The 57,151-nt window shown below is 65.9% G+C and carries 47 protein-coding genes and 1 pseudogene (2 of these 48 only partly in view); 24 read left to right on the plus strand and 24 right to left on the minus strand.

Annotation, left to right across the window (positions count from 1 at the left end; all coding sequences use genetic code 11):
* The 3 genes in view from IE158_RS01425 to IE158_RS01435 are tightly spaced (each overlapping or abutting the next) and all read left to right on the plus strand, a layout consistent with a single transcriptional unit that may run on beyond the window.
* A protein-coding gene (locus IE158_RS01425) for a xanthine dehydrogenase family protein molybdopterin-binding subunit (RefSeq protein ID WP_189641887.1) crosses the window boundary here: on the plus strand, positions 1 to 102 show its 3' portion. The gene continues 2,166 nt to the left of window position 1, outside the view; 102 of the gene's 2,268 nt are visible here — the last part of the coding sequence; its start codon lies off the left edge, out of view; the stop codon is at positions 100 to 102.
* Positions 99 to 740 (plus strand): nucleotidyltransferase family protein, encoded by a 642-nt coding sequence (locus tag IE158_RS01430; protein ID WP_229838824.1) that lies wholly within the window; start codon positions 99 to 101, stop codon positions 738 to 740. The genes IE158_RS01425 and IE158_RS01430 overlap by 4 nt, the downstream gene beginning before the upstream one ends.
* Positions 737 to 1,729 carry an NADPH:quinone oxidoreductase family protein gene (locus IE158_RS01435; protein WP_189641888.1) on the plus strand — a complete coding sequence of 331 codons (993 nt, stop codon included), beginning with the start codon at positions 737 to 739 and terminating at the stop codon, positions 1,727 to 1,729. Before IE158_RS01430 ends, IE158_RS01435 begins: the two co-directional genes overlap by 4 nt.
* On the opposite strand, the gene IE158_RS01440 is transcribed toward IE158_RS01435, so the two are convergent.
* Both IE158_RS01440 and sstT read right to left on the minus strand, forming a co-directional pair.
* Complete coding sequence (locus tag IE158_RS01440; RefSeq protein WP_229838825.1) at positions 1,710 to 2,753, minus strand: XdhC family protein; 1,044 nt, start codon at positions 2,751 to 2,753, stop codon at positions 1,710 to 1,712. The genes IE158_RS01435 and IE158_RS01440 overlap by 20 nt on opposite strands.
* A 59-nt stretch (positions 2,754 to 2,812) precedes the next feature.
* A pseudogene (sstT, locus tag IE158_RS01445) lies at positions 2,813 to 4,009 on the minus strand (serine/threonine transporter SstT); the annotation flags it as partial.
* Positions 4,010 to 4,210: 201 nt separating this feature from the next.
* Between sstT and IE158_RS01450 the strand changes: the two are divergent.
* Entirely contained in the window at positions 4,211 to 5,914 is a 1,704-nt protein-coding gene (locus IE158_RS01450) for a formate--tetrahydrofolate ligase (protein ID WP_189641890.1), read from the plus strand.
* Between the two features lie 234 nt (positions 5,915 to 6,148).
* On the opposite strand, the gene IE158_RS01455 is transcribed toward IE158_RS01450, so the two are convergent.
* The 8 genes from IE158_RS01455 to rsgA all read right to left on the minus strand — a co-directional run bounded on the left by IE158_RS01455 (position 6,149) and on the right by rsgA (position 12,031).
* Complete coding sequence (locus IE158_RS01455; RefSeq protein ID WP_189641891.1) at positions 6,149 to 6,565, minus strand: acyl-CoA thioesterase; 417 nt, start codon at positions 6,563 to 6,565, stop codon at positions 6,149 to 6,151.
* 253 nt (positions 6,566 to 6,818) lie between these two features.
* Positions 6,819 to 7,589 carry an aldolase/citrate lyase family protein gene (locus tag IE158_RS01460; RefSeq protein ID WP_189641892.1) on the minus strand — a complete coding sequence of 257 codons (771 nt, stop codon included), beginning with the start codon at positions 7,587 to 7,589 and terminating at the stop codon, positions 6,819 to 6,821.
* Between the two features lie 23 nt (positions 7,590 to 7,612).
* A complete protein-coding gene (locus tag IE158_RS01465) occupies positions 7,613 to 7,963 on the minus strand; it encodes a VOC family protein (RefSeq protein ID WP_189641893.1) in 351 nt (116 codons plus the stop codon).
* Positions 7,956 to 8,795 (minus strand): 2-oxo-hept-4-ene-1,7-dioate hydratase, encoded by an 840-nt coding sequence (hpaH, locus tag IE158_RS01470; RefSeq protein ID WP_189641894.1) that lies wholly within the window; start codon positions 8,793 to 8,795, stop codon positions 7,956 to 7,958. The genes IE158_RS01465 and hpaH overlap by 8 nt, the downstream gene beginning before the upstream one ends.
* Positions 8,796 to 8,959: 164 nt before the next feature.
* Positions 8,960 to 9,328, minus strand: coding sequence for a roadblock/LC7 domain-containing protein (locus IE158_RS01475; RefSeq protein WP_189641895.1), 369 nt, complete (start codon positions 9,326 to 9,328; stop codon positions 8,960 to 8,962).
* A gap of 200 nt (positions 9,329 to 9,528) precedes the next feature.
* A complete protein-coding gene (locus IE158_RS01480; protein WP_189641896.1) occupies positions 9,529 to 10,062 on the minus strand; it encodes a GTP-binding protein in 534 nt (177 codons plus the stop codon).
* A 1-nt stretch (position 10,063) separates the two neighbouring features.
* Positions 10,064 to 10,672: a hypothetical protein gene (locus IE158_RS01485; RefSeq protein WP_229838827.1), complete on the minus strand. Its 609-nt coding sequence runs from the start codon at positions 10,670 to 10,672 to the stop codon at positions 10,064 to 10,066.
* Between the two features lie 273 nt (positions 10,673 to 10,945).
* Positions 10,946 to 12,031, minus strand: a complete 1,086-nt coding sequence (gene rsgA / locus IE158_RS01490) for a ribosome small subunit-dependent GTPase A (RefSeq protein WP_189641897.1) — start codon at positions 12,029 to 12,031, stop codon at positions 10,946 to 10,948.
* Positions 12,032 to 12,136: 105 nt separating this feature from the next.
* Between rsgA and IE158_RS01495 the strand changes: the two genes are divergently transcribed.
* The 4 genes from IE158_RS01495 (at position 12,137) to hemG (ending at position 16,704) form a co-directional block, all read left to right on the plus strand.
* Complete coding sequence (locus IE158_RS01495) at positions 12,137 to 12,799, plus strand: DedA family protein (protein ID WP_189641898.1); 663 nt, start codon at positions 12,137 to 12,139, stop codon at positions 12,797 to 12,799.
* A gap of 80 nt (positions 12,800 to 12,879) precedes the next feature.
* Positions 12,880 to 14,073 carry a uroporphyrinogen decarboxylase gene (gene hemE, locus IE158_RS01500; protein ID WP_189641899.1) on the plus strand — a complete coding sequence of 398 codons (1,194 nt, stop codon included), beginning with the start codon at positions 12,880 to 12,882 and terminating at the stop codon, positions 14,071 to 14,073.
* A 92-nt stretch (positions 14,074 to 14,165) separates the two neighbouring features.
* On the plus strand, positions 14,166 to 15,227 hold the full coding sequence (hemH, locus tag IE158_RS01505) for a ferrochelatase (RefSeq protein WP_189641900.1): 1,062 nt from the start codon (positions 14,166 to 14,168) through the stop codon (positions 15,225 to 15,227).
* 82 nt (positions 15,228 to 15,309) lie between these two features.
* Positions 15,310 to 16,704 (plus strand): protoporphyrinogen oxidase, encoded by a 1,395-nt coding sequence (hemG, locus tag IE158_RS01510; protein WP_189641901.1) that lies wholly within the window; start codon positions 15,310 to 15,312, stop codon positions 16,702 to 16,704.
* A gap of 60 nt (positions 16,705 to 16,764) precedes the next feature.
* On the opposite strand, the gene IE158_RS01515 is transcribed toward hemG, so the two are convergent.
* The 4 genes from IE158_RS01515 to IE158_RS01530 form a co-directional block, all read right to left on the minus strand.
* A complete protein-coding gene (locus IE158_RS01515) occupies positions 16,765 to 17,580 on the minus strand; it encodes a DUF1990 domain-containing protein (RefSeq protein WP_229838828.1) in 816 nt (271 codons plus the stop codon).
* Between the two features lie 41 nt (positions 17,581 to 17,621).
* Positions 17,622 to 18,197, minus strand: a complete 576-nt coding sequence (locus tag IE158_RS01520) for a DUF1990 family protein (protein WP_189641903.1) — start codon at positions 18,195 to 18,197, stop codon at positions 17,622 to 17,624.
* A gap of 108 nt (positions 18,198 to 18,305) precedes the next feature.
* Positions 18,306 to 19,925, minus strand: a complete 1,620-nt coding sequence (locus IE158_RS01525) for a CotH kinase family protein (RefSeq protein ID WP_189641904.1) — start codon at positions 19,923 to 19,925, stop codon at positions 18,306 to 18,308.
* Between the two features lie 56 nt (positions 19,926 to 19,981).
* Entirely contained in the window at positions 19,982 to 20,749 is a 768-nt protein-coding gene (locus IE158_RS01530) for an IclR family transcriptional regulator (protein ID WP_189641905.1), read from the minus strand.
* A gap of 205 nt (positions 20,750 to 20,954) precedes the next feature.
* On the opposite strand from IE158_RS01530, the gene IE158_RS01535 reads away from it, so the two are divergent.
* Together IE158_RS01535 and hutU are read left to right on the plus strand one after the other, a co-directional pair.
* Positions 20,955 to 21,830 (plus strand): alpha/beta fold hydrolase, encoded by an 876-nt coding sequence (locus tag IE158_RS01535; protein ID WP_189641906.1) that lies wholly within the window; start codon positions 20,955 to 20,957, stop codon positions 21,828 to 21,830.
* A 133-nt stretch (positions 21,831 to 21,963) separates the two neighbouring features.
* Complete coding sequence (gene hutU / locus IE158_RS01540; RefSeq protein WP_189641907.1) at positions 21,964 to 23,640, plus strand: urocanate hydratase; 1,677 nt, start codon at positions 21,964 to 21,966, stop codon at positions 23,638 to 23,640.
* A 96-nt stretch (positions 23,641 to 23,736) separates the two neighbouring features.
* Here hutU and IE158_RS01545 read toward each other — a convergent pair whose 3' ends face one another.
* Complete coding sequence (locus IE158_RS01545; RefSeq protein WP_189641908.1) at positions 23,737 to 24,864, minus strand: C39 family peptidase; 1,128 nt, start codon at positions 24,862 to 24,864, stop codon at positions 23,737 to 23,739.
* A gap of 138 nt (positions 24,865 to 25,002) precedes the next feature.
* Here IE158_RS01545 and IE158_RS01550 point away from each other — a divergent pair, with 138 nt between their 5' ends.
* The 4 genes from IE158_RS01550 to hutH all read left to right on the plus strand — a co-directional run bounded on the left by IE158_RS01550 (position 25,003) and on the right by hutH (position 30,273).
* Positions 25,003 to 25,932, plus strand: coding sequence for an agmatinase (locus tag IE158_RS01550; RefSeq protein WP_189641909.1), 930 nt, complete (start codon positions 25,003 to 25,005; stop codon positions 25,930 to 25,932).
* A complete protein-coding gene (hutI, locus tag IE158_RS01555) occupies positions 25,929 to 27,164 on the plus strand; it encodes an imidazolonepropionase (protein WP_189641910.1) in 1,236 nt (411 codons plus the stop codon). Before IE158_RS01550 ends, hutI begins: the two co-directional genes overlap by 4 nt.
* A gap of 28 nt (positions 27,165 to 27,192) precedes the next feature.
* Positions 27,193 to 28,515, plus strand: coding sequence for a YjiH family protein (locus IE158_RS01560; RefSeq protein ID WP_189641911.1), 1,323 nt, complete (start codon positions 27,193 to 27,195; stop codon positions 28,513 to 28,515).
* A 255-nt stretch (positions 28,516 to 28,770) separates the two neighbouring features.
* The gene (hutH, locus tag IE158_RS01565) at positions 28,771 to 30,273 is read left to right on the plus strand and encodes a histidine ammonia-lyase (RefSeq protein WP_189641912.1); all 1,503 of its coding nucleotides are present in this window, start codon (positions 28,771 to 28,773) and stop codon (positions 30,271 to 30,273) included.
* Between the two features lie 75 nt (positions 30,274 to 30,348).
* Here hutH and IE158_RS01570 read toward each other — a convergent pair whose 3' ends face one another.
* Positions 30,349 to 32,415 carry an MDR family MFS transporter gene (locus IE158_RS01570; protein ID WP_189641913.1) on the minus strand — a complete coding sequence of 689 codons (2,067 nt, stop codon included), beginning with the start codon at positions 32,413 to 32,415 and terminating at the stop codon, positions 30,349 to 30,351.
* On the minus strand, positions 32,412 to 32,915 hold the full coding sequence (locus IE158_RS01575; protein WP_189641914.1) for a MarR family winged helix-turn-helix transcriptional regulator: 504 nt from the start codon (positions 32,913 to 32,915) through the stop codon (positions 32,412 to 32,414). The genes IE158_RS01570 and IE158_RS01575 overlap by 4 nt, the downstream gene beginning before the upstream one ends.
* 249 nt (positions 32,916 to 33,164) lie before the next feature.
* On the opposite strand from IE158_RS01575, the gene IE158_RS01580 reads away from it, so the two are divergent.
* Together IE158_RS01580 and IE158_RS01585 are read left to right on the plus strand one after the other, a co-directional pair.
* A complete protein-coding gene (locus tag IE158_RS01580) occupies positions 33,165 to 34,058 on the plus strand; it encodes a LysR family transcriptional regulator (RefSeq protein ID WP_189641915.1) in 894 nt (297 codons plus the stop codon).
* A 189-nt stretch (positions 34,059 to 34,247) separates the two neighbouring features.
* Positions 34,248 to 35,087, plus strand: a complete 840-nt coding sequence (locus tag IE158_RS01585) for a phosphatidylinositol-specific phospholipase C/glycerophosphodiester phosphodiesterase family protein (RefSeq protein WP_189641916.1) — start codon at positions 34,248 to 34,250, stop codon at positions 35,085 to 35,087.
* Positions 35,088 to 35,123: 36 nt separating this feature from the next.
* Here the strand turns inward: IE158_RS01585 and IE158_RS01590 are convergent, their stop codons facing one another.
* Complete coding sequence (locus IE158_RS01590) at positions 35,124 to 36,464, minus strand: FAD-dependent oxidoreductase (RefSeq protein ID WP_189641917.1); 1,341 nt, start codon at positions 36,462 to 36,464, stop codon at positions 35,124 to 35,126.
* A 179-nt stretch (positions 36,465 to 36,643) separates the two neighbouring features.
* Positions 36,644 to 38,326 (minus strand): bifunctional metallophosphatase/5'-nucleotidase, encoded by a 1,683-nt coding sequence (locus tag IE158_RS01595; RefSeq protein ID WP_189641918.1) that lies wholly within the window; start codon positions 38,324 to 38,326, stop codon positions 36,644 to 36,646.
* Between the two features lie 294 nt (positions 38,327 to 38,620).
* On the opposite strand from IE158_RS01595, the gene IE158_RS01600 reads away from it, so the two are divergent.
* The 6 genes from IE158_RS01600 to trpA are packed head-to-tail and all read left to right on the plus strand — an operon-like array spanning position 38,621 to position 45,382.
* Positions 38,621 to 40,219, plus strand: a complete 1,599-nt coding sequence (locus IE158_RS01600; RefSeq protein WP_189641919.1) for an anthranilate synthase component 1 — start codon at positions 38,621 to 38,623, stop codon at positions 40,217 to 40,219.
* On the plus strand, positions 40,216 to 40,833 hold the full coding sequence (locus IE158_RS01605; protein ID WP_189641920.1) for an anthranilate synthase component II: 618 nt from the start codon (positions 40,216 to 40,218) through the stop codon (positions 40,831 to 40,833). The genes IE158_RS01600 and IE158_RS01605 overlap by 4 nt, the downstream gene beginning before the upstream one ends.
* Entirely contained in the window at positions 40,830 to 41,903 is a 1,074-nt protein-coding gene (gene trpD, locus IE158_RS01610; protein WP_229838829.1) for an anthranilate phosphoribosyltransferase, read from the plus strand. Before IE158_RS01605 ends, trpD begins: the two co-directional genes overlap by 4 nt.
* Positions 41,900 to 43,252, plus strand: coding sequence for a bifunctional indole-3-glycerol-phosphate synthase TrpC/phosphoribosylanthranilate isomerase TrpF (trpCF, locus tag IE158_RS01615; RefSeq protein ID WP_189641921.1), 1,353 nt, complete (start codon positions 41,900 to 41,902; stop codon positions 43,250 to 43,252). The genes trpD and trpCF overlap by 4 nt, the downstream gene beginning before the upstream one ends.
* 55 nt (positions 43,253 to 43,307) lie before the next feature.
* The gene (trpB, locus tag IE158_RS01620; RefSeq protein WP_189641922.1) at positions 43,308 to 44,552 is read left to right on the plus strand and encodes a tryptophan synthase subunit beta; all 1,245 of its coding nucleotides are present in this window, start codon (positions 43,308 to 43,310) and stop codon (positions 44,550 to 44,552) included.
* The gene (gene trpA, locus IE158_RS01625) at positions 44,549 to 45,382 is read left to right on the plus strand and encodes a tryptophan synthase subunit alpha (RefSeq protein WP_189641923.1); all 834 of its coding nucleotides are present in this window, start codon (positions 44,549 to 44,551) and stop codon (positions 45,380 to 45,382) included. Before trpB ends, trpA begins: the two co-directional genes overlap by 4 nt.
* Here the strand turns inward: trpA and IE158_RS01630 are convergent.
* A complete protein-coding gene (locus tag IE158_RS01630; protein WP_189641924.1) occupies positions 45,379 to 46,311 on the minus strand; it encodes a site-specific integrase in 933 nt (310 codons plus the stop codon). The genes trpA and IE158_RS01630 overlap by 4 nt on opposite strands.
* Positions 46,312 to 46,449: 138 nt before the next feature.
* Between IE158_RS01630 and IE158_RS01635 the strand changes: the two genes are divergently transcribed.
* Positions 46,450 to 49,194, plus strand: coding sequence for a right-handed parallel beta-helix repeat-containing protein (locus IE158_RS01635; protein ID WP_189641925.1), 2,745 nt, complete (start codon positions 46,450 to 46,452; stop codon positions 49,192 to 49,194).
* Positions 49,195 to 49,406: 212 nt separating this feature from the next.
* Here IE158_RS01635 and IE158_RS01640 read toward each other — a convergent pair whose 3' ends face one another.
* Positions 49,407 to 51,266: an ABC transporter substrate-binding protein gene (locus IE158_RS01640; protein ID WP_189641926.1), complete on the minus strand. Its 1,860-nt coding sequence runs from the start codon at positions 51,264 to 51,266 to the stop codon at positions 49,407 to 49,409.
* 212 nt (positions 51,267 to 51,478) lie between these two features.
* Here IE158_RS01640 and IE158_RS01645 point away from each other — a divergent pair, with 212 nt between their 5' ends.
* Entirely contained in the window at positions 51,479 to 52,912 is a 1,434-nt protein-coding gene (locus tag IE158_RS01645; RefSeq protein ID WP_189641927.1) for a CCA tRNA nucleotidyltransferase, read from the plus strand.
* 208 nt (positions 52,913 to 53,120) lie between these two features.
* Here IE158_RS01645 and IE158_RS01650 read toward each other — a convergent pair whose 3' ends face one another.
* The 3 genes in view from IE158_RS01650 to ptsP are tightly spaced (each overlapping or abutting the next) and all read right to left on the minus strand, a layout consistent with a single transcriptional unit that may run on beyond the window.
* Complete coding sequence (locus IE158_RS01650) at positions 53,121 to 54,155, minus strand: SIS domain-containing protein (protein ID WP_189641928.1); 1,035 nt, start codon at positions 54,153 to 54,155, stop codon at positions 53,121 to 53,123.
* Positions 54,155 to 55,363: an N-acetylglucosamine-6-phosphate deacetylase gene (nagA, locus tag IE158_RS01655; RefSeq protein ID WP_229838830.1), complete on the minus strand. Its 1,209-nt coding sequence runs from the start codon at positions 55,361 to 55,363 to the stop codon at positions 54,155 to 54,157. The genes IE158_RS01650 and nagA overlap by 1 nt, the downstream gene beginning before the upstream one ends.
* On the minus strand, positions 55,360 to 57,151 hold the 3' portion of the coding sequence (gene ptsP, locus IE158_RS01660; RefSeq protein WP_229838831.1) for a phosphoenolpyruvate--protein phosphotransferase. 26 nt of this gene lie beyond the right edge of the window; 1,792 of the gene's 1,818 nt are visible here — the last part of the coding sequence; the start codon falls outside the window, past its right edge; it ends in the stop codon at positions 55,360 to 55,362. Before ptsP ends, nagA begins: the two co-directional genes overlap by 4 nt.

The following is a 57,151-nucleotide window of genomic DNA, read 5'->3' on the forward strand; positions in this document are numbered from 1 at the left end:
GCGATTTATAACGCATCCGGCGTGCGTATCCGGGACTACCCGCTGACGGTGGACAAGATTCTGGCCGGCTGGGCAAGCCGCTCTGGCTCCCAAGGGCGGTGACTGAAGCGGCAGCGCCCGTGCCCCGGCGGGCGGGGGTCTTGCTGGCGGCGGGCCGGGGCACACGGATGCAGGACTCCGGCTCCCCTTTTGCTGGCCTGCCCAAACCGCTGGTCCCCCTGGCCGGCAAACCGCTGTGCCGGCACGCCGCCGAAGCCCTGGCCTACGCCAGCGACCTGGTGCGGTTGGCGGTGGTCCCACCGGGGCAAGCCGGTGACGCAGTGCGGGCCGCCCTGGACGGTTTGGGCTACCTTTACGCCGTGAACCCTGAGCCAGAGCGCGGGCTGCTGTCGTCCTTCCGGGCAGCGGTGCAGGCGCTGCCGCCAGGGCTGGACGGCGCGGTCTTTGCGCTGGCCGACATGCCGCTGGTAAGCCTGGAGACCCACCGGGCCCTGCGGACGGCAGCCCGGCCATCGCTGGCGGCCCAGTGCCGGTACGGTGCGGTCAGCGCTCCACCGCTGTGGCTACACGCTGACCTTTTTCCGGCCCTGCTGGCGCTGCCGGACGCCGACAGCGGCCCACGGGCACTGCTCACGGGTGCAGCGCAGGTGCCCTGCCCGCCGGGCGAACTGCTGGACGTGGACACGCCACAGGCGCTGGCTCAGGCGGCGCAGCTGCTGAGCGGTACACTCACCCCATGACCCGAACCATGAAGCATCTCCTCGCAGTCCGTCAGGGTCTGCCTGCCGAAGCGCTGGAACTTCACGAATCCCCTGTGCCGCAACCTGGCCCCGGCGAAGTGCTGGTGCGGGTCGAAGCGGTGGGGGTCAACTACGCCGATGTGCTGAGTGTGATGAACGAATACCTGACCCCGGCCCACTATCCTTTTGTGCCGGGCATGGAATTCGCCGGATATGTCACCGAGCTGGGCGCAGGCGTCAGCGGCGTGAAGCTGGGGCAGCTGGTGGCCTGCCTGGCCGGTCAGGGCGGGCTGGCCGGTTACGCCACGGTGCCGGTGCAGGCGCTGGTGCCGGTGCCGCAGACCTACACTCCTGTGCAGGCCGCCGCCTTTGGGGTGTCGTACCTGACTGCTTTTCACGGCCTGCGAACCCTGGGACGCGGGCAAGCCGGAGAGTGGGTGCTGGTTCAGGCCGCCGCTGGAGCCCTGGGCCGCGCCAGCATTCAGCTGGCAGGGGCGCTGGACATGCGGGTGGTGGCGATGGCCAGCACCGAGGAGAAGCTGGCGGTGGCCCGTGAGCTGGGCGCAGACGTGACGCTGCTGCAAGACGACCCAGAGCGGGTGCAAAAGGTGCGGGAAGCGGCTGGGGGGCTGGGCGTCCCCCTGATTCTGGAAGTCGTGGGTGGGCAGCGCCTTGCCGAGAGCCTGCGCATGGCCGCGCCCAGAGGCCGCATCATCCTGATTGGGAATGCCAGCCGTGAAGAAGTCCGCGTCAACCCCGTCGACCTGATGAAGCGCAACTTGACCCTGACCGGCCTGTGGCTGACCACCCTCCTGACAGACCCCCAGGCACAGGCCCAGACCGCCGCCGAGTTTGGCAGACTGCTCGACAAGGGCCGCATCGCGCCGCAGCCGGGGCCCAGCTACGCGCTGCTTGATACGGCCCAGGCGTTCAGCGACCTGCTGGACCGACGCACATCCGGCAAAGTGATTATTGAGCCCTGGCGCTGAGCGGCTCGCCGCTGCCGCCGTGCATCTCCGCCGTCACTTCGGCCAGGATGCTCAGGGCAATGCCAGCGGGGGTTTCGGCCCCCAGGTGCAGCCCGGCGGGCGAGCGCACCCGCGCCAATAGGGCCGGGTCCAGCCCCGTCTCGGCCAAAAAGCGCAGGACGGCCTGGCCCCGGCGGCGACTGGCGACCATCGCCACATAGGGCACCTCCGTGCCCAGCACCTGCCGCAGCACCGGCACCTCGTGCCCGTAATCGTGCGAGATGATGACCACGGAGGAGCGGGCCGAGAGCGGCGGCAGCTGGAGATCGCTGTCCGGGCGGCTGAGCAGCAGGGCGTGGGCATCCGGCAAGCGCTGGGCGGTCAGGCGGCTAGGCTGGTCGTCGCAGACAGTGACCCGCAGCCCCACCGTGCGGCCCAGGCGCGCCAGTGGTGGGGCAATCGGGCCAGCGCCCACCACCACCAGTTCGGCGGGCGGCAGCCGGGTTTCGGCAAAAGCCGCCGCGCCCCGCTCCAGCACTTCGCGGTCCAGCGGCAGCGCCCGCGCCTGAGTGACCAGCGCCGGGTCTGGCTCACTGCTACTGTCTGTCACCACCTCGCCCGATTCCAACAAGGCGAAGGGGGCACCTTCCGCTCCCAGCGGTGTGACCAGCCGCAGCGCCTCACCGCGCGCGCGGGCGGTGGCCACAGCTGACCAGAGGGCCGAAGCACTCGGCGTAGGCACCAGCTGCACCGTCACCTGCCCGGCGCAAGTCATGCCGAATTCGTAGGCTTCTTCGCTGCCCAGGTTCACATCCAGCAGGCGGGGCTGTCCAGACTGCCGCACCTCTTCGGCGGCCCGGCGTAGTGCGCCCTCTGCGCAGCCGCCCAGCGTGACCGACCCCAGGGTCTCCCCCGGCAGGAAGATGGCCCGGCGACCCAGTGGTTTGCGGCTTTCACCGGCCCCCACCAGCGTCGCCACCACCGGCGCGGCACCGTCCGGTAGCCGGGTTACGGCGCTTAGAAAGTCGTCAAAAGTTTCGTCCACAGTCTCCACAGCATAAAAAAAGCCCGCGCAGGGCGGGCCATAGAGCATTGCCAGACGGTTTAGAGTTGCGGCACTTCCTCGCCTGCAGCGCGGCGTGCGCCAAAGTCAGCCGCCGCCGTGAACAGCACATCGGTGCTGGAGTTGAGTGCCGTCTCGGCTGAATCCTGAATCACGCCGATGATAAAGCCCACACCCACCACTTGCAGCGCAATGTCGTCGGAGATCCCGAACAGCGAGCAGGCCAGCGGAATCAGCAGCAGGGAGCCGCCCGCCACGCCGGAAGCCCCAGCTGCACTGACGGTGGCCACCAGACTGAGCAGCAGCGCCGAAGCCGGGCTGACGGTGATGCCCACCGTGTTGGCGGCAGCCAGGGTCAGCACCGTGATGGTGATGGCCGCGCCTGCCATGTTGATGGTGGCTCCCAGCGGAATAGACATGGAATAGGTTTCCTCGCGCACGCCCAGGCGCTCGGCCAGGGCCAGGTTCACGGGAATGTTGGCTGCCGAAGAGCGGGTAAAAAAGGCGGTCAGGCCACTTTCGCGCAGGCAGGTCAGCACCAGCGGGTACGGATTGCGGCGAATCTTGAACCACACGATCAGGGGATTAATGACCAGCGCCATGATCAGCATGGCCCCGACCAGCAGGGTCAGCAGCCGCCCATAAGACAGCAACCCCTCGAACCCAGTTTCGGCCACCGTGGCCGCCACCAGGCCCAGGATACCCAGCGGGGCAAACGCGATGACCCAGCGGACCACGCCCGAGACGGCGTCCCCGGCATCTTGCAGCAGTTGCTTGGTGCCAGCACCCGCCTGACGCAGAGCCAGGCCCAGCAGCACCGCCCAGAAGAGAATGCCAATGTAATTGGCTTCGACCAGCGCCCGCACCGGATTCATCACCGCGTTGCTCAGCAGGTTGGTGAGTACCGTGATCACGTCGCCGGGCGGCGCAGCGTCCTGCACGGCACTGGCAAGCGTCAGCTGGGTCGGAAACAGAAAGCTGAGCACCACCGCCAGCACTGCCGCCGAGAACGTGCCCACCAGATACAGCGTCAGCACCGAGCGCATGTTGGTGTCCTGGCCCTGCTGGTGGCCGGAAATGGCCGCAATCACCAGCACGAACACCAGCAGCGGGGCAATGGCCTTGAGCGCGCCCACAAACAGGGTGCCCAGGAGGCCCAGGGCCGCACCGGCAGCGGGCCACAGCAGCGCCACTCCGGCCCCGATCAAGAGGCCTGCAATGATTTGGGGCACCAGGCCCCAGCGATTAAGTACACTTCACATTTTTTCCCCTCCGCCAGGTCAAAGCAGCCGGTTAGGGGCCGCTCTGGGCTCCCACCTTCCTGCACTGCGCTGACCTTTGGTGGCTCACCATACCCCAAAATGTCAGCGCAGGACGCGAACCCGGCCAGCCATTCGGGACCACCGACCTCAGGCCCCACATGGCACAATGGCCTTACCATGACAACCAAGCTCCCCTCTGACCTGGAGATTGCCCGGCAGGCCCAGCTGTGGCCCCTGGCCGATGTGGCCCAGCGGGCCGGACTGCCAGCCGAGAGCCTGATTCCTTATGGGCGTCACGCAGCGAAAGTGGACCTGGACGTGCTGGAAGGAGAACCCCAGCGCCCACCGGCCAAAATGATTGTGGTGACTGCCGTGACACCCACCCCGCTGGGCGAGGGCAAGACCACCACGGCGGTTGGCCTGGCGCAGGGCATGGCCCACATCGGCCAGCAAGCCATGCTGACGCTGCGCCAGCCCAGCATGGGGCCCACATTTGGCGTCAAAGGCGGCGCAGCGGGCGGCGGCTACAGCCAGATCGTGCCGATGGAAATGCTGAATCTGCACCTGACCGGCGACTTTCATGCGGTGACCGCCGCACACAACCTGCTGGCCGCCATGCTTGACGCCCACCTCTTTCATGGCAACGCCCTGGGCCTTGACCCAGACAACATTTCCTGGCGGCGCGTGCTAGACATCAACGACCGGGCGCTCCGCAATGTGGTCATCGGGCTGGGTCCAAAGGAGGATGGTGTCACCCGGCAGACGGGGTTTGACATCACGGCAGCGTCGGAAATCATGGTGATTCTGAGTCTGTGCTCCTCGCTGGCCGACCTGCGTACGCGGCTGGGACGCATCGTGGTCGGCTTTACCTATGGCGGCGAGCCGGTCACTGCCGAGCAACTGGGCGCGGCTGGAGCGATGACAGCCATTCTGCGGGACGCCATTCAACCTAACTTGATGCAGACGCTGGAACACACGCCCGCGCTGATTCACGCCGGGCCGTTCGGCAACATCGCCACCGGCAATTCCAGCGTGCTGGCTGATTTGGTCGCCAGCCGCTTCAGCGACTACGTGATTACCGAGGCGGGCTTTGGAGCTGACATGGGCGCCGAGCGGTTCTTCAACGTGAAATGCCGGGTGTCGGGCCTGATCCCCGCCGCTGCCGTGCTGGTGGTGACGGTGCGGGCGCTCAAGGCGCACTCGGGCCGCCACCGGGTCGCGCCCGGTAAGGCGCTGCCTGCGGAGATGCTGGAAGAAAACCCAGATGACGTGCGGGCCGGTGCCGACAACCTCCGCAAGCACATCGAGATTGTGCGCGGGTTCGGGGTCTCGCCCGTGGTTGCCATCAACGTGTTTCCCACTGACCATGAAAGCGAGCTGGAAGCGGTCCGCGAGATTGCCGAGGCTGCCGGTGCCCGCGTGGCCCGCTCTACCCACGTGGTACACGGCGGCGCGGGAGCTGCCGAACTGGCCCGCGCTGTGGTGGCCGCCTGCGAGGAGAGCAGCGAATTTAGACCCACCTACGCGCTGGACGACTCCCTGGCAAGCAAACTGGAAAAAGTAGCGACGCAGGTGTACGGTGCGGACAGCATCGAGCTGAGCGCCCAGGCCAAAAAAGACCTGAAGCGCTTCGAGGAACTGGGCTACGGCAGGCTGCCCGTGGTCATCGCCAAGACCCATCTGAGCATTTCCAGTGACCCCAAGTTGCGCGGCGCACCCACCGGCTGGACTCTGCCAGTCCGTGAGGTCCGCGCCGCCGTAGGGGCCGGGTATGTGTACGCCATCTGCGGCGACATGCGGACCATGCCAGGCCTGGGAGCCACGCCCGCCGCGCAGCAGATTGACCTAGACGAACACGGAGAGATTCAGGGGCTGTTCTGAAGTGCAAGCGGTACAGACGCAGACGCCGTGACAGCCCGCTCAGGTTCTTGCCTTGCCCGCCGCCTGGGCTGAGCAGGCACCAGTGCGGGCCCCTGACAGACAGCAAAGGCAACTGATACGGACTGCGGATGGAATCATAGAGCAGTTCTCCGAATGACGGCCCTGACACTCCATGCTCTGCTTCGCAGCTTTTCAAGTCGGACAGACACTCTACGCGCTTTTTCTGTTTCTCTGTCAATTGCTCTCATTCACGCGCAGCGGGGGCACTGGCGCGGGCTGGCCTTCGGCGTCCAGCGCCACCAGCACGAATTCGCCGCTGCACGCCAGGGTGCGGGCAGGCGAAGACATATCCTCGGTAAAGACCTCGACCCGCACCCGCATGGAGGTGCGGCCCACCACCGTGACCCAGGCCAGCAGCTCCACGATGGTGCCGCCCGGAATAGGCCGGGCAAACTCAGTGGTTTCCATCAGCCGGGTCACCACTTTCATGCGGCAGTGCCGGGTGGCGGCGATAAAGGCGGCGCTGTCCATCATGCTGAGCACCTCGCCGCCAAAGAGGGTGCCGTGGTGGTTGGTGGTGCCGGGAAAGACCACCTGGGTCATGCGTGTTATCTGCGCTTCGGTGGGCTGAGGCTGAGCAGGAAGGGACATGGATTCTCGCTTTCCGGCCACAGAACACTGGGGAAGCGGGAAGAAAGCGGCGCGGGCGGGTCGGCCAGCGGGCGGGCCTGCCCACCCTGACGCGGGGCAGCAGACCTTTCTTCTCACAAGCGAGCGACCGGACTGTAACCGTGGCGCGACCGTGCCGGACTGGGCAGAATGGAGATTGCTCTTTCTTCTGCCGTTACCGGACTTCCCTCAGCTCTTGTGGGCTGTAGATTTGGCCGCAGCATAACATGGTGGCTTAGCTCCCGCCGCGAAAGCGCTCCAGCGCCGCACGCGCGCCCTGCGTCAGGCTCATCACATCTGCGCCCACGGCCACAAAAGTGTAGCCCCACTCCAAGTAGCGCCGGGCGTCGGCCTCATTCACGGCGAGGATACCGGCGGCTTTGCCTGCGGCCCGGATGCGCACCGCCGCGCCGCGAATGGCGGCCTGCACGTCCGGGTGATTCGGCTGTCCCAGCCAGCCCAGGCTGGCGCTGAGGTCAGCGGGGCCGACAAATACGCCGTCCACACCGTCCGTGGCTGCGATGGCGTCCAGGTTGCTGAGGGCCAGGGCCGTTTCCACTTGCACCAGCACGCAAATTTCTTCCTCAGCCCGCGCCAGGTAGTCTGGGCGGGAGCCCCAGCGCGAGGCCCGCACCAGCGCCGAAGCGACCCCACGCACCCCGGCGGGAGGATAGCGGGTAGCGGCCACCACTGCTGCTGCCTGCTCGGATGTGTCCACCATCGGCACCAGCAGCGTGCGTGCGCCGATGTCCAGCAGTTGCTTGATGAGGGCGCGGTCATCGCTGACAGGTCGCACCACCACCTCACCCGGATAAGGGGCCAGAGCCTGAAGCTGCGCCAGCACGCTCGGCACGGTGTTGGGGGCGTGTTCGGCGTCTACCAGCAGCCAGTCATAGCCTGCGCCCGCTGCGGCTTCGGCGGCGTAGGGGTGTGCCAGCGCCAGCCAGTAGCCGTACTGCACGTCACTGCGGGCCAGGGCCTGCTTGAATTCATTGACATAGGTCATGGCTCTTTTCCTCTTCCCGCAGGTCAGCGCCCGCGCAGTCCCAGCAGATTGCCCCAGGGATCCATCACCTGACACATCTGCTCACCGTTCTCTATCGCCATCGGTCCCCGGTACAGCGTAGCGCCCAGCGCCTGCAACCGGGCCAACTCACCCGCGAAGTCCGGCGCAGACCAGTACACCACCGTCCCCGCTGCGCCACTGCCCACCTTGGCATCGGCGGGCACAAGTTCCAGGCTGATTCCGCCAACGTCCAGCAGGGGAAAACCGTCCACCTCGCGCCACTGCGCCTGCGGAAAGGCGCGGGCATACCAATCCAGCGCGGCGACTGGGTCAGAGACGTGAATCAGGACGGAAACCACACGGCCCTCAGGCATCTTTGAGCCTCGCTTCCCCGGTAAAGCGGCAGGTGAACACGCCCAGCGGACCGTAGTCAAAGGTGAATGTGTCGCCTGAAGCGATGTCTACCGGGCGGGTAAAGCTGCCGGCCAGCACCAGTTCACCGGCCTTGAGGCCCTCACCGTGCGGCGCGAGGCGGCGGGCCAGCCAAGCAATGCCGCTGGCCGGGTGGCCCAGCACCCCGGCGGCCACGCCCGTCTCCTCCACCGCCCCGTTGCGGATACACAGCGCCGCCGCCCAGCGCATGTCGAGGTCATCCGGGCGCATGGCGCGGCCACCCACAATCACGCCCGCATTGGCCGCGTTGTCCGAGATGGTATCGGTGACGCGGCGCGGCTTGCCCGTCGCCCTGGACACCCGCCGAATCCGGGCGTCAATGATTTCGGCGGCGGGGGTCACGTACTCGGTGGCCCGCAGCACGTCGAACACGCTCAGGTCAGGACCTTCCAGGTCGGCTTTCAGCAAAAAGGCCAGTTCCACTTCCACTTTGGGGGCCACGAAACGGGACAGCGGAATATCACCGTTGGGCTCAAAGAACATGTCGGCGGTCAGGGTGCCGTAGTCGGGTTCATCAATCTGCGAGCTGAGCTGCATCGCCCTGGAAGTCAGCCCGATCTTGTGCCCACGCACTGTGGCCCCGCCCTGCACCTTGCGGTCTATCCAGGCGCGCTGCACCGCGTAGGCGTCGGCCAGCGTCATGCCAGGAAAGCGTTCAGAAAAGGGCGGCAGCTGCACACCGCTGTCTTCGGCCTGCTGCAACTCGGCAGCCAGGCCCGGCAGTTGGGGGGCCGGAATGACGCGCTCGGTCATGGGAACTCCTCACCGTGAGTGGGGCTAGGGATAAAAAGCAGGACAGAAGAAATCCTACTATGTCCACGGCGTCCCCAGCCCGGTGTGTCCTCAGGCCTGCACGTCTACACCAAAAAAAGCCGGCCCAGAAACCGTCCCAGACCGGCGGGGCTGCGGGGGCTGGGTTACAAAATGTTCGCCACGCGGCCAGCGGTGTCACGGGCTTCCATGTGGAGCAGGCCCAGATTCATACCGCCCGGAGCCACGACAGCCAGCACCCCTTTGCGGCCAGTGGCGTAGATGTACACCTGACCAGCCGAGCCACTCACGCTCATTTCGCTGAGATCACCTGTGTCGAGGGTGGCGTTGATCCGCTTGCCCAGGCCCAATGCCGTTGCCGCCATCGCGGCCATGCGGCCAGCGTCCGTGTTGTCCGCAAAGGTCTGCGCGATAGGCAGGCCGTCCACGCTAGCGATCATGGCCCCCCGGACATCAGGGACAGTGCTGCGAAGGTCGCGCAGGGTGCGTTCAAGCTGTTCTTGTTTGCTTGTCATACTCAAAGACTCCTTGGTCAGCCTGAATCGGAAGGGGCCCCGGGCGAGAGCGGCCAATTCGCTGCCGCAGCTGACGGTTCGCCTGAATGAAGGGTTGGCCTAAGTGAAGCGCGCAGAGCCCAGGGCCCAGAAGATGAGCCAGGACTGCGGAAAGAACGCCGCAGTCCTAGGCCACCTGTGCCACGCGGTGTAGGCCGCGTTCAGGCACCAGCCGCCGCTGCGGGCTGCTCGGACAGCTGCAATTCCAGCAGCCGGATCAGCACCTTGCGGGAGCTGTCATTGTCGGTGGCGTTCAGGCCGCATACCTGCTCAGAAGGCAGGTCAAAGTAGCTGGCCACGTCCTCAGGCGTCCAGACCTTGGGCAAATCCTGACGGGTCACGCCCACCACGAAGGGCACCGGATTACGCGAGGTGATGAATTCCAGAATGTTGCGGGCATGCGGGAAATCTTCAGGCTTGTCACCGGCCACCAGCAGGGTCAGGCCCAGCGCGCCCTCACACAGCACGTCCCACATAAAGTCAAAGCGGTCTTGCCCCGGCGTGCCGTACAGCAGCAGCTCCTGGCCGTCCAGGTTGATGGTGCCGAAATCAAAAGCAACCGTGGTGTACTTCTTGCCGATATCTTCGCTGGCTTCGGCTTCGGTGGCGACCACTTCGGTTTCGGACAGCGTCTGTACAAAGGTGGTCTTGCCAGCGCCGACCGGCCCGGAGATCACCAGTTTCATAGGACCCATGTTATGCACCTCCAGTCAGGCGGCGGAGCGCGTTGAGAAAGCGGCGAACCGGGCCTGCCTTTTCAGGCTCAGCCGCGACCACTTGGGATTCGAACTGCGGAGTAGGCTGACCCGCGCTGTTCACGACGCCAGCGGCTCGGTACGGAGTCACCATGCCCGCAGCGCGCAGCCGGAACAGCATCAGCCGGGCTTCGTCCAGGCTGATAAACGCGGCCTGGGCCAGCTCGGTGGCACTCCCGCCACGGCTGAGCAGCGGTGCCACGCTGCGCCAGGCTCCCTGCAAGGTCACCGGCAAGCTGGGCACATGCGTCTCAGCGTCCGGCACAGTCACAAAGCGGGTGGACTCGTGCGGCAGCTGAGACTGGTCAATGTGCGCGTCCTGGACCAACGAGCGCAGCACCTGCGTCAGCGGCAGCGCAAAGTGAGCCGTCAGCTCATGTGGAGCCATCGCCTCAAACTCGTAGGTGCCCACTGCACTGTTCATCAGTTGGCGCAGGACGTCCTGCACCCGCAGCGCCTCGCGGACCGGGAAACCGTCCACGAACAGCGCCCGCAGCTCTCCCCGGTGAAGGTGCAGTTCTACACTCCTCCCCCCGAGGGCGGACTGCAAAAAAAGCGTCCCAGTGTGGCGCTGCAGCACCTTCGCAACGTCGGGAAAAGCATGATCGGCAAAATCACCGTAAATAGCCACGTGCAACAACCTTCCTTTCTTGATTCACATCCATAGTGTATGGAGTTCAGAACTTCGTCTCTGTCCTCATCACCCGCTTCAGCCGGGTGGGACTGCGCTCTGGCCATACCCTATCTCTAGGGCCGAGCTTAGGCCTGACTTCCTGTCAGGAGTCTCACACCTGGTAAGAGCAAACCCTCAGCCGCTCAGCCGTTAGCGGCGCCGGGGGCGCTTTTCGCCGCGCCGCTCTGGCCGCTCACGCCCGCTCCCACTCGCCTGTGCGGTCCCCTGGGCCTCACGGTAAGCGTCCACCATGTCCTCATCCAGCTCGCCGCGCAGGACCGCTGCCCGCACCGCGCAGCCCGGTTCGCGTCCGTGGGTGCAGCGCGAGAATCGGCACTCGGCGGCCAATTCCTCAATGGCCCAAAACGCCGCGCCTTCATCGTCCCACACAGCAATGTCACGCAGGCCAGGGTTGTCAATCAGAAGCGCGCCGCCACTGATATGGCTCACAGGCAGCCGGTACAGCGTGCGCCAGGTGGTGGTGTGCCGGCCCTCGCCCGAAAAGTCGCTCAGGGCGCCCGTGGCAGCGGCGTCCTCGCCCAGCAGCCGGTTGGTCAGGGTGGACTTGCCCATGCCCGAAGACCCAATCAGCGCCACCGTCTGACCAGCCTGCAAATAAGGGGTCAGTGCTTCTATCCCCTGTCCTCCCTGGGCGGAGATAGGCAGAACCGGGGCCTCCAGCCCAGCCACCTGCGCCCGCTCCAGCAAGTCACCACGGGCCAGGTCGCTTTTGTTCAGCAGAATCACCGGCTGGGCCTGCGACAACCGCACCGCCTGCACATAGCGGGCCAGACGCTCGGTGTCCCACTCCTCGGGGCTGGTCATCACAAAGACAGTGTCCACGTTGGCGGCCAGCACCTGTGGCTGGGTGCGGCGGCCCTTCTGCACCGAGCGGATAAAGGTATTGGTGCGGTCCAGCACGGCTTCTATGCGGAGCGCCTGCTCCACACCTTCTTCGTCCTCAGGCGGCGCATAGGCCACCCAGTCCCCAATCACCGGCACGTCCAGCAGCTTGTGGCGGCGCCCAGCGGGCCAGACGGCTTCTTGTTCACCCGACTCGGTCTGGAGACGGTAGCCGTTGCGCTCCACCCGGCTCACACGGGCCGGAAGCGTCCCAGGAAAGGCAGCGCGCGCAGCGGCCAGAGCCTGCGCCTGCGCTTCCCCGTAGCCGAAAGCTCTTAGGGCTGGAAACTCGTGTGGGGCCAGAAATTCAGCAGATGCAGGTGTAGAGGTCACTGCCCCACAGTCTAGCCACCTGTGCCTGGCACAGAGGCATTTCTAAACTCCAGCGCACCGCAGTTCATGTTCGCGCTCACAAATGCACAGTAGACTCGGCGCTTGATGATTGATCTGCGCGCCTGGCTGGCAGGACTGGACCCCACCACGCTGCACATCAGCACTTTCGGGCTGCTGTTCTTGGAGGGTATGGGCATTCCGGGGATTCCTGGCGTGCTGCCCATGATGGCGCAAGTGGGCCTGATAGACGCAGGCAAAACTACGCTAGAGACAGCGATTTTCTGGGGCACGTTGGGCAACTGGCTGGGCAGCATCTGCGGCTACTCCCTGGGCCGCTGGGGCGGGCGCTTTATTCCGGCGAGGTGGCAAGGGCAGCTGGACAGTGAGCAGGCCCGTGACCTGCTGCGCCGCTACGGTCCGCTCGCCGTGATCGCCAGCCGGACCATTGGGGCCCTGCGGACCCCAGTCACGCTGGGCGCTGGAGCCATGAACTATCCGCTGGTGCCCTACATCATCTATAGCCTGATCGGGGCCCTGATTCATATCGGGCTGTGGCAGTGGTTGCTGTGGCGCTTTGGCCTGCAAATCCTGCCCCACCTGGAGCGGGTAGGCGCTCAGGCCCTGATGGTAGTGGGTGCGCTGCTGGCCGCCGCGCTGCTGGGCCGCTGGTGGCTGATGCGCCAGCGGGCCGCCGCCACGCCAGGCACGCCCACCTCAGACTCTCCCAGCCCAAACTCGACCAGCTCAGACTCGCAGCCACTAGACTGACCGTTCGGTCAGCAACAGACTCGGAGTGGTTAATTTGTCCCCTGGCAGACTGCGCGGGCGGCAGGTATGGTGGGCTTACTGTGAACCGTTCTCAGCAAGACACCGAATCCCACGCCCAGCACTCGCCGGAGCCTCAGGGCAACCGGGCCACCGGGCAAAGCCCTGCCGACCAGGCCCTCCATGAGCCGCCCAAGCGCCCGATGCGCCCCTCTGTCAAGGTAGAACCGAATCCGGCCCTGGCCGACTCGGCTTTTTTGAAAGCGGCACGCGGCGAAAAGGCCGCCCACACGCCGCTGTGGTTTATGCGCCAGGCGGGGCGCTATATGCCCGAATACCGCGCCATCCGCGCTGACCGCTCCATGCTGGAGTGCATCCGCACGCCAGAGCTGGCCGCCGAGATCACCCTGCAGCCCATCCGCGCCTTTGAGGTGGACGCCGCCATTCTGTTCAACGACATCCTGACCCCGCTGCCAGTCATGGGGCTGGATTTGGACTTTGTGAAGGGCGCCGGTCCCCGCATCAGCAACCCACTGCGCTCCACCCGCGCCGTGGACCTGCTGAGCGTGCCCGCCGCCCGCGAGGTCATGCCCTACACCGCCGAGGCCATCCGGCTGCTGAAGCCCGAGCTGGACGCCCGCGGCATTCCGCTGATCGGCTTTGTGGGCGCGCCCTTTACCCTCGCCAGCTACGCCATTGAGGGCGGCGGCTCTCGCAACTACGAGTACACCAAGCAGATGATGTACGCCGAGCCCGCTGCCTGGTTCCGCCTGATGGACAAGCTGGCCACTGTGCAGGCCGACTATCTGGGCGAGCAGATCAAGGCTGGGGCCGCTGCCGTGCAGATTTTCGACTCCTGGGCAGGTGCGCTCTCGCGCTACGACTACCAGACCTTCGTGTGGCCGGCCACCCAGCGCCTGATCGAAGCCGTGAAGCCCTACGGCGTGCCGGTCATCTATTTCGGCACCGACACCGGGCACCTGCTGGGCGACATCGCCCGCTATGAGACCGATGTGGTTGGCGTGGACTGGCGCACCCCGCTGGACACCGCCTGGGCCCAGCTGAATAAGGGCCAGGCCATTCAGGGCAACCTTGATCCCCTACTGCTGGCCGCACCCTGGCGCGAGCTGAGGCACCAGGTAGACCGCGTGCTGGATGAAGCGGCAGGCCGCCCCGGTCACATTTTCAACATCGGGCACGGCATCCTGCCGACCACGCCGATGGACAACGTGCGCCGCGTGGCTGAGTACGTGCACGAGCGCACGCAGCAAGTCTAAAGGTCAAAAAGTCTAAGGGTCTAAGAGCTTTTCCTTTCGACCCTTAGACCTTTCGACTCTTCGACTTTCCTTATCCCCTCACAGGAGACACCATGACCAAGCAATCCCAACTCCCCGACACCGAAACGGCAGTCAATCCCTATCCACCCGTCCGGATCGTCAACGACTCGTTTGCGCCCAGCCTGCCCAGCACCCGCATTGGTGAGCACGGGCCGGTGACAGACGCGACCATCGGCGTCCTGTTTATGGCCTACGGCGGCCCCGAATCGCTGGACGAAATGCCCGGCTATCTGGCCGACATCCGCTCTGGTCGGCCCACTTACGCCGAAGTGCTGGAAGAAATCAGCGGCAACTACGAGGCGATTGGCGGCAAAAGCCCACTGCCGGAATTTACCCGCGCCCAGATCGAAGCGACCATGACCCAGCTTCAGACCACTGGCGGAGACTACCGCGCCTATGCAGGCATGCGGCACTGGTCGCCCTGGATTGAAGACGCGGTGCGCGACATGCTGGACGACGGCATTCAGCGGGCGGTGGCCATCGTGCTGGCCCCGCACTACTCCAAGCTGAGCGTGGAAAAGTACCAGAAGAAGATCAAGGCCGCACTGGAGATGTACCACGGCCAGATTGAATTTGTGTTCGTGAACGAGTATCACACCGAGCCCGGCTACATCACCGCGATGGCGGACCGGGTGCGCATGGGCATCGCCGAGTTCCCCGAAGACCAGCGGGGCAGTGTTCATACCGTGCTGAGCGCCCATAGCCTGCCGGTGCGCGTGATTCGCGAGGGCGACCCTTACGCCGACCAATTGCTGGAATCCGCCCGCCTCATCGCGCAGCAAGCGGGCCTGCGCGACGATCAGTGGAGCTGGAGCTACCAGTCCGAGGGCCGCAGCCCGGAGCCCTGGCTGGGGCCGCAGCTGGAAGACTGGCTGCCGCAGCTCAAGGAGGAGCGCGGTATCGACAAGGTCGTCAGCATTGCCATCGGTTTTGTGTCGGACCACGTAGAAATCCTGTTCGACATTGACATTGAGGCGCAGAAGGTGGCCCGCGAAATCGGCATGAAGTTAGTGCGCCCGCCCGCGCTCAACACCGACCCGCTGTTTATCGGCACGCTGGCAAGCGTGATTCACACCAAGGCACAGGAGCTTTGAGGTCTAAGGGAACCGGCTCTTAGACCCTTAGACTCTTGGACCCTTAGACCTTTTGACCTTTTGACTCTCCGCAGGAGAAACCATGACCAATCCTCTAAGTGCCGCCCCTTCTGTGCGCCTGCCTGAAGGCAGCGAATATCATGCCGCGTCTCCGGCGGAACAGCCTGTGATTGTGGTGGGCGGCGGACTGACCGGGCTAAGTGCGGCCTGGGAATTGCAGCAGCAGGGCGTGCCCTATGTCCTGCTGGAAGCGGGCGACTACCTGGGCGGCAAGGTGCAGACCGAATTCTGGGATGACTTCTTGATCGAAAAAGCAGCCGACGCCTTTGTGCTGGGCAAGCCCTGGGCACTGGAACTGGCCCGCGAGGTGGGCCTAGAGCCGGAGCTGATTCATCCCCGCGAGGACACCAAGCGGCTGTATTTCCTCAAGGGCGGCGAGTTGCTGCCTTTTCCGGAACACCTGAGGATGTTCGTGCCGCTGGATGAAGAAGCATTTCGGCGCAGCCGGGTGCTCTCGCCGGAAGGCACCGAGCGAATGCTGGCCGAGGTCAACGTACCGCCCCGCGAGAATGCGGACGAGGACGAGTCGCTGGCGTCGTTCGTGACACGGCGCTTTGGCAAAGAGGCCATGAACTTCATCGTGCCGATGGCGGCGGGCATCTACGTGGCAAACCCCTTTGAGTTGAGCATGAAAATGGCGTTTCCGCAGTTTCTGGCGATGGAGCAAAAGTACGGCAGCCTGATTGCCGGGCATCGGGCGTTGCCGCCGCGCACTACGCCGGTCTTCGGGTCGTTCCGGGGCGGCATGAGCGAACTGCCCCGCGCCGTGGGCCGGGCGCTGAGCGGCGAGGTGCGGCTGAATGCCCCGGTGCGGCAGGTTCACGCGGACGGGGTGACGCTGGCCAGCGGCGAGCGCCTACGCGGGCGCGGCGTGGTCGTGACGGCTCCTGCCTGGTTCAGCGGGCCGATGCTGGCAGGGGACTTTCCACAGGCAGCCGAGCTGATCGGGGAGCTAAAAACCAACTCCTCGGTGGCCGTGATTCTGGCCTACCGTGAGAACCAGTTCACCGCCGACATGAACATGCACGGGCTGCAAGTGGACTGGTCCGAAGGCATTCCCATGACCGCCATCACCGTGCATTCAGGCAAGATGCATGGCCGCGCCCCCGCAGGTCACGTGCTAATACGCGTCTTTTTCAAGGATACCGAGCCCGGCGAGGCCCGCCGCCTGGCCGAAGGGTACGTGCAGGAATTATTTGGCGTGACCGGCGAGCCGCTGTTTCACGCGTTTGGCGACTGGCGTGGCAAGAACCCAGCTTACGTGGTCGGGCATCTGGACCAGCTGGGGGCCATCCGTGCGGCGCTGCCCGCGCAGGTGCAGGTGGCCGGGGCCAGCTTTACCGGCGTGGGCCTGCCGGACTGCGTAAACGCCGGGCGCACGGCGGCGCGGGCGGTCATTGCAGCGGCAGCGCACTAAAGACCAAAGTGAAGCTCAGTGACCTGGCCCGTGCCCCCATGCCAGGCCACTGAGAAAGCTTCAGTTCCCCTTGTCCGGCTGTTCCTGCGCGTTCTGGTCCGTCAGGTGCGAGCCGGTCTGCTCATCCAGCTGCTCTGCGACCTTCTGCGGCAGATCGCCTGGCTGCGCGGCCTGCACGGGCGTTTCACTGGGCGGCGGAGACAGATGGCCTCCGTGCAGCATTTCGCCCACCTGCTGCTTGAGCCGCCGCATAGAGCTAAAGGCGAAGCGCCGCTGCAAATAGCGCCCAAACACCCGGAAGCCGATGCGGTAGAGCAGGTTGGGGATGTGCCCGGTCCGCGACACGGCGTGAATGCGGAAGGTGACGCGGCCCGTGTCCAGCGCCTTGTGAACGGTGAAATCAATCTGGCCCATTTCGTAGTGGCCTTCGAGCGTCTGGTATGAGTAGCCCCAGACCGCCTCCTGACCGCCTCCGGGTAGGTCACGAACCTCATCCACCACGCCGCTGACCTTGACCCCAAACCAGAAGGTAAAGACCAAAAAGCGCCCGCGCAGCACCATGATGCGTTCCTCCAGTGGCGTGTCCGGCGTGAAAATGCCGGTAATCAGGTCAGGCGGGGGAAAAGTGTAGTTGCGCAGCACCTGTTGCGCTGCCCGAAAGGAACCGTCCGGCCAGGGCGCACCGGGAATTTCGGGCATCAGGTCCTGCTCGTAGTCATCTACCTGCCAGCCGGTGGCGGCGGTGTAGTCGCTCAGGCGGCCAGGGTCGAAGTTGGGCCGGGCATCCACGTACTGAGCCAGGCGGTACTTCTGGCGCTCATACAGCTGCTGCCGCGCTTCTTCGGGGCTGAGTGGCGGGCGCAACCTAAGGGGCAAGCCACCCAGGCGACCCCGCCGGTTGGGTCGGACTGGGCCGGTCATTCGGCTTCGGCCTCGGTCTGGCGGTCCAGGTCTTCTTCGTAGCGGGTCCGCACCTGCACGTCCCCGATGGGCTCGCCGCCCGCGAACTGGCACACCCGCTCACAGAACTCCACCCAGGTCATTTCCTGAGCTTTCTTGCCCACGCCCAACTTGTCGTAGGTCAGGGCCACCAGGCCGTCGCGTGAGCGGGCCAGCGAGCGGATTTCAAAGTGCAGGGCGTTCTCGAACAGCTCCACCGGGGCGATAGAAAAGGTGATTTCACCGGCTTCGGGATGGCCTTCGAGGGTTTCCAGGCGGAAGTGCGTATCACCCACGTCCAGCACACGCACATCCCCGTTCCAGGGCCCCAGGATGGTGATGTGGAATTCGTCGCCGGGGCGCAGCGTGTAGTCAGAGCCTTCTTCCTTCTCGAAGCTGGCCAGCGTCCTCGGGCTGAATTCTTCGATGTTGCGCTGGATGTAGGTCATGATCTCCTGCGCCGACTTCTGAGCATTACGGAACTCGGTCCAGTAGCGCCGCTCAATCAGGGGGCCAAAGCCGTCGCTGGCCTTTTGCTTGGTCTGTTCGCTCATGGCTTTACTCTGCACCGCAGCCCAGCCTGGGGCCGCGCTGCGCAGCTAAAGGGGGCTTTATGGTCCGGCCCACTCTGGCGGGCTGGCCGGTTGACCAGCCACAAATCTTCAGTACCCCAGTTCCCGCAGTTCGGCCCTCAGGTGGCGCGCACGGTGCGCCGCAAAGTCGCTGAGGACCGAAATCTCGAACTCCCAGCGGGCCACCGACTCCGGCAGATGCCAGCGGGCCACGGTGCGGGGCATCTCGGGCGCGAGGAGCTGCTGATATTCGCTGATGCGGCTGTCAATCACCGCTGGAGCAAAGGTGCGGTCCAGATGGGTGTTCAGCCGCGCCAGGAAGCGCGCACGCAGCTCAGGCTGGGCCATGATGTAGCGCGTGACCTTGCTGACTGCCGTCTCGTTGTAAACGTCGCCCTCGGCACTGCGCCCCAGCACCCGCGTGAAGGAGCGCTCCGTAGGATCATTGAAGGACAGGTCGGTGTCCTCAAAGCCCCAGCGCCAGCGGCCGTCACCTGCCCCGGCCTGCGGTGTGCCGGTGTGCCGCCACAACGTAGCGTTGCGGTGCGGCCAGTCACTGTTGCCCACAAAGAACTGCGCGGCCAGATAATCAAAGGTGTTGTCCAGGTCCAGGCGCTGCTCAATCTCCTGCGGCGGTGCGGACAGTTCGAGCAGTTCCATCAGCTCCCAAAAGGGCACGTCGTCGCCGGGGTCCGCTTCTTCCAGCTCACCGTAAGGCCCCAGAATCACGATGTCCTTTTTGTTCAGGCCGTGGCGGCCCGCCAGATCCTCTGGCTTGGTGTCTTCGCGCAGGTTGTGCAGACCCCAGTATTCACCGTTCACAAAGACACGCACGGGGCGGCAGCGCTGGGTATCCACACCCAGTGGCCGCACCAGATCATGAATCAAGCAGTCGCGGAACCGGGTCCACTCCTGATCCTGACCGCTGGTGCGCAGGCGCAACTGGTCAAAGGAAGTCGGCCCGTCCGCACCAAACGGCGCAAAGCTGAATTTGGCCGGGCCGTACTCACTGCGGGCGTACAGGTTCAGCGATTTTTGCGGCAGCTCGCGGGTGGCGTTGCCGCTGATGCGTACTCCGGCGTCCTGAGCCAGCAGGCGCTGGCTTCCCTCGAACCATTCGATATGCACTGGGCGCTCGGAGGTGCGGCCCCGCTGGTTGTAGTTGGCGGCCTCACGGCTGCTTGCCGCCCCAGGAACATAAATCCCGCGCTCCGGGCTGACCCAGTCTGCGGGGTCCACCGTCAGGGCCACCACCGGCAGAGGACCAGACAGCAGCTCGGCGTTGCGGCCCAGCGCATAGGTGCGGGTCAGGATGGGACCGGCAGGCGCACCCCCAGCAAACGCCCGCATCCGCACCACATTCAGGCGCGGCAACTCTGCGCCCGGCTGCGGGGCTTGCCAGGCAGGCTGCACGCCCGGCCAGGTGGTGGGCTGGGCCGACAGGGGGCCTGTCTGCGGCGCAGGAGCACTCAGCTGAAGGGGAGCCGAGTACAGGGCCGAGCTGGCGGACGGCGGCTCACCGGTCAGGGTGTAACGGATGTCCTGGCCCGGCAACACTGGCAATGCAAGTTGCACCTGCCGGGGCTGCGGCAACGGCGACTCGGCCTCAAAGTTCAGCGTGGGAGCCGGTGCAGGGGCCTGAGGCGGCGAGGAACAGGCGCTCAGGAGGGCGGCAGTGCAGGCCATGACAGCAAGCGGTAAACGTGACATAGAGCAAGCTTAAAGAAATCTCTAATGTCAGAACACTGATAGATCTTAATCTTTCCTCATGAGTGGGTCGTGCTGCCCGCTGAGCTGCGGGCAAGGCGAGACCCTGCCGGGCGGTGTCCCAGCTCCCAGCCCACTTCAGCCGCAGCCGCCCGCAGCCGCCGCTCCAGCATCTCGCGCTCATTCAGGCGGTGACTGGGCAGGCTGAGCCCCAGGGCACACAGCACCTCGCCGCCCTCACCGCGCACAGGTACGGCCAGGCTGGAGGTGCCTGGGGACCACTCGTCACGGGTCACGGCCAGGCCACTGGCGCGAATCTCGGCGGCCTGCGCGGGCCAGTCGGGCAGCGGCAGCGGCAGGCCATGCAGTGCGAACAGCAACCGGCCACTCGCGGTATCACGGGCAGGCAATTCAAAGCGGGTTTCTCCCTCTACCGCTTCCCCTTCGCGGCCCTGCACACTGCGGGCAATACACAGCACCTGCGGCCCTGAGCGCGAATCCGCCGCCTGATCCAGCACCGCCACAAAGGCCAGGCGGCGGGTGCCCCGTGCCAGGGCGTTCATGGCATCGTGGGCCGGACCGTACCAGGGCAGCGAGGAGTACAGCGCACTCGACAGCTTGAGCAGCCGCCAGCCCAGGCGGTACCGCCCCCGGCCCGACTTGTGAAGCAGTCCGGTGGCCGCCAGGGTCGCCAGCTGCTCATGCAGGGTCGAAGTTGACAGGTCCAGCGCGGCGGCCAGCTCACTCAGGCCCCACTCGGTCCGGTCCGCATCGAAGGCTTCCAGGATACGGACGGCGCTGGTCACGGTCTGGAGGGTGCGGGACATGGGGGCAGTGTAGGGCGCGGCGGGCAGACAGGGAGGACTGGCCCGCTGCGCCCCGCTGCTGAGCCCAAAGCTCGCCGCTCTAATTTCACACATTTCTGAACTTTGTTACAGTGCCGGAGATGTCCAGTTCTTCCCCTCTAGAGCGGGCTGGTGCCCTGCTGGACTCCCTGGGAATACTGCCTTGGCAGGACCAGCGGGGAATACCATGAGCGCCCACCTGCCACTGCAGCGCGAGTGGGTGGCTTTGGCAGACGGCACCCAGCTGAGTGTGCTGATGGGCGGCCCCGTCGGCGCAGAGCCTGTGCTGCTGCTGCACGGCGGCGGCACCGACCACGCCTGGCTCTCGTGGGAAGAGACGGTGCCAGCCCTGCTGGCTACGGGTTACCGGGTCATCGCGCCCGATCTGCCGGGCTATGGACAGTCGCCGCCCGCCGCGTGGCCCTCGACCCGGCCCCATCTTAGCCGCGCTGTCTCAGGGCTGATGGTGGCTCTGAAGTTGCCCCGTGCCGTACTGGTAGGCGTTTCAATGGGTGGGTCGCTGGCGCTGGCCCAGGCGCTGCACTCTCCGGTCAGCGTGCGCGGTCTGGTGCTGGTGGGGTCGTATGGGCTGGCCCGCTGGGCACCGTATCACCGGCTGTCGGTGGGCCTGGCCCGGCTGCCCACAGGCACCAACAGCGTCAATCCTCTGCTGGCCCGCTCGCCGCTGGCGGTGCGCTGGACGCTGTCCTCCATCTTGCAGAACCCGGAAGCCATCACCCCAGGACTGGTCAGGCAAGTGGGCACCGCACTGCGTCACCGGGCCAGCGCTCAGGCGTTTGCCCAGTTTCAGCGGGACGAAATCCGCCCGGATGGGCTAAGCACCGACTTCCGTAAACGCCTGCCCGAACTGCAAATGCCGGTGCTGATTGTTCATGGTGACCGCGACATAGGGGTGCCACTCGCTGCCGCGCAGGAAGCGGCCCGCCGTATTCCAGGGGCAAACCTGCGCGTGTTCAGCGGCGCGGGCCACTGGACTCAGCGGGACCAGCCGGGCCGCTTCAACTATGAGCTGCTCAGGTTCCTAGGCACGCTGCCTTCGTAAGACGGCACAGGCGGCCCAACCGACCCAGAGAATCCTTACTCCTCTTTCCGCGCATTCCGGAAAGTAATGTTGCAGCGTTCTCACCTGGGCGGCAGCATGAGGACACATCCAAAACCAACAAGGAGGAATCCCCATGACGACTGAACCCCGTGTCATTCGCGCTCCCCGTGGCCCCCAGAAAACTGCCAAAGGCTGGGTACAGGAAGCCGCCAAGCGCATGCTGATGAACAACCTCGACCCCGAAGTGGCCGAGCACCCCGAGAACCTGGTGGTGTACGGCGGGCGCGGCAAAGCGGCCCGCAACTGGGAAGCCTTTGACCACATCGTAGAGACGCTGGACCGCCTAGAAAACGACGAAACCCTGCTGATTCAGTCGGGCAAGCCCGTGGCGGTGCTGCGGACGCACGAGTGGGCCCCCCGCGTTCTGCTCGCCAACTCCAACCTGGTGCCGCACTGGGCCAACTGGGAAACCTTCGACAAGCTCGACCAGGCGGGCCTGATGATGTACGGGCAGATGACCGCCGGCAGCTGGATTTATATCGGCAGCCAGGGCATTGTCCAGGGCACCTACGAGACGTTTGCCAGCGCAGGCAAAAAACACTTTGGCGGCGATCTCAAGGGCACCATCACCGTCACCGCCGGACTGGGCGGCATGGGCGGGGCGCAGCCACTGGCAGTCAAGCTGGCCGGTGGGGTCAGCATCAACATCGAAATTGACCCCACCCGCATTCAGAAGCGCCTCGAAACCCGTTACCTCGACGAAGTGGCGGACAGCCTCGAAGACGCCATCAAGAAGGCGGAGCAGTACAAGGCTGAGGGCGTGGCCCGCTCCATCGGGGTGCAGGGCAACGCCGCCGAACTGGTGCCACAGCTGGTGGACATGAACTGGACGCCTGACCTGGTGACTGACCAGACCAGCGCCCACGATCCGATGTGGGGCTACATTCCCGTGACCGCCCCCGACGAGGACGCCAGCAAACTCCGCACCGAGCATCCCGCCGAATACAAAGCGCGGGCTTATGAAGCGATGGCCAAGCATGTTCGCGCCATTCTGGAACTGCAAAAGCGTGGGGCGGTGGCCTTTGACTACGGCAACAACCTGCGCCAGCGGGCCTTTGAAGCGGGCGTGGAAAACGCTTTTGACTACCCCGGCTTCGTGCCTGCCTTTATCCGTGATTCCTTCTGCGAGGGACGCGGCCCCTTCCGCTGGGTGGCGCTGTCGGGCGACCCGGAGGACATCCGCGCCACCGACCAGGCGCTGCTGGAGCTGTTCCCTGAAGACGAGCGCCTGCAAAGCTGGCTGACCTACGCCGCCGATCAGATTGCCTTCCAGGGCCTGCCCGCCCGCATCTGCTGGCTGGGCTACAAAGAGCGCGATCAGGCTGGCAAGCTGTTCAATCAGATGGTCAAAGATGGCCGCCTGAAGGCCCCCATCGTCATCGGGCGCGACCACCTCGACGCGGGCAGTGTCGCCAGCCCTTACCGCGAAACCGAAGCGATGAAAGACGGCTCGGACGCAGTAAGCGACTGGCCGCTGCTGAACTTCGGCGTGGGTATCGCGTCGGGCGCAAGCTGGATGAGCTTCCACCACGGCGGCGGCGTGGGCCTGGGCTTCTCGCAGCACAGCGGCTTCGTGATTGTGGCCGACGGCACCGAGGAAGCGGAGCAAAAACTCTCGCGGGCGCTGGTCAACGACCCCGGCATGGGTGTGGTGCGCCACGCCGACGCGGGTTATGAGCACGCCCTGGACACCGCCAAGGAACGCGGCATTGACCTGCCAAGCCTGGGAATAAAAAACCGCGAGGACTGAGGAGTGAATGAGCGGCCACTTCCCTGCGCACTTGTCCCGTCAAAAGAGAAATTCCCGCCCCGCACAGTGGCAGGACGGGAATTCGGGCACACTGAATTACCGGGGCACGGGCATGTCAGCCTTGTGGATCACGTACAGCATTCCGCCCGAAGCGTTCAGCCACAGTTTCTCGAAGATGTCACGCGGATAGGTGCGCTGTACGCTCTCGTTGTCGGCGGCAGCCGGGTCGTTCACGACCGGGTTGCCCTGGGCATCGAAGCCAACAATAACGGCCAAGTGACCGTCGCTGGAAGGAATGGCCGCCCCCGGCAGTTCCCCGGCTTTCCAGCGGATACTGGCCACCACGGGAATTCCGGCCTTAATGTACTTTTCCGCTTCGGCCAGGCTGGCAGCGCGGGTGACAAAGCCACTCAGGCCATGCTCGGCGGCGTAAGCCACGTTGAACGGCCAGTTGCCCATGCCGTCGTACACGGCGTCGTAGGTGCCTGCGGCGGCGGTGGGCACCGGCACGTCAATCCCGTAGAAGGCCATGACCATGCTGGTCGAAGTGGGGCTGCACCACACTTCGCCTCCACCGGGGTAAATCATCTGGGAGCGCTCTGGAACGGCGAGCACCTTACCCCAGGCCGATTTGTCGCTGGTGGCTCCGGCGCTGTCCAGTTCCTTTCCGGTATCCACGGTATTCATGGCAAGCTGCTTGAGCGCCGCCCCGTTCTTCAGGGTCACGCGATACTGGTAACGGGTAGTGGTGGCACTGCCGTAAAGATTGTTGGTGTCTGTCCAGACGGTGCCGTCCGCATCCTTCTGACCATCCACACTGGCCCGGCCCTCGGCACGGCTCCAGGTGCCGAAGGTGTACCACTTCGTCCAGGCATCATTGGCCTTCTGGTGCCTAACCTCCACAGTCAGGCCACCTTTGTCGCCCGTCTCGGCATTCCAGGAGGGAATCAGCTGGTCATAGGCATTCACCGTGACAACGTTACTGGTCAGGGTTCCACTGGTCTGATTTTTCGCCAGTATCACCTGATCCCCTTTAATTTCCAGCCCCTCCAGAGTGCTGTTCATCCAGTGGTTGTCCGTATTCCACACCAGCGTGGTGCTGTACGGCGTGTCCGTCATCCTGGTGGGCGCTTCCGCCACCGGGGGCTGTGGGGCCGGGGTGGAGGCGCAGGCACCAAGCAGCAAGGCCGCTGGCAGCAGCGCCAGAAAAGCTATTTTTTTCATGTGACACGTAGTTTAACAGGAGACCGCCAAGAGGTGATGAGGGTCACACAGCGAACCCCGGCAGCCCGCTGGTCAAGGCGATGGATGAACAGTGTGCAGGACAAGAGAGAAATTGAACTTCTCGGAACGAGGTAAACCATGACCCAACCCACTCACCTGACCTACTCCGGCATTCCCACGTTTGCCCGCGCTCCGCTGGTGGACCCGCAGGGCGACTGGCAGGCGGACGTGGCCGCGCTGGGCGTGCCGTTTGACATCGCGCTTGGCTTTCGCCCCGGCGCACGCTTTGCCCCCCGCGCCCTGCGTGAAGCCAGCTTGCGGAGTGTGCCACCCTTCACCGGGCTGGACGGCGTGACCCGCCTCGCGGGCGTGACGTTTGCCGATGCAGGCGACGTGATGTTGCCCAGCTTGGAACCCGAACTGGCACATCACCGCACCACCGAGGCCGCCAGAGCGGTGCGCCAACGCTGCAAAGTCCCCGTGTTCCTGGGCGGCGACCACTCGGTCAGTTTTCCTTTGCTGCGGGCCTTCGACGATGTTCCCGACCTGCATATTGTGCAGCTGGACGCGCACCTGGACTTTACCGATGTGCGCAACGACACGCGCTGGAGCAATTCCAGCCCCTTTCGCCGGGCCTGCGAGGCGATGCCGAACCTCAAGCACATCACCACCGTAGGGCTGCGCGGGCTGCGCTTTGACCCCGAAGCGGTGGCGGCGGCGCGGGCACGTGGGCACACCCTGATTGAACAGCGCGAAGTCGAAGCCGACTTCCTGGGCGTGCTGGAGCAGCTGCCCCAGGGGCAAAATGTCTACTTCAGCATTGACGTGGACGGCTTTGACCCGGCCATCATTCCCGGCACCAGCAGTCCTGAGCCCGACGGCCTGACCTACGCGCAGGGCATGGCGGTGCTGGCGGCAGCGGCGCGGAGCAACCGTGTGGTGGGCCTGGACCTGGTCGAACTCGCGCCAGGCCTTGACCCGACGGGCCGCAGCGAACTGCTGATGGCGCGGCTGGTGATGGAAACACTGTGCGAGGTCTTTGCGGCCCCGCAGGAGGAGCAGGCATGAGCGAAACCCTATTTACCGGCATTTCTCAGCTGGCGACCCCCCGCCCTGGCCCCCGGCGCGGCGCCGAGATGGGCCAGTTGGACATCACCGAGCAGGCCGCGCTGCTGGTCCGTGATGGCCTGGTGGCCTGGGTCGGTCCCGCCGCCCAGGCCCCTGACGCAGCCAACGAAGTGAACCTGGGCGGGCGGGCCGTGGTGCCGGGCCTGGTGGACCCCCACACCCACGCGGTCTGGGCCGGCCACCGTCTGGCCGACTGGGAAGCCAAGTTGCAGGGCGCGACCTACGAGGACATTCTCGCCAGGGGTGGGGGCATCCGCTCCACCATGCGGGCCACGGCAGCGGCCACCCTGGAAGCGCTGGAACAACTGACCCGCCCACGCCTTCAGCGGCTCACCGCTTCGGGAGCCACCACGGTAGAAGTCAAGAGCGGCTACGGCCTGGACTTTGCCGCCGAACTGCGCATGCTCGAAGTGGTGCGCAGGCTCCAGGGCGTCTACGAGCTGCAACCCACCCTGCTGATTCACGTGCCACCCGAGGAGAACCGGGCACGCTACGTGCAGGGCGTGTGCGAAGAACTGATTCCCGAAGTGGCCCACCAGGGTCTGGCAACGTCAGTGGATGTCTTTACCGAAAAAGAAGCCTTTAATGTGCAGGAAACCCGCGCCATTTTTGAAGCTGCCCGCGCCAATGGCCTGCACATCAAGTTGCACGCCGACCAGTTCCACGCCATCGGCGGCACCGAGCTGGCCTGCGAGATGGGCGCACTCAGCGTAGACCACCTCGAAGCCAGCGGCGAGGCGCAGATTCGCGCCCTGGCCGAGTCGGACACGGTGGCGACGGTGCTGCCGGGCGTCACCCTGCACCTGGGCCTGCCTGCTGCGCCCGCCCGCGCCCTGGTGGACGCCGGGGCGATTGTGGCTGTCGGCACCGACCTGAACCCCGGTTCCTCGCCGCTGTTCAGCACCCAGCTGGCCCTGGCCCTCAGCGTGCGCCTGAACAAATTGACGCCTGCCGAAGCCCTGAGCGCCTGCACCGTGAATGCCGCCCACGCGCTGGGGCTGAGCGACCGGGGCAGCCTCAGCCCTGGGCAGCGGGCGGACTTCTGTGTGCTGGCTGGCCCCGATTGGCGCGAGGTGGCCTACGCGCTGGGCGGTCAAGCGGTGCAGGAAGTTCACTGCGCCCACTCGGCACAGGCCGCCTTTGGCCCTTCCTCTTCCCCTCCAGGCACCTGACCGGAGCGCCCGTACAGAAAGGCTAACCATGACCCAGCACCCCACCTCCGCTCCATCTGACCGCCTGAGTCTGCTCAAAATGGTGCTGTTCAGCGCTCTTGGCATCATTCTATTTTTCGTGCCCATCACAGTGGGAGAGCGCAGCACCATCATCCCCGATCACCTCACCACTTTTCTGGTCACGCAGGCGCGCCCGCTGGCTGTGGGGACCGTCCTGCTGCTGATGCTGTGGGGAGCCGTTTCACCACTGCTGGACGGACGGTTCCGCAGCAGCACCAGCGAAAAAATCTTTACCGTGTTCAAATGGCTGGGCCTGCTGCTGGCGGTGCTGTACCTGAGCGGGCTGGCCCCTGCCTGGGCCGCTGCGCCCGACATGCTGCCTTTTCTTTTCGAGAAGCTGGCGCTGGTGGTGGGCATCCTGATTCCCATCGGGGCACTGGCCCTCACTTTCTTGCTGGGCTTCGGGCTGCTGGAAGCGGTGGGCGTGCTGATGGAGCCGGTCATGCGCCCGCTGTTCCGTACGCCGGGCGGCTCGGCCATTGACGCCGTAGCGTCCTTTGTGGGCAGCTACTCTATCGGCCTGCTGATCACCAACCGTGTCTTTTTGGAAGGCAAATACTCGCTGCGCGAGGCAGCCATTATCGCCACCGGCTTCTCGACAGTGTCGGCCACCTTCATGGTGGTGGTGGCCCGCACCCTGGGGCTGATGGACAGCTGGAACTTTTATTTCTGGTCTACGATGGTCATCACCTTTGTGGTCACGGCCATCACCGCGTGGCTGCCGCCTATCGCTGGCCTGAACAATGTGGCCGCCGACCCCGACCCCTTGCCGCAGCCAGGCAACCGGGGCGCGCAGGCCCTGGCCGCTGGCCTGGACGCCGCCAGCCGCCAGCCCTCGCTGGGAAGGCTGCTGCTGGACAACCTGCGTGACGGCATCAACATGGCTTCGGTGGTGGCCCCGTCCATTCTGGCGATTGGGTTTCTGGGGCTGGTGCTGTCCAAGTACACCCCAGTGTTTGACGTGGTGGGTACGCTGCTGTGGCCGTTCCTGTGGTTGACGGGTCTGCCGGGCGTCACCGCGCATGCCGGTGCCCTGGCCTCGGGCCTGGCCGAGATGTTCCTGCCTGCCCTGCTGCTCAAAGACGCCGACCTGGCCACCCGCTACATCGCCGCCGTGACCTGCGTGAGCAGCGTGATTTTCTTCTCAGGCAGCGTGCCGTGTATGCTCGCCACCCGCATTCCACTGGGTCTGGGCCGCCTGCTGGTCATCTGGCTGCTGCGGACTGGCCTGACCATCTTGCTGGCGAGCCTGGTGTACCGGATGGCCGTCGGTGCAGGCTGGTTGAGCTGAGAAGCAGCCGGTTGAATCCCCTGCCCCATCCCAGGCTGAGCTGCCCTCCCACAGCTCAGCTTGCCCTTTATCCTAGAGCTGAGCCCAACAGCAACCCAGCAAAATCACCGGTAAAACATCGCCGGGCAGGTCAGCTTGGGCTGACAGCAGCAGCGGGCCAAGCAGTTTGCGCGGCAGCCTGGCCCGCCCTTTGCCCCGCATGACCCGCCCGCAACACTCACCCACACGCAACGAAAAAGAATTGGAGAAGCACTTATGATTCTGGACAACACCCTCACCCTAGACGGCTTTATCTCGGTGGTGCGCGGCTCCGAGAAGGTAGAACTCTCAGCGCCCGCTAGAGCACGCATCCAAACCGCCCGCGACGTGATTGAGCGCATCGTGGACGGCGAACAGGCGGTGTACGGCGTCAACACCGGCTTCGGCAAGTTCGAGAACGTCCAGATTGACAAGCACCAGCTGGCGCAGCTGCAATACAACCTGATCGTGTCGCACGCGATTGGCCTGGGCGACCCCCTGCCTGACGAAGTGGTGCGCGGCATGCTGCTGCTGCGGGCACAGTCGCTGGCGCTGGGGCACTCGGGCGTGCGGGCAGAAGTGGTCGAACTGCTGCTGGCGTTCCTCAATCACGGCATTCATCCCCGTGTACCCGCGCAGGGCAGCGTGGGCGCATCGGGTGACCTCGCGCCGCTGGCCCACCTCGCCCTGGCCCTGATTGGTCTGGGTGAAGTGGACTACGGCGGGCAGGTGCGCCCAAGCGCCGAAGTGCTGGCCGAGCTGGGCCTGACGCCGCTGACCTTGCAGGCCAAAGAGGGCCTGGCCCTCATCAACGGCACGCAGCTGATGGGCAGTGTGCTCGCTTTGGCCCTGGCCGACGCCCGCACGCTGCTGGACACCGCCAACCTGGCCGCCGCCATGACAGTAGAGGCCAAGTACGGCTCGCACCGCCCCTTCCAGCCGGACGTGGTGGGCCTGCGCCCACACCCCGGCGCGGTGGCCGTCGCGGGTGAGCTGCGCGCCCACCTGGCCGGGTCCGACATTGCTCCCAGCCACCTGACTGGAGATGGCCGCGTGCAGGACGCCTACAGCCTGCGGGCCGTGCCCCAGGTTCATGGGGCCAGCTGGGACGTGCTGGCCCACGCCGAACGGGTGCTGGCCACCGAGTTCGCTTCGGTCACCGACAACCCCCTCATCTTCCCAGACACCGGCGAAGTGGTGTCGGGCGGCAATTTTCACGGGCAGCCACTCGCCGTGACTGTCGACGCGCTCAAGGTGGCGGTGGCCGAGCTGGGCAGTATTTCCGAGCGCCGCACCGAGCAGCTGCTCAACCCGGCCCTGAGCGGCCTGCCCGCCTTCCTGACGCCGCAGGGGGGCCTGAACAGCGGCTTTATGATTGCCCAGTACACGTCGGCGGCCCTGGTCAGCGAAAACAAGGTGCTGAGTCACCCAGCCAGCGTGGACACCATCCCTACCTCCGCCAACCAGGAGGACCACGTGAGCATGGGCGCACACGGGGCGCGGCAACTGCGCGACATCGTGAACAATGTGGCGGGTGTGCTGGCAATTGAGCTGGCCTGCGCCGCGCAGGGACTGGACTTTCAGGAGCTGACGCCCGGCGTGGGTGTGGACCGCGCCTGGAAATACATCCGCACGCTGATGCCCACGCTGGAAGGGGACCGCTATTTCCGCCCTGAAGTGCTGCGGATTCGTGAGGCGGTCCTCAGCGGCGAGCTGATCGCAGCGGCGCGGGGCGAGTAAATACCAGAACCAACTATGGATTAGTGAAAAGGGGCGCCCTCACTTGGGGGCGCCCCTTACTGATGGTGACAACGCTCAGGCCGAAGCAGCGGGCGTTTCCTGTTCGGCGGGCGCGGCGCTGCGGCGGCTGACCAGCGGCAGCACCGGCACGAACAGCGTAATCAGCAGGCCCAACGCCGCCACCCAGATGGCGCTGCCGAACATGCGGGTCATGGCGGCGGTGAAGCCTTCTTTCAGCCCGGTGTTGACCTGCCCGGCCAGCTCGGTGCCCTGCTGATCCAGCTCGGCCTTGATGCTGGCCAGGGCCTGAATCTTGGCCTGGGCGTAGGCGGCGTCCTCCTGAGCCAGCACACCCTGGCTGACTTGAGCGGCCACAGCGGCTGAAGCCTGCGGGGTCGCCAAAGCCTGGGCGGGCAGGGCCTTCAGCTGGGCTTTGAGGGCGTCCGGTGTCTGGGCACTGTTCAGCAGCGCCTGGCGTCCCGGTTCGCCCTGGCTCAGCGCCGACTGAATCGCGGCAGCCTGGGTGCTCAGCTTCTCATGGACCTGGGCTTTGAGGCCGCCGCCCACCAGCGTCTTCAGTTCGCCGGGCACCTGTGGGTTGGCCTGGATGGCCGCTGCCGCCGCCGCGTCGCCATTCAGCGCCTTTTCAATCTGGACATACTGCTCACCAAAAGCCTCTTTGATTTTCTCGCCGGGGCCGCCTTGGCCGCTGCCCGCAGCACGCAGGGCGCCGAGGTCCATGTTGCTGGCGTCCATCTGTGCGCCGGGCACCTGGGGCAAGTGCTTGGGCAGCTCGGTGTGCAGGTTGTTCATCAGCAGAGTCCCGAACACCGCTGCGCCGATGGTCGAGCCAATCTGACGGAAGAACTGGCTGGAAGAGGTCGCCACACCCAGTTCACGCACCGGCACGGCGTTCTGAATTGCCAGGGTAAAGAGACTTTGTGACGGCCCCAGGCCCAGCCCCACGATAAACATGCGCCAGTACAGGTCGGGCAAGGTGGAGTCGGCGTGCAGCCCGGTCAGCAGCCACATGCCCACCACCAGCACGATGCCACCGCCAATCATCCAGGGCTTGTAAGCGCCATTTTTTGCCACGATGTTGCCGGCCAGGATGCTCGAACCCATCAGGCCCGCCATCAGCGGCAGCATGCTCATGCCGCTCTTGGTGGGCGATACGCCCAGCACCATCTGCATATACAGCGGCAGGAACATCACCACCCCAAAAAAGGCCATGCCCACCACGAACGACGCCAGGTTGCCGGTGCTGAACATAGGCACCCGGAACAGGCTCAGCGGAATGATGGGGTCCGGAGCGCGGGATTCGGCGTAGAGAAAGGCCAGCAGGCTGACCAGCGAGCCGCCCAGCAGCCCCAGAATGATGGTGCTGTCCCAGGCATAGGTCACGCCGCCCCAGGTGAGAGCCAGCAGCAGCGGAATGGTGGTGCTGAGAATCAGGGCCGCGCCCCAGAAATCAATCTTGCCGCCGGTGCGCTGACCGATGCGTGGCATCTTGGACATGATCAAAAACAGCGCAAACAGGCCCAGGGGCAAATTGACGAAGAAGGTCCAGCGCCAAGACAGCGCGTCGGTCAGGAAACCGCCGATCACGGGGCCGACCACGGCGCTCAGTCCAAAGATGGCCCCGAACAGCCCGCCGAACTTGGCGCGCTCGGCGGGGTCGAACATGTCGGCCAGGATGGTAAAGGCGGTGGTGAACAGTGCAGCGCCGCCGAAGCCGGCCACGGCGCGGAAGGCGATCAGCTGATTCATGCCGCCGCCCAGGAAGTTGCCCAGGAACGGCTCGCCAGCCAGGCCGCACAGGGCGCTGCCCAGCAAAAAGACCACAATGCCGAAAACCAGCACCGGCTTGCGCCCGTACAGGTCCGACAGCTTGCCGTAGATGGGCACCATCACCGTGCTGGCCAGCAGGTAAGCGGTGGTGACCCAGGCGTAAAGGTTAAAGCCGTGCAGGTCTTCAATGATGCGCGGCATGGCAGTGCCCACCACGTTCTGGCTCAGGGCCGCCAGCAAGAACACCACCATCAGACCAGTCAGGGTGATTTTGCGCTCGGCGTCGGTGTAGTGGGGCAGCGTATCTGGCGTGGGCACGCCGCTGCTCGGAGAGTCGGAAAGGGTCGTCATGCTTGCTCCTTGGGAATCAGTGGGCCGGGATGGCTGGTCAGGTTCAGGTCCGAGAGGACCTCAATGGCTTCGAGCAGCGAGCTTAGGCGCTCAGGCTCCAGCTGACCCAGCCGGTCTCTGGTGTTGTGTTTGATGGCGTCCATAGCGCTCTCCAGGGCTTGATGACCCGCCGGGGTCACCTGCAGCAGAATGCGCCGCGAATCGGCAGGATCCAGCCGCCGCTCCACAAAGCCCAGCGTGCGCAGCTGCTCCAGATAGCGGCTCAGCAGGCTGGCCGGGAAATCAAGCGCTTCGGCAATCGTTTTGGGGTGGACCTGTCCCCGCCGAATGGTCAGCAAAATGAAGTACAGCCGCAGGTCCAGGCCCAGCGGCGTCAGCAGCGGAAGCACATCTGCCTTAATACGGCGGTTGAGCTGCCACAGCCCACCCAGAAAACGCAGGATTTGGGTGTCATCCAGGGGGCCATCTGCAGGCAGATGTTCGGAAGAAAGAGAAGACATGGTGAAAAAAGGCCTCCAGGCAGTCAGGGGCAGCCAGATGCGAAGCGGGGCCGGAGAAAACAGACACAGACCGCAGGCGAAAGAACTTTGGCACGCCCAAAAAAGGCGGGGCGATGGGCACTTAACCTACGCTTATTATTGACTCTAGTCAACTATTCTCAAAAGTGTAACTCGGCCAGATATTCAGCTCACTTATAGCAGGGACTCAACTCCCGGTGCGTTATAGACCAGAGCGATAAACTGCCCGCTATGAGAGTCAGTTCAGATCAACTGGTCGCCTTTTCGGTGGTGGCAGAGTTGGGCAGTGTCAGCCGGGCCGCCGAGCGGCTGAACCTCAGCCAGCCCACGGTCAGCAGTCAGCTGCGCGCCTTGCAGGAGCAGTTCGGCGAGCCGCTGTATCGCCGCCGCGCCCACGGGGTGGAACTGACCCCAGTGGGTGAGGGGCTGCTGCCCTATGCCCACGCTGTGGCCCACGCGCTGCGGCAGGTTGGTGACCATATCGCCGGGGTGCAGGAGCGACCTGAGCGCACCCTGCACCTGGGGGTGTCGTACTCGCTCGGGCGGCGCTCCTACGGGCTGGTGACGGCGGGCGCAGCGCAGCGGCTGCATCTGCAACTGCTGGCCGGCGACTCCAGCACCCTGGCCGGGCTGGTCATGGCAGGCGACCTGGACGCAGCGCTGGTGCTGGGGCCGGTGAATCTGCCCGCAGGCAAGGTGGACCTGCACCAGACCGGCGAGGACGAACTGGTGGCTGCGCTTCCCGCCGGTCACCCGCTGGCCGAACTGCGCTACGCACCTCTACACGCACTGCGGGACGAGACTTTTCTGTGGGCGGTGCGGTCCTCGTCGGTGCGGCGGCAGTCTGACCGCCTGCTTCAGGAAGCTGGCCTGACGCCCCGCAGCCTGGAACTGGGCAGCCTGATTGCGGTGCGCGAAGCCCTGCTGGACGGTCACGGCGTGGCCCTGTTGCCGCGCGAATTTGTCCAGCGCGAGCGCGACCTGGGCCTGATTGCCACGCTGGGCCTGGAAGCGCCACTGGTGGGCATCAGCCAGCTGCTGGTCACACCGCCCGCCGCCACCCAGGGAGCCGAACACCGGGCCCTGAGCGCTTTTCTGCGTGAAGCAGCTCGGGCGCGGCACTGAGGCAGGGCTTGGAGGCGGGAAGAGCCATCCACGCCACTCGATTCTCTGGCCTGGCGCGCTGCCCTCCCAAGTCACCGGCACGGCAGGAACGGCTGGTGCTGGGGACAGTGAGGACAGAGGCCCTGCGGTAACCAACGCGAACGCCCACAGGCAGACGGCCCTCTGACATGCGGTGCTTATCCTGGCGGCATGAACAAAATTCTGGTGGTCTCCTTCCTGGCGCTGCTAGGTGCCTGCGCTCCGGTGCAGACCGCTGATACGGCGGCCCCGGCACTGGCGCAGCAGACGGTACGCATTGCCTCGCCGCTGCCCCGCGCCCACGCCCACAACGACTACGAGCATGAGCGGCCCCTGCTGGACGCACTGGCCCAGGGCTTTACCAGTGTGGAAAGCGACGTGTTCTTGCGCGGCGGACAATTGCTGGTCGCCCATGAGGCCAGCCAGCTTCAGCCAGGGCGCACGTTGCAGAGCCTGTATCTGGAACCGCTGCGCCAGATCGCCGCGCAGAACGGGGGGCGCATCTATCCCGCCGGGCAGAGCCTGACCCTGTACATCGACGTCAAGGACGACGGCGAGGCCACCTATCAGGCGATTGACCGGGCGCTGGCAGAGTACGCGCCCCTGCTGACCCGCTACGAAAACGGGCAGGTGACCCCTGGCGCAGTCAGCGTGGTGATTTCGGGCAACCGCGTGCCAGCCACCATGCAGGCCCAGACCCTGCGCTACGCCGGGATGGATGGCCGCCTGAGCGACCTGGGCGGCGCTCCAGCGTCCCTCATTCCCATCATCAGCGACAACTGGACCAAGACCTTCAGCTGGAACGGCGAAGGCGAATTCCCAGCGGCTGAACGCCAGCGGCTCCGGGACATCGTGGCGCAGGCCCACGCGAACGGGCAGCGGGTGCGCTTCTGGGCCACTCCCGAGCACCCCGCCGTGTGGCAAGCGCTGGTGGACGCTGGCGTGGACCAGATCAACACCGACGACCTCGCGGGCCTGCGGGCTTATCTGCTGGAACGGGACCGCCGCTAAGCGGCCCACCCGCCAGCAAGCCCACTCAGGACCTATTCAGAGCTGACGCAGCAGCCGGTCAGCAGCCACCAGCGGAAAATCCCAGGTGCTGGAAAAGGGCGGGGCATAGGCCAGGTCACTCTCGAAGAGGTCCTGCACGCTGCCGCCCACGCCCAGCAACGCGGCCACCACATCTATGCGCTTGGCGGCGTGGTGCTCCTCGGCCACCATTTGCGCCCCCAGCAGCCGGCCAGTGCCGCGCTCACCGGTCAGGCGGAGATGCACCGGGCGGGCATCCTGATGGTAGCCTGCAGCGTCAGTGGTGGTCAGGTCCACGGAAACGGCGTCCAGTCCAGCCTTTTCCGCCTGGGCCTGGGTGAGTCCAGTCAGCGCCACACCCAGCCCAAATGTCTTGAAGATGCCGGTGCCGAGGGTGCCCGGAAAAGTGGCGTCGCCGCCCGCCATATTGACCCCGGCCACCCGGCCCATACGGTTGGCCCCCAGCGCCAGCGGGATGTACACCGGCTGGCCAGTCACCCGGTGCAGCGACTCAGCGCAGTCGCCCGCCGCGAAAATGCCGGGCACACCGGTTTCCTGGCGGGCGTTCACGGCGATGGCTCCGGTGGCTCCCAGTGAGACACCTGCCGCCTGCGCCAGCTCGGTGCGGGGGCGGATACCTACGGCCACCAGCACGGTATCGGCGCGGATCAGGCCCGCGTCCGTCTGTACGCCGGTCACGCGGCCCTGCCCAGTCAGGCCCGTCACGCTGACACCGGTCCGCACGTCCACGCCGCCCGCTTCCAGCGCCGCCCGCACGGGAGCCCGCAGTGGCCCGTCCAGGACGGACGCGACCTCGGCGGCCCGCTCTACCAGGACCACGCTCAGACCACGCCCGCGCAAAATCTCGGCCATCTCCAGCCCGATGTAGCCCCCACCAATGATGCACACCCGCTTGGAGCTGCGCAGGGTTTCCTCAAGCGCTTGCCCGTCGGGGATGGTCTTGAGGAGATGCACACCTCTCAGGTCGGTCTGGGCAAAAGGAGGCCGCACCGGCTCGGAGCCAGTCGCCAGCAGCAAGCGGTCATAGGGCTCAGCCGTGACCGCGCCGTCCGGACCACACACTGTGACGGTGCCTGCTTGCGCGTCTACCCCCTGCACACGGTGGCCCAGCCGCACGGAAATTCCCCGGCCCCGCATCTGCTCCGGCGTACGGATGACCAACCGCCCGAAGCCTTCTTCTTTGAGCTCACCGCCCAGCGCATAGGGCAGCCCACAGGCCGCATAAGAGATGTACTCGCCCGCCTCAAACACCACGATGTCTGCGTCTGGACGCTGCCGCTGCGCCCGGCTGGCCGCACTCATTCCAGCGGCCACGCCACCCACGATCACGATTCGCATAGGGTTCAGCTTAAGGGCTATGGCCCAGCGCAGGGTCAGCCGCACCGTTGGACAAAGAAAAAGAAAAGCGGACGCCCTGGCCCGCTTTTTTTCTTTTTCTCCCTTGCCTTGCTCGGTAGACTCCTGAGCGCTGCCCTACAAGTCCAACTGAGGAACTGAGGCCGCCCCAAGTCAAACACTTAGGGGTTCAGTTTGGTGATGCGGTTCTGTGCGCCCGGCTTCACAGAGCCGCCCTGCAGATAAGCTGACAGTGCGTCCACATCCAGCCCGCCGCCCAGGCGGTCACGGCCCTCTTTCAGCACGCTGAAGTTGTCGCCGCCTTCAGCCAGGAAAGAGTTCACGGTGACGCGGTACTCGGCACTCATGTCGAGCGGCTGGCCGTTCAGGGTGATGGTCTTCACGCGCTGCCCGGCAGGCTGGGTCAGGTCGTAGCTGTACGCGAAGCCTTCGCTGACCTGCAGGATGCGGTTCTGTCCGGCGGCAGGGTTGCCAAACTGCTGCTCCAGCAGCGTCCTGATTTGCTCGCCGCTCAGGGTCAGCACGGTCAGCAGGTTGCCGAACGGCTGCACGGCGAAGATATCGCCGTAGGTCACGGTGGTGGACGGCTGCGCGGGCAGGTCAGCGCGGATGCCGCCGGGATTCATAAAGGCCATGACCGCACCGCCCTGCTCAGCGGCGCGGGTCGCAGCCAGCTGGGCGTCGGCAATCACATCGCCCAGGGCACTTTCACCCGCAGCGTTGGCCTGACGGCTGATCTGTCCAGCGATGGTGGCCACCACCCGGTTCGCCACCGGGTCGGTCTTGGCTTTGGCTTCGGCGGCCAGGGCGGCCAGCTCGGGCGAGCTGTACTTCTGCGCGTCTACCAGGACATTTTCGGCCTTGACAGCGCTGACCCGGGTGACGCCCTGCTTGCGGGTCACGGTGAGGTCCAGGCGCTGCATCAGCTGGCCCTGCGCGGCTCCCTGGATGACCGGACGCCCCGCCACCACGCAGTTGTAGGCCTGGTGGGTGTGGCCGGTCATCACGGCGCTCACGGCGGGGTCCAGGCGCTGCACCACATCCACGATAGGCCCGCTCAGGTCAGTGCAGCCGGGCTGGTCGTAGGCCGACTTGGCCGCCCCGCCCTGGTGAATCAGCGCAATGACGGCGTCGGCTCCAGCCCGCTTGAGTTCGGGCAGGGCCGCGTTGATGCTGTCGGCCTCGTCGCGGAAGGTCAGCCCCGCGATGCCCGACGGGGTCACCACGCTGGGGGTTTCTTCCAGTACCGCGCCCACAAAAGCGATGTTCAGGTCGCCCACCTTGACCATACGATAGGCAGGAAATACGTGGGCACCATTTTTGTCAAAGACGTTGGCGGCGATATAGGTGTAGCTCGCCCCTGGAAAGGGATTCACGAACTGGCAGTCCTTGTCAGGGCGGGCGACGCTGTCACAGCCGCCCTTTTGGAAGCGTTGCAGCTCCTTGAGGCCGTAGTCCAGCTCGTGGTTGCCCAGCACATTCACACTCATGCCGAGGCGGTTCATGGCCATCACCGTAGGTTCGTCGGCCAGCAGGCTGCTGCTCAGCGGGGACGCGCCGGTCAGGTCACCTACGCCCACCAGCACGGTGTTGGGGTTGGCGGCGCGGACTTCCTGGACCAGTCCGCCGATGGCCGAAATGCCGCCCGCCGGGGCCGCTACGGTCTTGCCAGGGTTCTTGGGGTCGGGAATCTGCTTGCCCCGGAAGGAACTCTGTTCCAGCTGCCCGTGAAAGTCATTGAGGCCCAGCACGGTCACGGTGGCAGTGCCGTCGGCAGGCCGGGCAGGCTGGGTACAGGCGGCCAGCAACAAGGGCAGTGAGATGAGCGGCATGAGCTGTTTCATAAGGTCAATGTAGGTCGGCTGCGTCTGCCGGTTGTCATCCGTCACCTGGCGGCTGCATCCTAGCCACAGCCGCCCCGGTTGACACTGCCCCGCCAGCCCCGTACACTCGGCGGCATGACGATTCAGAGCAACCGCTGGTGGTGGCCCTCGCAGAAGCGAGCCGGCCAGCGCGTCTGAATTCCTCACAGGAACCCAGGACCCCTCCCGCCCCGCTTCAGCGCAGGCGGGCGAATTTTTTTTGGAGCAGGCTGGCCCGCCTGAAGACCCTCTCCCCTCTTCAGAAAGGCCCTGTCCATGTCTCTCCTTTTTCCTGCTTCCACCCCGGCCCGCTACCACCCCGACGCGCTGCACTGCTTTCAGGCGCTGCGCCCTGGGGACCACGCCGAAGCTGTCTTGCTCGAAAGTGCCGATGTCACGTCCGGCGCTCATCTCCAGAGCCTGATGCTGCTGCGCCCGGCCCTGCGGCTGACCTGCCAGGGCCAGGCGGTGACGGCGCAGGCACTCACGCCCACTGGCCACAGGGCACTGGAACTGCTGGCAGAGCAACTTGCCTCTCACATCAGCGCCCAAAGCGCAGGCGAGCTGACCCTGCATTTCGCGGCCCCGCCCACAGGCCTGAGTGAGAGCGAACGGCTGAAGTTTCCCAGCAACGTAGAGCCGCTGCGCGTGTTACAGCGGGCGCTGAACGGCCAAGACGAGCTTCAGCCATTGCTGCTGGGGGTCTTTGGCTTTGACCTGCTCGCCTCGTTCGAGCGGCTGCCGCAGGTGAAAGAAGGCGTCAACACTTGCCCGGACTACCGCTTTTATCTGGCTGAAACCGCCCTGGTGCTGGACCATCAGCAGGAGACGGCGCAGCTGCTGGGCCTGGGCACGGCGGCCAGCGAGGGGACGCTGCGGGCCGAGCTGGACGCCCTGGCCGCGCAGTTGGAGCGACTGGACGCGCCCACGCCGCTGCTCCCGCTCCCCACGCCGCTGCCCCAGCCTCAGGCCCAGGCTTTTCCCGACAGCGCCACTTTCCAGGCGCAGGTGAGCGCGCTGCAAGAACACATCCAGGCCGGTGACATCTATCAGGTGGTGCCCTCGCGGCGCTTTACCCTGCCCTGCCCAGACGCCCTGGCCGCCTACGCCGAGCTCAAGCGGCTGAATCCCAGCCCGTACCTCTTTTATCTACACGGGGGCGAATTCGAGCTGTTCGGAGCCTCGCCCGAATCGGCGCTGAAGTTCACAGCGGCTGGCCGCCAGGCCGAGTTGTACCCCATCGCAGGCACGCGGGCGCGGGGCCGTGACGAGGAGGGCCGCATCTGCCCCGAGCGCGACAGCCGCCAGGAGCTGGAACTGCGGCTGGACCGCAAGGAGCTGTCCGAACACCTGATGCTGCTGGACCTGGCCCGCAACGACCTGGCGCGGGTGGCGGTGCCGGGCACCCGCCGCGTGGCCCGGTTGCTGGACGTGGACCGCTACTCGCAGGTCATGCACCTGGTCAGTCAGGTGGTGGCCCAGCTGAGCCCCGAGCTGGACGCACTCGACGCCTACCGCGCCTGCATGAACATGGGCACGCTGAGCGGCGCGCCCAAGCTGGAAGCCACCCGGCTGCTGCGCATGACCGAGGGTGAGCGGCGCGGCTCCTACGGCGGGGCGGTGGGCTACCTGGCTGGGGGCGGTGACATGGATACCTGCATCGTGATTCGCTCGGGCTTCGTGCAGGGCGGGCAGTGCACCGTGCAGGCGGGCGCAGGCGTGGTGCGCGACTCGGACCCCGCCGCCGAAGCTGCCGAAACCGAGCAAAAAGCGCGGGCGGTGCTGCTGGCCGTGACCCTGGCGAGTGGATGGGGCGGGAACACTGCCGACCCCATCTCGATGCGGCGGCCTGCCCGCCGGGAGGAACTGGCATGAACAGGCCAAATGTACTGTTGCTCGACAACCGCGACTCGTTCGTCTACAACCTGCAAGAAGAATTCGCCTCAGCAGGCATGAACGTGGACGTGTACCGCAACGACGTACCCGCCGCCGAGCTCTTGCAGCGGCTGGAACAGAGCCGGGCGCTGCTGGTGCTCTCGCCAGGGCCAGGCCACCCGCAGGATGCCGGCGAGTTGATGCCACTGCTGCGCGCCAGCCTGGGCCGCTTTCCGGTGCTGGGCATCTGTCTGGGCTTTCAGGCACTGATAGAGGGCAGCGGCGGGGCGGTGGGCCGGGTTGGGGCGGTCCACGGCGAAGCGCAGCCGCTCACGCTGACCGCTGAGGGCACCGGGCATCCGCTCTTTGCTGGGCTGGGCCGCGTCAGTGTGGCCCGCTACCACTCGCTGGGCACCCGCACGCTGCCGCCCGACCTGCACCCACTGGCCGAGATAGACGGCATCTGCATGGCCGCCGAGCACCGCTCCGCCGCCGCGCTGGGCTACCAGTTTCACCCCGAATCTGTCCTTACGCCCCATGGCCGCGAGCTGCTGCTGCGGGCCGCCGCCTACCTCTGTCCATCCGTTCCCCAACCCCAGGAGGCCACCGCATGACCCAGACCACCATGACCCAGACTGCTATGACCCGCACCGTTCCCACCCCCGCCGACCTGCTGCGCTCTGCCCTGCTGGGCCAGCGCCTGACCCAGACCGAGTCGCAGCGCCTGTTCAGCGCCATGATCGCGGGCGACTTGACCGAAGGGCAGATGGCCGGCCTCCTGATGACCATGAAGACGCGCGGCGAAACGGCCGAAGAACTGGCAGGCGCGGCTCTGGCCTACCGCGAAGCCTGTCTGCCCTTCCCGCAGCAGCCGCGCCCCATTGCCGACTCGGTGGGCACTGGGGGCGATATGGCGGGCACCATCAACATTTCCACGGCAGCCTCGCTGGTCGCGTCCAGCCTGGGCGTGCCGGTTGCCAAGCACGGCAACCGCTCGGTGAGCAGCCGCGCCGGCTCGGCGGACCTGGCCGAAGCCCTGGGCATTCCCACCCAGCTGAGCACCGAAGACGCCGCCCGGCAGCTGGCCGAGCATAACTTTTGCTACATCTTCGCCACCCAGTACCACCCGGCAGTAGGCCGCATCATGCCGCTGCGCCGGGCGCTGGCAGTGCCCACCCTGCTCAACTTCCTGGGACCACTGCTCAATCCGGCGCGCCCCACCCGCCAGCTGCTGGGCGTGGCCCGCGCCGAGGTCGCGCCGCTGCTGGCGCAGACGCTGGCCCAACTGGGCGCCACGCGGGCACTGGTGGTGCACGGCTCAGGACTGGACGAAATCGCGCTGCACGGCCCCACCCAGGTGTACGAGGTGTTCGAGGATGACCGCATTGAGCACTACACGGTGACGCCCGCCGACCTGGGCCTGAAGGACCGGCCCCTCTCGGCGCTGGTGGGCGGCGAGGCGCACGAGAACGCCCGGATGATTCAGGCGGTGCTCGAAGGCCAGGGCGCAGAAGCCCACCGCGAAGCCATCGCCGCCGCCACCGGAGCGCTGCTGTACTTGATGGGTGACGCAGGCACCATCCGGGACGGGGTAGAACAGGCCATGGAACATCTGCTTTCAGGCCGCGCAGCCGAGCATGTAGAGCGGCTCAAAACCTCAGTCCACACGGAGGCAGACGCATGAGCGAAGTCCTGAAGCGTATCGTGCAGCGGCGGCGCGAGCGGCTGCCGGAGCTGCGTGAGCGCTACGCCCACCTCAGCGCCCAGGCACTGCCGCCCAGCACACGCAGCCTCAAAACGGCGCTGGCCGCTGGCAACGCTTTTATTCTGGAGTGCAAAAGCGCCAGCCCCAGCCTGGGAGCCATCCGCACCGACTACCGCCCGCAGGAGCTGGCCCGCATCTACTCGCGCTACGGCGCGGCCATTTCGGTGCTGACAGAGCCGGATCACTTCGGCGGCAGCTACGCGCACCTGACCGCTGTGGCCCTGTCCACCCATCTGCCGGTGCTGTGCAAGGACTTCATCGTGGATGAGGTGCAGATTCTGGCTGCCCGCTCGCACGGCGCCGACGCCATTTTGCTGATGCTGTCGGTGCTAGACGATGCCGAGTACCGCCGCCTGGCCGCACTGGCAACCTCGCTGGGCCTGGACATCCTGACCGAAGTGAGCAGCGAAGAGGAAATGGGCCGCGCCGCTGCACTGGGGGCCGGGATCATCGGCATCAACCACCGCGACCTGCGTGACCTCAGCATTGATCTGGGCCGCTCGGCGGGGCTGGCCCCCCTGGCTCCGGAAGGAGCGCTGCTGGTGGCCGAATCGGGCCTGAAAGACAACCGGACCGTGCGGCAAATCGCCCCCCACGTCCACGGCTTTCTGGTGGGCAGCAGCCTCTGCGCACAGCCGGATGTGGACCGCGCCGCCCGCCGCCTGATTTACGGCGAGCACAAGGTCTGCGGGCTGACAGCTCCCGAAACGGCGCAGGTGGCCGCCGCTGCCGGGGCCGTGTACGGCGGGCTGATTTTTGCGCCCGGCTCGCCGCGTCAGGTGAGCGTGGACACTGCCCGCAGCATTACGGCGGCGGCCCCTGAGCTGGATTATGTGGCGGTCTACACCGGCCACGACCCCGCCGAAGCCGCTGCACTGGCCGCCGAGCTGCCGCTGACCGCCGTTCAGCTGCACGGCGGTCAGGACGACATATTCATCACAGCACTGCGTGAGCGGCTTCCCGCTGGCGTGCAGGTCTGGTACGCGCTCAACATGGCCGCCCGCCAGCCCCAGCCCGGCGTGCCCGTAGACCGCTTCGTACTGGACAGCGGCGCAGGCGGCACCGGCCAGGTGTTCGACTGGACACAGATTCCCGCTGACCTGCGTGACCGTGCGCTGCTGGCAGGCGGTCTGAACCCCGGCAATGCCCGCGCCGCCCTCCAGACTGGCGTGCTCGGCCTGGACTTCAACTCTGGCCTGGAGCGGGAAAAGGGCGTCAAAGACGCAGTGCTGATTGCCCAGGCATTTGCAGCCGTGCGCGACTACTAGCTTTCCCTAGACCCTTAGACCCTTGGACCTTTAGACCCCAACAGGAGCCTTCCCTATGACCACCCAGACTTCCCCCGCCAACGCCCCAACCCCCGGCGGCCAGCCCCGCCTCCCGGCCTACTTTGGCGAGTTCGGCGGTCAGTTCGTGCCCGAAATCCTACTACCCGCGCTGGACCAGCTGGAGGCCGAATTCATCGCCGCGCAGCAAGACCCCGAGTTTCAGGCCGAGTTCCGCGCCCTGCTCAAAGACTACCTGGGCCGCCCCACCCCACTGACCGAGTGTCGGCATCTGCCACTGGAAGGCCGGGCACGCATTTTTCTCAAGCGTGAAGACCTGCTGCATGGCGGCGCCCACAAGACCAATCAGGTGCTGGGCCAGGCCCTGCTCGCCAAGCGCATGGGCAAAAAGCGGGTGATTGCCGAAACCGGCGCAGGGCAGCACGGCACCGCCACCGCCCTGGCCTGCGCCCTGATGGGCCTGGAATGCACGGTCTACATGGGAGCCAAAGACGTGGCCCGGCAGCAGCCCAACGTGTTCCGCATGGAGCTGATGGGGGCCAAGGTCGTGCCGGTAGATGCGGGCAGCGGCACCCTCAAGGACGCCGTGAATGAGGCGCTGCGCGACTGGACCGCGTCATATGACACCACCCACTACCTGCTGGGCACCGCCGCTGGGCCACACCCCTTTCCCACCATCGTGCGCGAGTTTCACCGCATGATTTCCGAAGAAGCCAAGGCGCAGATGCTGGAGCGTATCGGGCGGCTGCCCGACGAGGTGATTGCCTGCGTGGGCGGCGGCTCCAACGCCATCGGCATGTTCGCGGACTTTATTGATGAGCCGGATGTGCGCCTGACCGGGGTAGAACCGGCGGGCGAGGGCCTCGACAGCGGACGCCACGGCGCGCCCATCCACGCGGGCAAAGTGGGCATTCTGCATGGGTCACGCACTTTTGTGATGCGGACCGCCGAGGGGCAGGTCGAAGAATCTCACTCGGTGTCGGCGGGGTTGGACTATCCCGGCGTAGGGCCGCAGCATGCCTACTTGCAGGCGTCGGGCCGGGCGCAGTACGTGGGCATTACCGACGCAGAAGCGGTCGAAGCGTTCGGGCTGCTCAGCCGATATGAGGGCATCATTCCCGCGCTGGAATCAGCCCACGCGCTGGCCTACGCGCTCAAGGTCGCCAAAGACGCGCCGGAAGGCACGGCGCTGCTGGTGAATCTGTCGGGCCGGGGCGACAAGGACATTGACCACGTACGGGTGATGATGGACGCCGAGCCGCATGAAGGAGGTGAGGCATGAGCCGCTACGACAAGATGTTTGCCGGGCTGCGTGAGCGGGGAGAAGGCGCTTTCGTGCCATTCGTGACGCTGGGCGACCCGGACATAGAGACGAGTGAGCGCATCCTCCGCACCCTGCTGGACGCCGGCGCCGACGCGCTGGAACTGGGCCTGCCCTTTTCCGACCCAGTGGCCGACGGCTCCACCATCCAGGCGGCCAACATCCGGGCGCTGGCAGCAGGGGCGGGCCTGACCACGGGTCTGAATACCGTCCGGCGGGTGCGGGCCGATTATCCAGACGTGCCGCTGGGCCTGCTGGTGTACGCCAATCTGGTGGAATCCTACGGACTGGATGCGTTTTACGGTGGGGTGGCCGCCGCTGGGGCTGACTCGGTGCTGGTCGCCGACGTGCCACTGCGCGAGGGGGGCCGCTTTCAGGCGGCAGCGCAGCGGCACGGGGTCGCGCCTATCTTTATTGCACCGCCAGATGCCAGCGAGGAGCGACTGCGCGGCGTGGCGCAGGAGTCGCGTGGATACGTATACCTGCTGGCCCGCGCCGGCGTGACTGGCGTAGGAGGCGGCACCGCAAAACCCGCCGAGCGCGTGATTCGTACCCTGCGGGACGCGGGCGCGCCGCCCACCCTGCTGGGGTTCGGCATCGCTCAGCCGGAGCATGTGCGGGCCGCTTTGGACGCGGGGGCAGACGGGGCCATCAGTGGCTCGGCGGTGGTGCGAATCATTGAGCAGCATGGGGGCGACGAGGCAGCCATGCTGGCGGGCCTACGGGCCTTCGTGCAGGAGATGAAGGCGGCGACCCGCACTGAACCAGAGCACGGGACCAAAGGGAGCTAGTCGCCTTGCTTGGGGGACTGGTCCTGGCTGTCCAGCACCCCCTGGGCCAGGCCCAGGGCTTCTTTGTAGGCTTTGGGGCTGACGTAGCCGGCGTCCAGATAGGTCAGGGTTTGCCCAAAGTCCCGCAGGGCCGCCTGCCGCAGATGCGAGGGCGGCACGTAGTCCACGTTGGCTTCCTTGCAGGTGCGCCACAGTGCCTGCCGGAACCCGGCGTCCGTGCGGATGGTCAGCACATGCCCCTTGGAAAAGAACCAGCCGCCGTGCTTGTCGGCAAGGTGCTGAAGCGAGTGCAGCACTTCGGGAGCCAGGTGGGTCTCGGTGCGGCGGCGCAGGATGGTGCCGCGCTGCGGGTCAATGTCCGCCCACTTCAGGTCCAGCACCTCGCCGGTCTGGAACGCCTGGCGGGTAATCAGGCGCAGCGCCGCCCGCATTTCCGGGTCCTTGGCCTGAAGAATCAGGCGCTCAATGGCCGGTCTGGACGGCAGGTAGTTCAGTTGGCGCTGCGCGGGTGGGCGCTTGTAGCCGTACAGCGGGTCGCGGCGAATCAGCCCCTCTTCGTACAGGGCACGGTACATGGCCCCCAGCAGGGTCAGGCGGGTGCGGACCGTGTTGGGCTTGGCTGTGTCGGGACCGCTACGGGTTTCACCCAGCGGAGCGCCCAGCCAAGCCTGAAAGTCCTCCGGTGGGCTGAGCAGGTTCACGCCGTCGCGCTCCGCCGCCTCGAAAATCCATTTCAGGGTAGAGCGGACCGTGTGCTGCGGCGCACGAAAGGCATCTGGCAGCATCGCCACTACCCGGTCCAGGTCCGCTTCCTGCACGGCGCGGGCCAGCTTGAGCTGACGCTCGTCCTGGGCCACTTCGGAACCCCCGCCCGTCATGGTATGGCCTGCCCCACCAGGCCCAGCTTCACTGTCCCCGCCTTTTGTCATACGCGCAGTATGTGACAGTGACGGTCAGGGCGCAAGTCTGAGGCGTACGGGGGGATAGATAAGGCCGCCACGAAACCCCTACGCGGCGACAAATGCAGCGTCCAGCCCCGCTAGGTCCGCTATCATGCAGGGCAACCAATGACGCAGCCCCCCTTTTCCAACTCCTCTGCCGCCGCTGGGAGCCAGGAGCCGGACCTGACTCCCCTGTCCCCTGGAACACGGGCCGGTGACTACCGCATCCTGTCCATGCTGGGGCAGGAGGGAATTCGCGGCGCTACCGTGCAGCACTACCGGGTAGAGGACGCCCGGCTGCCTCAGGATGCCGCGCAGGAACCGCTGGAACTGCGGCGCATTCTGCCCCCGCCGCCCACAGCCCTCACCGAAGCCGAGTGGCTGGCCGCCGTGCAGGCACGTGCAGACGCCGGTGAGCGCCAGGCCTTTGCGGACGCCCTGGCCGCCTGGAGCGATGCCCAGGCCAGCTACCTGGTGAGCCGCCCACGGGAAGGGCAGAGTTTGCAGCAGTATCTGGCCGCGCACCCTTCCCTGACGGCACAGGACGGCGAACTGCTGGCGCGTGGGCTGCTGGGCGTCCTGGCAGGGCTGCACAGCGCGGGGCTGCACCTGCCGGAGCTGACGCCCGCACAGGTCTGGCTGGGCCGCGACGGCAGCGTGGGCCTGCACGACCTGTGGGCGGCCCTGGGCCACGGCTCGGTGGGCGGCGACCTGCGGCGCACGGGCGAGCTGCTACGCGGCGCGGTTCAAGTTCCTGCGCCAAACACCCCACTGGCCCGGCTGCTCGACGCGCTGGGTGCTCCCGCCAGTAGTGGCCTGCCCATCTCCGCACACGCGGCCTTGCGGCTGCTGGACCGGCCTGCACCGCTCAGCGCTGTACCCGCCACCACAGCAGACGCGGCCCCGCCCTCTCCCCTTGTTTCTGCGGCAACGCAACCACTCACGCCGCAGACTACAGACCACACCCACGACCTGACCACCACAACCGAGCAGAAGGCGCCACGTCCGCTCTGGCCCTGGCTGCTGCCCGTCGCAGGGCTGCTGCTGGGCGGCATTATTTATCTGGGCTGGCCGCAGCTGAGCGAGGCGCTGCGCGAGAAGACGGCCCCGTCACCTCCATCTATGGCCTCGGCCTCCACCACAGAGCAGAGCGTGCGCACCAACGCGGCTGCGCCGCAGCCAGGCGACGCCGCCCAAGTGATGACCGTACCGGCCACACTCAACCTGCGTCCAGGCGCGGACGCCTCCGGCACGCCGCTGGCCGCCATTCCCAGCCGCACCCTGCTGCCGGTCCTGTCGCAAAAAGGAGAATGGTCCAAGGTCCGCTACGGCGAACTGACCGGCTGGGTCAGCGGGCAACACGTGCTGCCGGTGCTGAACCAGGCCGAGGTCACAGCACTTACCCAGGCTGCGGCCAAAGGGGGCCGAGTCACTCTGACGCGCGGTGTCTATCTGCTGGAAAGCCCGCTAGAACTGCGCTGGGACACCGAACTGATGGGACAGGGCCGCGAACAGACCTATCTGCTGGGCCGCCAGGGCGAGTACGTGCTGAGCTCGCGCGACGTGCGCCTGACCCTGGAGAACCTGACCGTGGCCTGGACTGGCCGGACGCCGGGCCACGCTGTACTGGTCGAGCGCGGCACCTTCACCGCGCAGGGCGTCTGGCTGACTGGCGGCGTGCCGGACAGCGCGCAGCGGGCGCGTGGCAGTGGCCTATGGCTGCGGTCCGGCGCTCAGGCGCAGATTACCGCCAGCCTCTTTTCACTCAATGCCATCGGCATCAGCGTGGAAGGCAGTCGGCTGAACCTCACGGACTCGCAGCTGGGCAACAACCGCTTTGCTGGGGCAGTCTTCAGCGCTGAAGCGGGCGGCGAGATGCAAGGCAACCTGCTGGACAGCAACGGCGAACACGGCGTCATCATCAGTGGTGGTGCCTCGCCTACCCTGACCGAAAACCACATCAAGGGCAGTGGGCAGCGTGGCCTGGACATCGGCGGCGCAGCGTCCCCCACCGTGCAGAACAACCGCATCGAAGGCGGAGAATACAGCGTCAGCATCAGTGGACAGGCGACGCCGCTGCTGAGCGGCAATACGCTAAGCGGTGCCACTGAAGGCGGGCTGTTCTACCGCGCCCAGGCTGCAGGCACCGCCGAGAACAATGCGGTCAGCGCCGTCCAAACCGGCATCCGAGTGGATGAAACGGCGGCACCCACCCTGCGCGGCAATCAGCTGTTGCAGATGCGCTCTACGGGAATCAGCTACAGCAGTTCTGCGGGAGGACAGGCCACCGAAAACGTCATTGAGGGCGCGGGTGATGGCGGCATCACACTGTCTGGGCAGGCTTCGCCGGTGCTGGAAGGCAACCGCATCCAGGGCGGTGCTCAGAGCGGCATCGTGGTGGAGGGCCAGAGTCAGGCGCAGCTGCGGCGTAACACCGTGCAGGGCCAGGCGCAGCACGGTGTGGTGGTCAAGGGTGAAGCTGCCCCAGTCCTTGAGCAAAATGCCCTGCTGGACAATGGCGGCTACGGTCTGGTCTTCAAGGAAGCGGCGGGCGGCAGCGGTGAGCGCAACCTTTGCCGCAACAACCGCGCTGGCCCAGCAAGTGTGCAGCTGCACCCGTCGGTCTTTGGGCCACTGTTTGGGCGAGATGGCTGTATGGACGGCGTCACCTGGCCTGCTCCCACTGAGCCCCAGGCACCAGCCAAGGGTCCCAGCGATGCAGAGACGCCGGCGCCGGCAGCAAGTGAGACTTCAACCAGCGCAGATCAAGCTCCAGCTGACCCTGCGCCTGTTGACCCTCCCCCTGTTAACCCTGCACCCACCGAAAGCCTTTCACCGGCTCTCCCCCCGGCACCAGCTCCAGGTCCCTGACACAGATTTCGCTTGAGGGCGTCGCTTCATCTTGAGCCTCCCTGCAGGCCACCTCGCAGCTGCAAGCCTTCAGAGCACCTCACTCTTTGCAGCGCAGCTGTGCAGGTCCAATAAAAAAGGGGTGTGCTGCGGAGAAAAGCACCCCGCAGCACACCCAGGCCACCACCACAAGCGGCGGCAGGTTGCCCCACCGCCGCCTGCCCTGCGTCAGGTCAGCTCTTGCTGATGTTCTTCCACAGCACGCCCAAGTTGAACGAGCGCATGGGGTTGTAGTTGCTTTCGCCGACGCCCTGCACGTTGTCACGCACGGCGCGAATCTGCGGGTTGGTGGGCATCATGATGAAGTACCCCTGGTCCATGGCCCGCACGGCAATCTGGCGGTACAGGTCCTTGCGCTTGGCTTCGTCGGTGACGGAGCGGGCTTCTTCGATCATGCGGTCTATTTCAGGATCGCTGATGCCGGTGCGGATGTTGTAGTACCCGTCGGTGTGGTAGAAGGTGTGCACGAAGTTGTCCGGGTCGGCGTAGTCCGGGGCCCAGGTGGCCACCGTCACGGCTTCTTTGCCGGCGCGGGCATCGGCCAGGATGTCGCTCCACTGCTTCTGGGTCAGGTTGATCTTGAACTTGGGGTTCAGTGATTCAATGTTTTGCTTGAGCATTTCCATCATGGTCTGGTGGGCCAGGTTGCCCTGACGCGAGGACGCATTGATGGTAAAGCCGTTCTCCCACACCTGTCCGCCCCAGGCCTGCTTGAAGTACTCCTCGGCGGCCTTCATGTCGAACTGCGCGGCGGGCAGGCTGGGGTCATAGCCCAAGAAGGTGTCAGGGAGCATAAAGTTGCGCGGCGTGCCCTTGCCACTTTGCACTTGATCAATAAAGGCCTGTGGGTCGAACGCAGCAATAAAGCCCTTACGCACATTGATATCGCTGAAGAAGTCGGCGGGGATGCCCTGGCCGTCCAGCTTGCCGCTGCCCAGGTTGACCGGGTCATCTACGCTCTGGTTCATGGAAATGCCGAACACATAGGTGTCGGGCAGATTGTCAATCACCTTCACGCCCGGCTTACCTGCCAGCTGCTGCTCGATAAAGGGACGGCCACCGGCCACTTCGACCACATCGGCGTCACCGTTGAGGAACGCCTGGTTGCGCGAAGCTTCTTCGGGCACCACTTGCAGCACCACGGTCTTCAGCGCTGGCTTCTCGCCCCAGTAGCCGTCAAATCGCTCCACCACAATGTTGCCCGCGTCGCGGCTCTGCAGCTTGAAGGCCCCCGTACCACTGGGCTTTTGCGACAGGGGGCTGCCTTCGAGCTCCTTGCCCACGGCGTCCTTCCAGGTGGCTTCGGTGCCGTCCCACTCGCCGATTTCCTTGGCGTGCTTGGAGTCCACGATGGACTGGCCCTGGAACGACAGCTTGGACACAAAGGCCGGGTCCACCTTGGGCAGGTTGAACACCAGCACGTTGCCGTCGCACTGCACGGCCTTGTCAATGGCTTCCCAGGTGACCAGACCATCTTCGTCGTCGTTGGCGTTGGCAGGGGTGCCCAGGAGCGACTCGCTCAGGAACCAGTTGCCGCTGGAGCTGGTATTGGTCACCAGGTTGCGCTGGAAGGAGTACTCGGCGTCGGCGCAGGTCATAGGGTTGCCCGTGTGGAACTTCACGCCTTCGCGCAGGGTGAAGCGGTACTGCTTGCCGCCATCAAGTTCTTCCCACTCGGTGGCCAGGCCGGGCGCCATCTTGTTCAGGCTGGCCCCGTCGTAGTCCACCAGGGTTTCATACATGTTCTCCACGACCTGCCCCGAGCTGGTGTCATAGGTGGTGCCGGGGTCCAGGGTCGGAATATCCGCCGACTGCTGAATAATCAGGGTGTCGGCTGCATTGGCGACTGGAGTGATGGCAGGGGCCGAGGTCGCGCCAGAAGCGTCCGTTCCCGACGCCGCAGCGGTTGATGCCGTCGTAGCTGCCGAAGTGGTGGTTCCTGAAGCCGTGGTGGTCGTGGTGGTTTCGGTCTTGCTGTCACAGGCAGCCAGCAGCAAAGTGCCGGTCAGCAGCAGGGTCAGGTTCTTGTTCATGGGGGAATCTCCTGTTTGATAGAGCCCGGCAATGACGTAAACAAATGCTGCCCTGACTGGGGCAGTTTGTGTACATTTGTATAACCGTTTTGCAAAGGCCTTGGCTATTTATACAGGCCCCTTCAGACTGTTGCAAGCGTGCCCGGGGGTCTTCAGGCCCTGGCAGAGCAGCAGCGGCCATGTTCACGGCCAGTACGCCCTTAGACTGAGGCGTGCCTTTCGACCTTCCCACACGTTCTTTTTCGGGACCTCTCTGGCCTGATTTGGCAGCGCTGGACGGACTCTGTCAGGCGCTGGATGGCTCCGGCTGCGAACTGTATCTGGTCGGCGGTGCGGTGCGGGACTGGCTGCGCGGCGTCCCCAACACGGATTTGGACCTATTGGTGCGGCACCCAGACCTGAATAGCGACGCCCTGGAAGACCTTTTGCGCCGCCAACTGGCCCCGGCCCCGGTCCTGGGGGTCGGAGAATCGTTCCGGGTCCTGAAGGTCAAGTGGGCGGGCGAGTGGCTGGACCTGGCCCTGCCCAGTCAGCCCGCCCCCGGCACAGCCCAGGGCTGGCGCAGCGATCCGCGCCTCTCGCTGGCCGCAGATCTGGGACGGCGGGACTTTACAGTCAATGCTCTCGCGCTGCGGCTGTGCCCAGGCCACGAAGAACCCGAACTGTCTGATCCTTTCGGCGGCAGGGCTGACCTGGCGGCAGGCCAGCTGCGGGCCACCGGCTCGGCAGCAGAGCGCCTGCACGAAGACCCGCTCCGGCTGCTGCGGGCAGCCCGTTTTGCGGCGCAGGGCCTGGCCCCGGACGCAGAGCTGACCGCTGCGGCGCAGGCCGCCGCACCCCGGCTGGCCCAGGTCGCCCCTGAGCGGCTGTGGCATGAGTGGCAGCGGTTGTTTGCCGCGCCGCGCAGCAGTGCTGGCCTGCGCTGGCTGGCCAGGGTCGGAGCGCTGGCGGTGATTGTCCCCGCCTGGGCTGAGGTGGAGGGCCTGGAGCAGCACAATCCGCACCACCGCGAAACGGTCTCGGACCATCTGCTGAGTGTGGTCGCAGAACTGGACCGGATGGGGGCCGCGCCGCTGACCCGGCAGGCCGGATTTTTTCATGACATCGGCAAAGGACGGACCCGCACGCTGGAGCCAGGGCCGCAGGGCCTCTGTGGGCACTTTTACGGCCACGAGAAGGTGGGCGCGGAGCTCACCCGCCAGAGCCTGCGCCAACTGCGGGCCAGTGGCCAAGATATCCGCGACCTGAGCCGCTTGGTGGAGCTGCACATGCGCCCCGGCCAGGCGGGCACCCGGGCCGCCGCCCGCCGCCTGGTCGCCGCCGCCGGAGAACTGCTGGAGCCGTTGCTGGACCTGTACGCCGCTGACCGGCTGGCCCATGTGGGCGAAGACCCCGCGCAGATTGCCGCCCGCCAAACCTTTATCCGGGCCGCCGCCGCTGATCTTCCCCGCGCTTTTTCAGAGCACAGCTTGGCCCTGAGCGGCCACGACCTGCTGGCATTGGGGCTGAAGCAAGGCGAAATCGGTGCCGTCAAGCGCTGGCTGACCGAGCAGGTGCTGGCTGGGACCACCCCCAACGAACGGGACGCCCTGGTGCAGCGCCTACAGGCGAAAGACGCCCCTGCTGACCGCCAGTCTCTGAAGTGAGGCAGAGAGCAGGTGGCAGAGTCTCCCACAGGTTACGGTTGAAGCGCCAGGATTTGCGTGACGCAAGCCGACCAACGGAAGGGACAATCATTATGGACAGCGGTCAATTCCGAAACGTTCTGCACAACGCGTTCCCTGTTTCCTTATGCCGCGCAGCATGTATAGGGCGGGGGCCCACCGAGGCCAACTTGACCCCAGCTGGGCCACTTCAGCGGGTGCGCGTCACCTTATTCAGCAATGGGGGCCGGTCCGGGTCGTTCCCGCGCTCCAGCGACAGATGGGCAGCAAACAGATAGCACGCCAGCGCCGTTGGAATGGGGTCGGTGAACGGGTGTCCACTGGCCGGCACCGTCAGGTCACTGCCCGCTGCTGGCCCCAGGGTCCGCAGGTCAGCGCCGTCGGCTTGCAGGGCGCGGTATGCCTCGGCGGTGGCCTCGGCAGCGGCGTCCTGTGAGGTCAGGCCCAGCAGTGGCACCCCTTCCGCTACCAGGCGCTTGGGGCCGTGGCTGAATTCGGCTGCCGAATAGGCTTCGGCGTGTACACCGCTCGTCTCCTTGAGCTTGAGCGCCGCTTCCAGCCCCACGCCGAAATGCAGCCCCCGTGACAGCACGATCAGGTTCTCGGCAAAGCGGTAGCGCTCCGCCAGTTCGCGGGCCTGCCCTTCTAGGCCCAGCGCCTGCTCACAGACTCCGGGCAATCGGTCCAGACTGGCCCGCAGCTCAGTGTCATCGGTCAATTCGGCCAGCAGGGGCAGCAGGGCATGCAGACTGGCCAGATAGCTCTTGGTGGCCGCCACCGCCTTCTCGGGGCCGCAGTGCAGCGGCAGCACCCACTCAGCGGCGTGGGCCAGGTCGCTGTCTTCAACATTGACCAGCGCCACGGTCACTGCGCCGTTGCGGCGGGCAGCCTGCACTGTTTCGACCACATCGGGGCTGGCCCCCGACTGCGAAATAGCGATGACCAACGCGCCGTCGAGATGGAGCTCACGGCCATACACCGTCTGCACGCTGGGGCCCACACTGCCCACGGGCAGACCCAGGGCGATTTCCAGCGCGTACTTGATAACCCGGCCCGCGTGGTCACTGCTGCCACGGGCCACAGTGACCGCGTAGGTAGGCATCCGCTCACGCAGCCGGGCCGCCAGGGCACGCGTCACAGCCGCATTCTGCTCACGCTGCCGGCGCAGCACAGCAGGGATTTCGCGGGTTTCTTGCAGCATTAGAGGTTCGGGAGGCATAGTCATTACTCTCCTTGCAGGGGGATATCTAGGGAAATAGGCGCAGGACACTGGCCGCCGATATACACGTCCAGCACGCGCAATTCTTCGTCCAACACAGCCAGGTCAGCCCGCAGTCCTACCTTCAGCTCGCCCCGGTCCGTCAGGCCCAATGACCGGGCAGGGTGGGCCGAGGCCATTCGGCTGGCTTCGGAAAGCGAAATGCCGGACGCCACAGTATTTCTAAGGGCCTGATCCATCGTGAGGACACTGCCAGCCAGGGTGCCGTCTGCCAAGGTGGCCCGGCCCTCATGCACGGTCACGGCCTGCCCCCCCAGCTCGCTTTCGCCGTCGCCCAGACCAGCGGCCCGCATAGCGTCAGTAATCAGCAGGACGCGGTCCGGGCAAGCGGCGCGGGCGAGGTGCAAACTGAGCGGATGCACATGCTGCAGGTCAAAAATGACTTCCGGGAAGACGTGTGGATGGGCCAGCAAGGCCCCCGCTGGCCCCGGCTGCCGGCCCTCGATACCACCCATCGCATTAAACAGGTGTGTCGCCGCCAGACGGCCCAGTGGAGCCAGCTCTTCCAGAAAAGCGGTGACTGTGTCGCCGTCCGCACGGGTGTGTCCTATCCCGATACGGACCCCACTCCCAGCCAGCTGCCGGGCTGCACTGGCCGCACCCGGCACCTCCGGAGCCAGTGTTACGGCACGCACACAACCCAGCGCCAACACCTCCTGTATCAGTTCAGGTGTCGGCTCCAGCGTGTGGGGCGGCTGCGCTCCCAAGCGGCCCGGACTGATAAAGGGGCCTTCCAAGTGAGCGCCCAGCACCTGCGCACCAGAGGGGGCCAAACCCTGCGCCCGCTGCTGCTCTTGCAGGTCCATCACGGCGCGGACAGCACGCAGAGCGGCCAGCACCCGGTCCCAAGGATTGGTCATGGTGGTCGGCAGCAGCGACGTGGTACCGCAGCGAGCATGCAGCCGGGCCAGCGTCTGTACCCCGGCCACCCCGTCCATCGTATCGCCGCCGCCACCGCCATGCACATGGGTATCAACAAAGCCCGGCAGGATATACCGCCGGGCCTCAGCTGCCGGTGGTTCTGGCAGCAGTTCCACCGTTTCGAGGGTGTCCCGGAAGCTCAGCCGACCGTACCGCACCCCCTGTGGCAAGACCAGCCACCCAGCCAGTCCCAGGGGGGGAACAGACCGGGCAGCGGGCAGAGGCTCGCTCACTCGCGGGCCGTCGCGGGGGCAGCCACCGCCTCACCGTAAGCCTGATGAACCAGCGCTTCCACCTCGGCGGCGGTGCCCAGCGTCAGTGCCTGAGCCGCCACCTCACGGGCCTGGCCCAGGTCCAGATTCAGCAGCTGCTCACGGCGGGACAGCAGGGCGGGGGCGCTCATGCTCAGCTCGGTCACGCCCATACCCACCAGCAGCGGCATCGCCAGGCGGTCACCGGCCATCTCACCACAGACGCCGACCCAGCGGCCATGCTTGCGGGCGCCCTCACAGGTCAGCGCAATCATTTTCAGAACGCTGGGGTTCAGCGGCTGATACAGACCCGACACCTGCTCATTCATGCGGTCAGCAGCCATCGCATAGCCGATCAGGTCGTTGCTGCCCACCGAGAAGAATTCAGCTTCCTGGGCAAATGTTTCGGCCAGCACAGCGGCGGCGGGCACTTCAATCATCATGCCCAGCGGGATGTGCTCGGCCACCGCCACGCCTTCGGTCTGCAAGCGGGCGCGCTCCTCTTCCAGCAGGCTGCGGGCCTCACGGAATTCTTCCATGGTCGCCACCATCGGAAACATAATCTTGAGGTTGCCATACACGCTGGCCCGCAGCAGTGCCCGCAGCTGCACCCGGAAAATATCTGGCCGCGCCAGACACAGCCGAATGGCCCGGAAGCCCATGAAGGGGTTTTCCTCTTCCGGTAGGTTCAGATAGGGCGCGGCCTTGTCCCCGCCGATATCCAGCGTGCGGATAATCACCGGCTTGCCAGCCATCCCCTCCAGCACCTGCCGGTAGGCCGCGAACTGCTCTTCCTCGGTGGGCAGACGGTCCTGGGCCATGTACAGAAATTCCGTGCGGTACAGGCCCACACCTTCCGCGCCGTACTCCAGGGCAATGGGGAGGTCGCCGGGACTGCCGATGTTGGCGGCCAGCTCGATGCGCTCACCATCGCGGGTGCGGCCCTCAGTGCCCACCAGCGCCAGCAGTCGTTCGCGGCGCTCGGCGTACACCTGGGCGCGGGTCTGGGCTTCGGCCAGGGCACTTTCACCGGGCTCCACCAGCACGCGGCCCAGTTCACCGTCCACGATGAGGGGAGTGCCACTGGCCAGCGTGAGCGCCGCTTCGCCGGCACCCACCACCGCCGGGAGTCCCAGCCCCCGCGCCATGATGGCCGAGTGGCTGGTGCGCCCGCCTACTGCCGTGACAATCCCGCGCACCAGACTGCGGTCCAGAGCCGCCGTGTCGCTCGGCGTTAGGTCATGCGCCACCAGCACCGCTGGCTCCCGCAAGTCGCCCAGCGAAGTCAGCGGACGCCCTAGTAGGTGCGCCAGAACGCGGTTGCGTACATCGCGCAGGTCAGCGGCCCGCTCGCGCATGTATTCGTCTTCCATCGTCTCGAAGACCGCGATAAAGGTATCTGATACCTGGCTCAGGGCCGTTTCGGCGCTTTGCCCCTGCTGAAGACCAGCCTCGACCTGCTCCAGCAGTTCGGGGTCGTCCAGCATCAGCAGGTGTGCGTCAAAGATTTCGGCGTGCTCCTCACCCAGCTTCTGGGCGGTGCGGCCACGCAGGTCACCCAGCTCGGCGCGGCTCTTGGCCAGGGCGTCTGCAAAGCGCTGGCTCTGCTCAGCAGCGTCCGCGCCTGCGGTCTGCGCTTCAAAAGTGAGGTCCGGGGGACGCAGCACAAAAGCTGGCCCAATCCCCAGCCCCGGAGAAGCGGCAATCCCTGTCAGGCGGCGGGCCACGTCCAGCGCAGTCGCCTCCTGAGCAGGGCTACGGGTAATGGCC

Source organism: Deinococcus piscis (genome assembly GCF_014653275.1).
GTDB lineage: Bacteria > Deinococcota > Deinococci > Deinococcales > Deinococcaceae > Deinococcus > Deinococcus piscis.

Bases quoted from the DNA above. Each gene is read 5' to 3' on its own strand.
- trpB (WP_189641922.1), top strand. From the start codon at position 43,308: ATGACCACCCAGACTTCCCCCGCCAACGCCCCAACCCCCGGCGGCCAG.
- IE158_RS01435 (WP_189641888.1), top strand. From the start codon at position 737: ATGACCCGAACCATGAAGCATCTCCTCGCAGTCCGTCAGGGTCTGCCT.
- hemG (WP_189641901.1), top strand. From the start codon at position 15,310: ATGACCAATCCTCTAAGTGCCGCCCCTTCTGTGCGCCTGCCTGAAGGC.
- IE158_RS01535 (WP_189641906.1), top strand. From the start codon at position 20,955: ATGAGCGCCCACCTGCCACTGCAGCGCGAGTGGGTGGCTTTGGCAGAC.
- IE158_RS01520 (WP_189641903.1), bottom strand. From the start codon at position 18,197: ATGAGCGAACAGACCAAGCAAAAGGCCAGCGACGGCTTTGGCCCCCTG.
- IE158_RS01450 (WP_189641890.1), top strand. From the start codon at position 4,211: ATGACAACCAAGCTCCCCTCTGACCTGGAGATTGCCCGGCAGGCCCAG.
- hemH (WP_189641900.1), top strand. From the start codon at position 14,166: ATGACCAAGCAATCCCAACTCCCCGACACCGAAACGGCAGTCAATCCC.
- IE158_RS01595 (WP_189641918.1), bottom strand. From the start codon at position 38,326: ATGAAACAGCTCATGCCGCTCATCTCACTGCCCTTGTTGCTGGCCGCC.
- trpCF (WP_189641921.1), top strand. From the start codon at position 41,900: ATGAGCGAAGTCCTGAAGCGTATCGTGCAGCGGCGGCGCGAGCGGCTG.
- IE158_RS01600 (WP_189641919.1), top strand. From the start codon at position 38,621: ATGTCTCTCCTTTTTCCTGCTTCCACCCCGGCCCGCTACCACCCCGAC.
- IE158_RS01570 (WP_189641913.1), bottom strand. From the start codon at position 32,415: ATGACGACCCTTTCCGACTCTCCGAGCAGCGGCGTGCCCACGCCAGAT.
- hpaH (WP_189641894.1), bottom strand. From the start codon at position 8,795: ATGACCGAGCGCGTCATTCCGGCCCCCCAACTGCCGGGCCTGGCTGCC.
- trpD (WP_229838829.1), top strand. From the start codon at position 40,830: ATGACCCAGACCACCATGACCCAGACTGCTATGACCCGCACCGTTCCC.
- IE158_RS01460 (WP_189641892.1), bottom strand. From the start codon at position 7,589: ATGACCTATGTCAATGAATTCAAGCAGGCCCTGGCCCGCAGTGACGTG.
- IE158_RS01635 (WP_189641925.1), top strand. From the start codon at position 46,450: ATGACGCAGCCCCCCTTTTCCAACTCCTCTGCCGCCGCTGGGAGCCAG.
- IE158_RS01495 (WP_189641898.1), top strand. From the start codon at position 12,137: ATGATTGATCTGCGCGCCTGGCTGGCAGGACTGGACCCCACCACGCTG.
- IE158_RS01575 (WP_189641914.1), bottom strand. From the start codon at position 32,915: ATGTCTTCTCTTTCTTCCGAACATCTGCCTGCAGATGGCCCCCTGGAT.
- hutI (WP_189641910.1), top strand. From the start codon at position 25,929: ATGAGCGAAACCCTATTTACCGGCATTTCTCAGCTGGCGACCCCCCGC.
- IE158_RS01585 (WP_189641916.1), top strand. From the start codon at position 34,248: ATGAACAAAATTCTGGTGGTCTCCTTCCTGGCGCTGCTAGGTGCCTGC.
- IE158_RS01650 (WP_189641928.1), bottom strand. From the start codon at position 54,155: ATGACTATGCCTCCCGAACCTCTAATGCTGCAAGAAACCCGCGAAATC.
- IE158_RS01455 (WP_189641891.1), bottom strand. From the start codon at position 6,565: ATGTCCCTTCCTGCTCAGCCTCAGCCCACCGAAGCGCAGATAACACGC.
- IE158_RS01580 (WP_189641915.1), top strand. From the start codon at position 33,165: ATGAGAGTCAGTTCAGATCAACTGGTCGCCTTTTCGGTGGTGGCAGAG.
- IE158_RS01550 (WP_189641909.1), top strand. From the start codon at position 25,003: ATGACCCAACCCACTCACCTGACCTACTCCGGCATTCCCACGTTTGCC.
- IE158_RS01605 (WP_189641920.1), top strand. From the start codon at position 40,216: ATGAACAGGCCAAATGTACTGTTGCTCGACAACCGCGACTCGTTCGTC.
- IE158_RS01475 (WP_189641895.1), bottom strand. From the start codon at position 9,328: ATGACAAGCAAACAAGAACAGCTTGAACGCACCCTGCGCGACCTTCGC.
- IE158_RS01545 (WP_189641908.1), bottom strand. From the start codon at position 24,864: ATGAAAAAAATAGCTTTTCTGGCGCTGCTGCCAGCGGCCTTGCTGCTT.
- trpA (WP_189641923.1), top strand. From the start codon at position 44,549: ATGAGCCGCTACGACAAGATGTTTGCCGGGCTGCGTGAGCGGGGAGAA.
- IE158_RS01560 (WP_189641911.1), top strand. From the start codon at position 27,193: ATGACCCAGCACCCCACCTCCGCTCCATCTGACCGCCTGAGTCTGCTC.
- IE158_RS01640 (WP_189641926.1), bottom strand. From the start codon at position 51,266: ATGAACAAGAACCTGACCCTGCTGCTGACCGGCACTTTGCTGCTGGCT.
- IE158_RS01530 (WP_189641905.1), bottom strand. From the start codon at position 20,749: ATGTCCCGCACCCTCCAGACCGTGACCAGCGCCGTCCGTATCCTGGAA.
- IE158_RS01525 (WP_189641904.1), bottom strand. From the start codon at position 19,925: ATGTCACGTTTACCGCTTGCTGTCATGGCCTGCACTGCCGCCCTCCTG.
- IE158_RS01465 (WP_189641893.1), bottom strand. From the start codon at position 7,963: ATGCCTGAGGGCCGTGTGGTTTCCGTCCTGATTCACGTCTCTGACCCA.
- hutH (WP_189641912.1), top strand. From the start codon at position 28,771: ATGATTCTGGACAACACCCTCACCCTAGACGGCTTTATCTCGGTGGTG.
- IE158_RS01480 (WP_189641896.1), bottom strand. From the start codon at position 10,062: ATGGGTCCTATGAAACTGGTGATCTCCGGGCCGGTCGGCGCTGGCAAG.
- IE158_RS01630 (WP_189641924.1), bottom strand. From the start codon at position 46,311: ATGACAAAAGGCGGGGACAGTGAAGCTGGGCCTGGTGGGGCAGGCCAT.
- hutU (WP_189641907.1), top strand. From the start codon at position 21,964: ATGACGACTGAACCCCGTGTCATTCGCGCTCCCCGTGGCCCCCAGAAA.
- IE158_RS01590 (WP_189641917.1), bottom strand. From the start codon at position 36,464: ATGCGAATCGTGATCGTGGGTGGCGTGGCCGCTGGAATGAGTGCGGCC.